General features: G+C 45.6%; 72 protein-coding genes (2 of these 72 cut by a window edge). 12 read left to right on the top strand and 60 right to left on the bottom strand.

Annotated features, from left to right (window positions below; translation table 11 throughout):
* Both C2758_RS00650 and petA read right to left on the bottom strand, forming a co-directional pair.
* Positions 1–196: the beginning of a cytochrome bc complex cytochrome b subunit gene (locus C2758_RS00650; protein ID WP_215328434.1), read on the bottom strand. The gene continues 1,205 nt to the left of window position 1, outside the view; only the first 196 of its 1,401 coding nucleotides appear in the window; it begins with the start codon at positions 194–196; the stop codon falls past the left edge of the window.
* 10 nt (positions 197–206) lie between these two features.
* On the bottom strand, positions 207–809 hold the full coding sequence (gene petA, locus C2758_RS00645; RefSeq protein ID WP_046329429.1) for a ubiquinol-cytochrome c reductase iron-sulfur subunit: 603 nt from the start codon (positions 807–809) through the stop codon (positions 207–209).
* A 136-nt stretch (positions 810–945) separates the two neighbouring features.
* On the opposite strand from petA, the gene mscL reads away from it, so the two are divergent.
* Both mscL and C2758_RS00635 read left to right on the top strand, forming a co-directional pair.
* Complete coding sequence (mscL, locus tag C2758_RS00640; protein ID WP_215328433.1) at positions 946–1,368, top strand: large conductance mechanosensitive channel protein MscL; 423 nt, start codon at positions 946–948, stop codon at positions 1,366–1,368.
* A 70-nt stretch (positions 1,369–1,438) separates the two neighbouring features.
* On the top strand, positions 1,439–3,628 hold the full coding sequence (locus C2758_RS00635) for a tetratricopeptide repeat protein (protein ID WP_215328431.1): 2,190 nt from the start codon (positions 1,439–1,441) through the stop codon (positions 3,626–3,628).
* 146 nt (positions 3,629–3,774) lie between these two features.
* On the opposite strand, the gene C2758_RS00630 is transcribed toward C2758_RS00635, so the two are convergent.
* A complete protein-coding gene (locus tag C2758_RS00630) occupies positions 3,775–4,953 on the bottom strand; it encodes a porin (RefSeq protein WP_215328430.1) in 1,179 nt (392 codons plus the stop codon).
* 208 nt (positions 4,954–5,161) lie between these two features.
* Here C2758_RS00630 and C2758_RS00625 point away from each other — a divergent pair, with 208 nt between their 5' ends.
* Positions 5,162–6,637: a tetratricopeptide repeat protein gene (locus C2758_RS00625; protein ID WP_215328429.1), complete on the top strand. Its 1,476-nt coding sequence runs from the start codon at positions 5,162–5,164 to the stop codon at positions 6,635–6,637.
* Here C2758_RS00625 and tatC read toward each other — a convergent pair.
* The 10 genes from tatC to hisB form a co-directional block, all read right to left on the bottom strand.
* Positions 6,622–7,419 (bottom strand): twin-arginine translocase subunit TatC, encoded by a 798-nt coding sequence (gene tatC / locus C2758_RS00620; RefSeq protein WP_215328428.1) that lies wholly within the window; start codon positions 7,417–7,419, stop codon positions 6,622–6,624. The genes C2758_RS00625 and tatC overlap by 16 nt on opposite strands.
* 41 nt (positions 7,420–7,460) lie before the next feature.
* Entirely contained in the window at positions 7,461–7,937 is a 477-nt protein-coding gene (gene tatB / locus C2758_RS00615) for a Sec-independent protein translocase protein TatB (RefSeq protein ID WP_215328426.1), read from the bottom strand.
* Positions 7,938–7,965: 28 nt separating this feature from the next.
* The gene (tatA, locus tag C2758_RS00610) at positions 7,966–8,208 is read right to left on the bottom strand and encodes a Sec-independent protein translocase subunit TatA (protein WP_215328421.1); all 243 of its coding nucleotides are present in this window, start codon (positions 8,206–8,208) and stop codon (positions 7,966–7,968) included.
* Between the two features lie 16 nt (positions 8,209–8,224).
* Entirely contained in the window at positions 8,225–8,581 is a 357-nt protein-coding gene (locus tag C2758_RS00605) for a histidine triad nucleotide-binding protein (RefSeq protein WP_215328419.1), read from the bottom strand.
* A 3-nt stretch (positions 8,582–8,584) separates the two neighbouring features.
* Positions 8,585–8,986: a phosphoribosyl-ATP diphosphatase gene (locus C2758_RS00600; protein ID WP_215328417.1), complete on the bottom strand. Its 402-nt coding sequence runs from the start codon at positions 8,984–8,986 to the stop codon at positions 8,585–8,587.
* A gap of 44 nt (positions 8,987–9,030) precedes the next feature.
* Positions 9,031–9,441: a phosphoribosyl-AMP cyclohydrolase gene (gene hisI, locus C2758_RS00595; RefSeq protein ID WP_215328416.1), complete on the bottom strand. Its 411-nt coding sequence runs from the start codon at positions 9,439–9,441 to the stop codon at positions 9,031–9,033.
* Between the two features lie 34 nt (positions 9,442–9,475).
* The gene (gene hisF, locus C2758_RS00590) at positions 9,476–10,234 is read right to left on the bottom strand and encodes an imidazole glycerol phosphate synthase subunit HisF (protein ID WP_215328413.1); all 759 of its coding nucleotides are present in this window, start codon (positions 10,232–10,234) and stop codon (positions 9,476–9,478) included.
* 11 nt (positions 10,235–10,245) lie between these two features.
* Positions 10,246–11,007: a 1-(5-phosphoribosyl)-5-[(5-phosphoribosylamino)methylideneamino]imidazole-4-carboxamide isomerase gene (hisA, locus tag C2758_RS00585; protein WP_215328410.1), complete on the bottom strand. Its 762-nt coding sequence runs from the start codon at positions 11,005–11,007 to the stop codon at positions 10,246–10,248.
* 20 nt (positions 11,008–11,027) lie between these two features.
* Positions 11,028–11,690: an imidazole glycerol phosphate synthase subunit HisH gene (gene hisH / locus C2758_RS00580; protein WP_215328409.1), complete on the bottom strand. Its 663-nt coding sequence runs from the start codon at positions 11,688–11,690 to the stop codon at positions 11,028–11,030.
* A 62-nt stretch (positions 11,691–11,752) separates the two neighbouring features.
* Positions 11,753–12,340, bottom strand: coding sequence for an imidazoleglycerol-phosphate dehydratase HisB (gene hisB, locus C2758_RS00575; protein WP_215328407.1), 588 nt, complete (start codon positions 12,338–12,340; stop codon positions 11,753–11,755).
* 126 nt (positions 12,341–12,466) lie between these two features.
* On the opposite strand from hisB, the gene hisC reads away from it, so the two are divergent.
* On the top strand, positions 12,467–13,540 hold the full coding sequence (gene hisC / locus C2758_RS00570; RefSeq protein ID WP_215328405.1) for a histidinol-phosphate transaminase: 1,074 nt from the start codon (positions 12,467–12,469) through the stop codon (positions 13,538–13,540).
* Between the two features lies 1 nt (position 13,541).
* Here the strand turns inward: hisC and hisD are convergent, their stop codons facing one another.
* From hisD to C2758_RS00490, 16 genes are all read right to left on the bottom strand, one after another.
* Complete coding sequence (gene hisD / locus C2758_RS00565; protein ID WP_215328402.1) at positions 13,542–14,864, bottom strand: histidinol dehydrogenase; 1,323 nt, start codon at positions 14,862–14,864, stop codon at positions 13,542–13,544.
* 13 nt (positions 14,865–14,877) lie between these two features.
* Entirely contained in the window at positions 14,878–15,504 is a 627-nt protein-coding gene (gene hisG / locus C2758_RS00560; RefSeq protein WP_215328400.1) for an ATP phosphoribosyltransferase, read from the bottom strand.
* A 20-nt stretch (positions 15,505–15,524) separates the two neighbouring features.
* Positions 15,525–16,799: a UDP-N-acetylglucosamine 1-carboxyvinyltransferase gene (murA, locus tag C2758_RS00555; protein ID WP_215328398.1), complete on the bottom strand. Its 1,275-nt coding sequence runs from the start codon at positions 16,797–16,799 to the stop codon at positions 15,525–15,527.
* A gap of 33 nt (positions 16,800–16,832) precedes the next feature.
* Positions 16,833–17,081 (bottom strand): BolA family protein, encoded by a 249-nt coding sequence (locus C2758_RS00550; protein WP_215328393.1) that lies wholly within the window; start codon positions 17,079–17,081, stop codon positions 16,833–16,835.
* A gap of 64 nt (positions 17,082–17,145) precedes the next feature.
* Complete coding sequence (locus C2758_RS00545) at positions 17,146–17,934, bottom strand: ABC transporter permease (RefSeq protein ID WP_215328392.1); 789 nt, start codon at positions 17,932–17,934, stop codon at positions 17,146–17,148.
* Positions 17,931–18,683 carry an ABC transporter ATP-binding protein gene (locus C2758_RS00540; protein ID WP_215328391.1) on the bottom strand — a complete coding sequence of 251 codons (753 nt, stop codon included), beginning with the start codon at positions 18,681–18,683 and terminating at the stop codon, positions 17,931–17,933. Before C2758_RS00540 ends, C2758_RS00545 begins: the two co-directional genes overlap by 4 nt.
* A 1-nt stretch (position 18,684) precedes the next feature.
* Positions 18,685–18,945, bottom strand: coding sequence for a lipid asymmetry maintenance protein MlaB (locus C2758_RS00535; RefSeq protein ID WP_215328390.1), 261 nt, complete (start codon positions 18,943–18,945; stop codon positions 18,685–18,687).
* Positions 18,946–18,979: 34 nt separating this feature from the next.
* Entirely contained in the window at positions 18,980–19,627 is a 648-nt protein-coding gene (locus C2758_RS00530) for a phospholipid-binding protein MlaC (protein WP_215328388.1), read from the bottom strand.
* 72 nt (positions 19,628–19,699) lie between these two features.
* Entirely contained in the window at positions 19,700–20,446 is a 747-nt protein-coding gene (locus tag C2758_RS00525; RefSeq protein WP_215328386.1) for a VacJ family lipoprotein, read from the bottom strand.
* Positions 20,446–20,928, bottom strand: a complete 483-nt coding sequence (mlaD, locus tag C2758_RS00520; protein WP_062307109.1) for an outer membrane lipid asymmetry maintenance protein MlaD — start codon at positions 20,926–20,928, stop codon at positions 20,446–20,448. The genes C2758_RS00525 and mlaD overlap by 1 nt, the downstream gene beginning before the upstream one ends.
* 21 nt (positions 20,929–20,949) lie before the next feature.
* Positions 20,950–21,726 carry a lipid asymmetry maintenance ABC transporter permease subunit MlaE gene (mlaE, locus tag C2758_RS00515; protein ID WP_215329980.1) on the bottom strand — a complete coding sequence of 259 codons (777 nt, stop codon included), beginning with the start codon at positions 21,724–21,726 and terminating at the stop codon, positions 20,950–20,952.
* A gap of 17 nt (positions 21,727–21,743) precedes the next feature.
* On the bottom strand, positions 21,744–22,610 hold the full coding sequence (locus tag C2758_RS00510) for an ABC transporter ATP-binding protein (protein ID WP_251369209.1): 867 nt from the start codon (positions 22,608–22,610) through the stop codon (positions 21,744–21,746).
* Positions 22,611–22,620: 10 nt separating this feature from the next.
* Entirely contained in the window at positions 22,621–24,084 is a 1,464-nt protein-coding gene (locus C2758_RS00505; RefSeq protein WP_215328384.1) for a glutamate synthase subunit beta, read from the bottom strand.
* 58 nt (positions 24,085–24,142) lie between these two features.
* Positions 24,143–28,888 carry a glutamate synthase-related protein gene (locus tag C2758_RS00500; protein ID WP_215328382.1) on the bottom strand — a complete coding sequence of 1,582 codons (4,746 nt, stop codon included), beginning with the start codon at positions 28,886–28,888 and terminating at the stop codon, positions 24,143–24,145.
* A 207-nt stretch (positions 28,889–29,095) separates the two neighbouring features.
* Entirely contained in the window at positions 29,096–29,788 is a 693-nt protein-coding gene (locus C2758_RS00495) for a transposase (protein ID WP_215328380.1), read from the bottom strand.
* 12 nt (positions 29,789–29,800) lie between these two features.
* On the bottom strand, positions 29,801–32,137 hold the full coding sequence (locus C2758_RS00490) for a penicillin-binding protein 1A (protein WP_215328377.1): 2,337 nt from the start codon (positions 32,135–32,137) through the stop codon (positions 29,801–29,803).
* A gap of 136 nt (positions 32,138–32,273) precedes the next feature.
* Between C2758_RS00490 and C2758_RS00485 the strand changes: the two genes are divergently transcribed.
* From C2758_RS00485 to aroB, 4 genes are all read left to right on the top strand, one after another.
* Positions 32,274–32,954, top strand: a complete 681-nt coding sequence (locus C2758_RS00485; RefSeq protein ID WP_215328375.1) for a hypothetical protein — start codon at positions 32,274–32,276, stop codon at positions 32,952–32,954.
* Between the two features lie 152 nt (positions 32,955–33,106).
* Positions 33,107–34,072, top strand: coding sequence for a secretin and TonB N-terminal domain-containing protein (locus C2758_RS00480; protein WP_215328373.1), 966 nt, complete (start codon positions 33,107–33,109; stop codon positions 34,070–34,072).
* 12 nt (positions 34,073–34,084) lie between these two features.
* A complete protein-coding gene (locus C2758_RS00475; protein WP_305849020.1) occupies positions 34,085–34,609 on the top strand; it encodes a shikimate kinase in 525 nt (174 codons plus the stop codon).
* Positions 34,610–34,617: 8 nt separating this feature from the next.
* Positions 34,618–35,700: a 3-dehydroquinate synthase gene (gene aroB, locus C2758_RS00470; protein WP_215328371.1), complete on the top strand. Its 1,083-nt coding sequence runs from the start codon at positions 34,618–34,620 to the stop codon at positions 35,698–35,700.
* An 11-nt stretch (positions 35,701–35,711) separates the two neighbouring features.
* Here aroB and cyaY read toward each other — a convergent pair whose 3' ends face one another.
* Positions 35,712–36,140 carry an iron donor protein CyaY gene (cyaY, locus tag C2758_RS00465; protein WP_251369208.1) on the bottom strand — a complete coding sequence of 143 codons (429 nt, stop codon included), beginning with the start codon at positions 36,138–36,140 and terminating at the stop codon, positions 35,712–35,714.
* A 2-nt stretch (positions 36,141–36,142) separates the two neighbouring features.
* Here cyaY and C2758_RS10675 point away from each other — a divergent pair, with 2 nt between their 5' ends.
* Together C2758_RS10675 and lysA are read left to right on the top strand one after the other, a co-directional pair.
* Positions 36,143–36,334 carry a lipoprotein gene (locus C2758_RS10675; protein WP_371817703.1) on the top strand — a complete coding sequence of 64 codons (192 nt, stop codon included), beginning with the start codon at positions 36,143–36,145 and terminating at the stop codon, positions 36,332–36,334.
* Entirely contained in the window at positions 36,331–37,629 is a 1,299-nt protein-coding gene (gene lysA, locus C2758_RS00460) for a diaminopimelate decarboxylase (protein WP_215328369.1), read from the top strand. The genes C2758_RS10675 and lysA overlap by 4 nt, the downstream gene beginning before the upstream one ends.
* A gap of 80 nt (positions 37,630–37,709) precedes the next feature.
* Here the strand turns inward: lysA and C2758_RS00455 are convergent, their stop codons facing one another.
* Positions 37,710–38,435, bottom strand: coding sequence for a cytochrome c (locus C2758_RS00455; protein ID WP_215328367.1), 726 nt, complete (start codon positions 38,433–38,435; stop codon positions 37,710–37,712).
* 114 nt (positions 38,436–38,549) lie between these two features.
* Here C2758_RS00455 and yihA point away from each other — a divergent pair, with 114 nt between their 5' ends.
* Together yihA and hemB are read left to right on the top strand one after the other, a co-directional pair.
* Positions 38,550–39,215: a ribosome biogenesis GTP-binding protein YihA/YsxC gene (gene yihA / locus C2758_RS00450; protein ID WP_215326136.1), complete on the top strand. Its 666-nt coding sequence runs from the start codon at positions 38,550–38,552 to the stop codon at positions 39,213–39,215.
* A 7-nt stretch (positions 39,216–39,222) separates the two neighbouring features.
* Positions 39,223–40,218, top strand: a complete 996-nt coding sequence (gene hemB, locus C2758_RS00445) for a porphobilinogen synthase (protein ID WP_215329972.1) — start codon at positions 39,223–39,225, stop codon at positions 40,216–40,218.
* Positions 40,219–40,229: 11 nt separating this feature from the next.
* Here the strand turns inward: hemB and dsbD are convergent, their stop codons facing one another.
* From dsbD to rplD, 29 genes are all read right to left on the bottom strand, one after another.
* Positions 40,230–41,906, bottom strand: a complete 1,677-nt coding sequence (dsbD, locus tag C2758_RS00440; RefSeq protein ID WP_215328365.1) for a protein-disulfide reductase DsbD — start codon at positions 41,904–41,906, stop codon at positions 40,230–40,232.
* Positions 41,907–41,910: 4 nt separating this feature from the next.
* A complete protein-coding gene (gene cutA / locus C2758_RS00435; protein WP_215328363.1) occupies positions 41,911–42,243 on the bottom strand; it encodes a divalent-cation tolerance protein CutA in 333 nt (110 codons plus the stop codon).
* Between the two features lie 68 nt (positions 42,244–42,311).
* Entirely contained in the window at positions 42,312–42,704 is a 393-nt protein-coding gene (gene rplQ / locus C2758_RS00430) for a 50S ribosomal protein L17 (protein ID WP_215328361.1), read from the bottom strand.
* A gap of 16 nt (positions 42,705–42,720) precedes the next feature.
* Positions 42,721–43,701, bottom strand: coding sequence for a DNA-directed RNA polymerase subunit alpha (gene rpoA, locus C2758_RS00425; protein WP_215328360.1), 981 nt, complete (start codon positions 43,699–43,701; stop codon positions 42,721–42,723).
* Between the two features lie 23 nt (positions 43,702–43,724).
* Positions 43,725–44,348 (bottom strand): 30S ribosomal protein S4, encoded by a 624-nt coding sequence (rpsD, locus tag C2758_RS00420; RefSeq protein ID WP_088526686.1) that lies wholly within the window; start codon positions 44,346–44,348, stop codon positions 43,725–43,727.
* A gap of 118 nt (positions 44,349–44,466) precedes the next feature.
* Positions 44,467–44,874, bottom strand: coding sequence for a 30S ribosomal protein S11 (rpsK, locus tag C2758_RS00415; protein WP_011901923.1), 408 nt, complete (start codon positions 44,872–44,874; stop codon positions 44,467–44,469).
* A gap of 18 nt (positions 44,875–44,892) precedes the next feature.
* The gene (gene rpsM, locus C2758_RS00410; RefSeq protein WP_015420253.1) at positions 44,893–45,258 is read right to left on the bottom strand and encodes a 30S ribosomal protein S13; all 366 of its coding nucleotides are present in this window, start codon (positions 45,256–45,258) and stop codon (positions 44,893–44,895) included.
* Between the two features lie 24 nt (positions 45,259–45,282).
* Positions 45,283–45,399: a 50S ribosomal protein L36 gene (rpmJ, locus tag C2758_RS00405; protein WP_012357167.1), complete on the bottom strand. Its 117-nt coding sequence runs from the start codon at positions 45,397–45,399 to the stop codon at positions 45,283–45,285.
* A gap of 35 nt (positions 45,400–45,434) precedes the next feature.
* Complete coding sequence (gene infA, locus C2758_RS00400) at positions 45,435–45,653, bottom strand: translation initiation factor IF-1 (protein WP_015420252.1); 219 nt, start codon at positions 45,651–45,653, stop codon at positions 45,435–45,437.
* 4 nt (positions 45,654–45,657) lie between these two features.
* Positions 45,658–46,995: a preprotein translocase subunit SecY gene (gene secY, locus C2758_RS00395; protein WP_215328359.1), complete on the bottom strand. Its 1,338-nt coding sequence runs from the start codon at positions 46,993–46,995 to the stop codon at positions 45,658–45,660.
* 17 nt (positions 46,996–47,012) lie between these two features.
* Complete coding sequence (gene rplO, locus C2758_RS00390) at positions 47,013–47,453, bottom strand: 50S ribosomal protein L15 (RefSeq protein ID WP_215328358.1); 441 nt, start codon at positions 47,451–47,453, stop codon at positions 47,013–47,015.
* 27 nt (positions 47,454–47,480) lie between these two features.
* The gene (rpmD, locus tag C2758_RS00385; protein WP_046329387.1) at positions 47,481–47,669 is read right to left on the bottom strand and encodes a 50S ribosomal protein L30; all 189 of its coding nucleotides are present in this window, start codon (positions 47,667–47,669) and stop codon (positions 47,481–47,483) included.
* Positions 47,670–47,693: 24 nt separating this feature from the next.
* Positions 47,694–48,212, bottom strand: coding sequence for a 30S ribosomal protein S5 (gene rpsE, locus C2758_RS00380; RefSeq protein ID WP_215328357.1), 519 nt, complete (start codon positions 48,210–48,212; stop codon positions 47,694–47,696).
* A gap of 18 nt (positions 48,213–48,230) precedes the next feature.
* Positions 48,231–48,584 carry a 50S ribosomal protein L18 gene (gene rplR, locus C2758_RS00375; RefSeq protein ID WP_046329386.1) on the bottom strand — a complete coding sequence of 118 codons (354 nt, stop codon included), beginning with the start codon at positions 48,582–48,584 and terminating at the stop codon, positions 48,231–48,233.
* Between the two features lie 13 nt (positions 48,585–48,597).
* Positions 48,598–49,131, bottom strand: coding sequence for a 50S ribosomal protein L6 (gene rplF, locus C2758_RS00370; RefSeq protein WP_215328356.1), 534 nt, complete (start codon positions 49,129–49,131; stop codon positions 48,598–48,600).
* A gap of 10 nt (positions 49,132–49,141) precedes the next feature.
* Entirely contained in the window at positions 49,142–49,537 is a 396-nt protein-coding gene (rpsH, locus tag C2758_RS00365) for a 30S ribosomal protein S8 (RefSeq protein ID WP_015420245.1), read from the bottom strand.
* A gap of 24 nt (positions 49,538–49,561) precedes the next feature.
* Positions 49,562–49,867 (bottom strand): 30S ribosomal protein S14, encoded by a 306-nt coding sequence (rpsN, locus tag C2758_RS00360; RefSeq protein ID WP_015420244.1) that lies wholly within the window; start codon positions 49,865–49,867, stop codon positions 49,562–49,564.
* Positions 49,868–49,876: 9 nt separating this feature from the next.
* The gene (rplE, locus tag C2758_RS00355) at positions 49,877–50,419 is read right to left on the bottom strand and encodes a 50S ribosomal protein L5 (RefSeq protein ID WP_215328355.1); all 543 of its coding nucleotides are present in this window, start codon (positions 50,417–50,419) and stop codon (positions 49,877–49,879) included.
* 16 nt (positions 50,420–50,435) lie between these two features.
* Positions 50,436–50,744 (bottom strand): 50S ribosomal protein L24, encoded by a 309-nt coding sequence (gene rplX, locus C2758_RS00350; RefSeq protein ID WP_215328353.1) that lies wholly within the window; start codon positions 50,742–50,744, stop codon positions 50,436–50,438.
* Between the two features lie 9 nt (positions 50,745–50,753).
* Complete coding sequence (gene rplN, locus C2758_RS00345; RefSeq protein WP_015420241.1) at positions 50,754–51,122, bottom strand: 50S ribosomal protein L14; 369 nt, start codon at positions 51,120–51,122, stop codon at positions 50,754–50,756.
* 185 nt (positions 51,123–51,307) lie between these two features.
* A complete protein-coding gene (rpsQ, locus tag C2758_RS00340) occupies positions 51,308–51,577 on the bottom strand; it encodes a 30S ribosomal protein S17 (protein ID WP_046329381.1) in 270 nt (89 codons plus the stop codon).
* Positions 51,578–51,589: 12 nt separating this feature from the next.
* Entirely contained in the window at positions 51,590–51,784 is a 195-nt protein-coding gene (rpmC, locus tag C2758_RS00335) for a 50S ribosomal protein L29 (RefSeq protein ID WP_015420239.1), read from the bottom strand.
* A gap of 14 nt (positions 51,785–51,798) precedes the next feature.
* Positions 51,799–52,212, bottom strand: coding sequence for a 50S ribosomal protein L16 (gene rplP, locus C2758_RS00330; protein WP_088526677.1), 414 nt, complete (start codon positions 52,210–52,212; stop codon positions 51,799–51,801).
* Positions 52,213–52,214: 2 nt separating this feature from the next.
* A complete protein-coding gene (gene rpsC / locus C2758_RS00325; protein WP_215308688.1) occupies positions 52,215–53,036 on the bottom strand; it encodes a 30S ribosomal protein S3 in 822 nt (273 codons plus the stop codon).
* A gap of 8 nt (positions 53,037–53,044) precedes the next feature.
* Complete coding sequence (rplV, locus tag C2758_RS00320) at positions 53,045–53,377, bottom strand: 50S ribosomal protein L22 (protein ID WP_205621309.1); 333 nt, start codon at positions 53,375–53,377, stop codon at positions 53,045–53,047.
* Between the two features lie 7 nt (positions 53,378–53,384).
* A complete protein-coding gene (gene rpsS, locus C2758_RS00315) occupies positions 53,385–53,663 on the bottom strand; it encodes a 30S ribosomal protein S19 (protein ID WP_046329379.1) in 279 nt (92 codons plus the stop codon).
* A gap of 19 nt (positions 53,664–53,682) precedes the next feature.
* Complete coding sequence (gene rplB / locus C2758_RS00310; protein WP_215305633.1) at positions 53,683–54,513, bottom strand: 50S ribosomal protein L2; 831 nt, start codon at positions 54,511–54,513, stop codon at positions 53,683–53,685.
* Positions 54,514–54,515: 2 nt separating this feature from the next.
* Positions 54,516–54,830 (bottom strand): 50S ribosomal protein L23, encoded by a 315-nt coding sequence (gene rplW / locus C2758_RS00305; protein WP_076024545.1) that lies wholly within the window; start codon positions 54,828–54,830, stop codon positions 54,516–54,518.
* Positions 54,827–54,875, bottom strand: partial view of a 50S ribosomal protein L4 gene (gene rplD, locus C2758_RS00300; RefSeq protein ID WP_215328351.1) — the final stretch only. 572 nt of this gene lie beyond the right edge of the window; the window shows 49 of its 621 coding nt (coding positions 573–621); its start codon lies beyond the right edge, outside the window; its stop codon occupies positions 54,827–54,829. The genes rplW and rplD overlap by 4 nt, the downstream gene beginning before the upstream one ends.

Below are 54,875 nucleotides of genomic sequence, written 5' to 3'. Positions count from 1 at the left end.
CGGTAATGATCTGAATCGCTAAAACTACAATCGCTAGCGCACCAAAAATATAGAAGAAGTTCAGGTTTTTAGGGGCGTAGTACTCGCTCATATGACGCTTGAAGGCTTCAGTGACAGGTAGACGCGAATCAACCCAAGCCATCATCTTCACTGCTGCAGATGCGTTTGCGGGGACTTCTTTTTCGTGAAATGCCATTTATTTCTCCTTAGGCCTTCTTATCTTCACCGACCAGAATTTTGGTGTCGCTCAAATACATGTGCGGCGGCACTTCCATATTGTCTGGGGCTGGTTTGTTCTTAAATACACGGCCGGCCATATCAAAGGTTGAGCCATGACATGGGCAGAGGAAACCACCCTGCCATGTATTTGGCAAAGAAGGTTGAGCGCCTGCTTCAAACTTAGGCGTAGGGGAGCACCCTAAATGGGTGCAAATACCAACCACAACCATGTATTCAGGCTTAATTGAGCGCCATTGATTCTGGGCATAAGGAGGGGTAAATTGAGCTGGATCCCTTAAAGAATCAGGGTCTGCGAGCTCTGCATCAATCTTGGAAAGCTCGGCAACTTGCTCAGGAGTACGGCGTACCACCCAAACTGGCTTACCGCGCCACTCAACCATACGCATTTCATCAGGCTGCATACCAGAGATATCGATCTCAACAGCAGCTCCAGCTGCTTTAGCGCGCTCAGAAGGCTGAAAACTGTCCACAAAAGGGTAAAGGGCCGCGGCTGCACCAACACCACCGACCGCGGAAGTAGCGATCAACCAATTACGGCGATCCTTATCCATACTGGGCTTGTCACTCATTTACAAAATTCCTCGAAAAGAGCATTTATAGGTAAAAATACTTAAATGTGAGATTTTAAAGTAAAAATGGAGGGTGCATCAAAGTTATGGGGTTAATTTTGAGTTAATCCCGATCCAAGCAAAATGAAAGGCATTTATGGCTGTTTTAAAAGAATTTCGCGACTTTGCGGTCAAGGGCAATGTAATTGATTTAGCGGTTGGGGTGATCATTGGCGGGGCTTTTGGGAAGATTGTGGACTCTCTAGTCAATGACATCGTGATGCCTGTGATTTCTACCCTTTTGGGTGGCCATATCGACTTTACCAACCTATTTTTAGTCTTGGGCAACATGCCCCCGGGTGCTCCTAGGACCTTTGACGCCCTTAAAAAGGCCGGAGTACCTCTTTTCGCCTATGGCAACTTCATCACCATCTCCATTAACTTCATCCTTCTGGCTTTTGTGATCTTCCAAATGGTGAAAATTGTCAACAGAGTACGCACTATTGATGCGACACCAGCTCCACCTACACCCGAATATATAGTACTTCTTAGAGAAATCCGCGATAGTTTAAAAAAATAACTTCTCTTAGTATTTTTTAGAATTCATATTCATTTGAATGTATTGAAGAGGGGAACTTACGACTGAGGCAATGAATACTTCGAACCCTGCACTTCAATTAATGCTTCAAAAATCTATGCAAGCCTTTACTAATTGTAAGCCTGATCTTGCAGAATCAATCTTAAAAGGAGCATTACAAGACGACATCAATAGTGCTGATATTATTTTTGAGTTGGGCATAGCTTATGCAAACTCTGGCAAATTTATTGAGGCATTAACTATCCTCGACTCTTTGCAGATTTATAAAAATGCAGATGCGAGAATTCCCTATAACCTAGGCCTCATTTACTCGTTACGGGGTAATCACATACTTGCAATAGAGGCTTATGAATCGGCCCTCAAAATTCAGCCCGACTTTGTTGAGGCCCTTATTAATAAGGGCTCAACTTATATCGATATTAAAAAATTTTCCTTAGCTATAGAAGTCCTAGAAAAAGCAATTCAAATTAGGGCCGATATTCCAGAGGCTTGGTGTAATTTAGGTATTGCGCTAAATCATTTGAATTTTCAACAGGAGTCACTCGGCGCATATCACGACGCAATTAAGCTCAATCCCAACTATCACGAGGCATGGTCGAATATGAGCGTGCCCCTTAATAAATTAAAAAGGTTCCTTGAGGCTTCCCAGGCATGCGATCATGCCCTCAGCTTAAAGCTTGACTATGCTGAAGCCTGGTCCAACAAAGGGAATGCCTTAAGCGAACTGAGGCGTTATGACGAGGCCATCGCTCATTTTGAAAAAGCTCTGAGCTTAAAGCCTGACTATGCTGAAGCCTGGTCCAACAAAGGGAATGCCTTAAGCGAACTGAGGCGTTATAACGAGGCCATCGCTCATTTTGAAAAAGCTCTGAGCTTAAGGCCTGATATTGATTGGCTACCTGGATTTTTAATTCACACAAAGATGAAGATATGCTCTTGGTCAGATCTAGCAGAATCTCTAAACAACATATCCACAAGAGTGATGGCATCTGAGAAAGTTGCAAATCCTTTTTTGCTACTTGCTTTAAATGACGATACCTTGATGCATAAAAGATCTTCTGAAATCTATATTCAGTCAACGCATCCATTAAACCCAGTACTAGGCCCAATTATTAAGCACCCAAAAAATCATAAGATCAAATTGGGTTACTTTTCAGCAGATTTTCATAATCATGCTACAGGGCATTTGATGGCGGAGCTTTTTGAGCTGCATGATAAAAATCAATTCGAGTTGACTGCTTTCTCATTTGGTCCTTTGACAAGCGATGAGATGCGCCAAAGACTAAGAAACTCATTCGACCAGTTTATTGAAGTTGGTGACAAGACAGATATTGAAATAGCTAAATTAAGTAGAGACTTAAATATCGACATCGCTATTGATTTAAAAGGTTTTACCGAAGACTCTAGAGCTGGTATCTTTTCTTATCGAGCTGCGCCAATTCAGGCAAACTATCTTGGCTATCCTGGAACTATGGGGGCTGAATACATTGACTACATCATTGGCGACCAAACCGTAATTCCCCCTGAGTTGCAAAACTCATACACTGAAAAAGTTGTCTATTTGCCCGGAAGTTATCAAGTGAATGATAGGAAGAGGGTCATTTCGAATCACAAATTTACAAAGCACGAGCTGGGCTTACCAGAACAGGGCTTTGTCTTTTGTTGTTTTAATAATAATTACAAGATATTACCCGATACCTTTGCTTCCTGGATGAGAATATTACACTCAGTGGAGGGTAGCATTCTGTGGCTATTTCAAGATAATCCTTGGGCAGTTAAGAATCTTAAAAGAGAGGCCCTAAATTACGGAATTTCTGCAAACAGACTTGTTTTTGGCAAGGAGATGCCTCTAGCAGAGCATTTGGCTCGTCACCATCAGGCTGATTTGTTTCTTGATACATGGCCGTATAACGCACATACAACTGCAAGTGATGCACTGTGGACTGGATTACCAGTTCTGAGTTTGATTGGGGACTCCTTTGCCAGTCGAGTGGCTGCAAGTCTATTAAATGCAATTGGGTTAGCTGAGCTTATTACTTATAGCGAAAATGAATATGAAGCATTAGCAATAGAGCTGGCTATGAACCCTAAAAAACTTACGGCTATCAAATCTAAGCTGGTCAATAACCGCCAGACTACCCCACTATTTAATACCCCATGCTTTACTAAAAATCTTGAGGCTGCATTCATAAAGATGCATGGGGGATATCTAGCAGGATTTCAACCAGATCATATTAGCTAAAAAATATCGTCAACAACAACCTATATTTTGCAACCTAACTAGGCTCTAAAATATTTACATAAACAGATGATAAAAAAACTCACTGTGTTTCCACAGTGAGTTAGTCTGTTACAGCACTAATTTAACTAGCTTACGCTAGTATCAAATTAGAAAGTGTGACGTAGGCCAAGACCGTAGCTTGAGCCACCTTCAGAGGCAGTAACGCTTGAAGTAGATACTTGTGTTGAGCCGAAAATTGCATACATATTTGTACGCTTGCTCAACCAGTAATTAGCACCTAACTGATAGCCAGTAAAGTCTTGTGTAGCACGTGTTCCAGCAGTAACAATAGCTGCAGCGCTTCCAGCGGTAAATTGACCGTTACCAACAGAACCAAACGCCTCAATTGTTGGAGTTACAAATGAACGAACACCTACCTGCTGAGCAGCGCGGGTAACATAAGCATTTGAATCTAAGTTAGACGTGTACTTAGTGTTGATGTACTGAGCATAGGCTTTCAGGATACCGAAGTCGTAAGTTGCGCCAGCATAGGTAGTCATGGTGCCGATCGAAGTACCTAACTGGTTACCAATTACGCCGATAGCCGCTGAAGTTGGAGGCAATGCAGCTGCCGTGTTGGTAGTACCTGTGATTGTCTGCTGCTTTGATGAGTTAACAGCCAAATCAACGATCAACTTTTGCCAAACATAGTTGATGCCAAGACCCAAAGCTTCATTATTAGTTACTGCTTGTGTGGTACTTGGGTTGTTAGCGTTTGAGTTGTTATTGTTGTAGATACCATATGCTGAAAAACCAGCATAATTCTCAGTTTGCAATGTCAAGGCATTGTTGTAGCGTGTTGTGTAGGCTGTAGTTGTTTGACCGTTGCCGCTGCCACCACCTTGTGCATAGATTACGTTACCCAACATATTATTTTGCTGACCTGGATCTGTGCGGCCAACAGCCAAATGAACTGGGGTGTACTGAGTACCCAATGCTACAGCTCCAATGCCATTTTTCTTCAAACCAACAAATGTTTGACGGTTAGCCAAGCCAGTGTTTTTGTCACCGGACAAATCTACATCGGTAGGTACTAAAGCAAATTCAGCTGTGAAGAAAGCAGACATGCCTCCGCCTAAATCTTCAGTCCCTTTAAAACCTAAACGGGAAGTAGTTTCTGCACCTTCGCCGTTAAACTTAGTAACGTTTGTTTTAGCTGAACCAACACGTGTAGTCACGCCTTGGAAACCAACATCCAAAATACCGTAAACAGTCACCGATGACTGAGCTTGAGCTGCTGACGCAAATGCGCCGATTGCTGCAACTGCTAGTAGCGATTTTTTCATTCTTTAAATCTCCATAAATTGAAAGTAATGCCCAAATAAATTTGGGACCTGTGAATTTTGCTTGCATTGCCCTCCTAGGTTGGGGGTAAGGGTATTTAGCGGCTGTTTTTGCTTGTGGAAAGGCAGTTTTTTGGCTTTCTTCGTTGTATCAGGGCAACAAGGGCTTGGATTCCTGTCTTTTTAGGGTTTAAGGTGCCAAAATTGTCATATGGCAAGCCGTGAATTCTTAAAAATCCTTCAATCTGCTCGATTAGGTGACGTATCCGCACAACAAAACTTAGCCTCTGCCTATTTAACGGGGGCATTGAAAACGCCAATTCAGCCGGCGAATGCATTGATTTGGCTAGAAAAATCCTATTTATCCATTAAAAATCAAGTAGTTAACGATTCCAGTTCAGGCTCTACTGAAATTCCTGGGCTAGACACATCCTCCCCAGAAATGCTGGGAATTTTGAAGCAAATATCCTTAGTTCCACTGGGACTCACCTTTAACTCACCAGCCTTTTCTTTTGGCTGGGAATCTTTCTGGAGGCTAGCTAAAGCAGATATCGATGTAAGCAATGCTGCGCAATGGCAGCTTGCTGAACTACTCCTTGACCCTAGTAAAAAAGCGCTTCAAGTAGAGCTTTCTGAGTGGCTCTTAAAGCAGGAAAGTGATCTCGATATATCCGCCCTACAAAAAACTGCGAAAGAATTTCTTCTTCAGCTAGCAGAATCAGATACACCCTTCACCAATTTAGCTAAAGAGCTTTTGATCAAGCTCCAACCTAAGGACGAGGCACTCTCCTCCCTGTGGAGCACTTGGCTTTCAGAAAAGAATGAAGGTGCACTTGTACAGGCAGCAGAACTCGGTCTGACGATTGCAAAACTCACCTTGGGTTTACGTCTAGCTCAATTGAATGAGGTTGATGCTGATACGAAAGATTCGATTGGGGCTGGCGGCGTCAAATCGAATGCCTCTCTTAAGAAGGCGGCTTACTGGTTAGGGCTTGCTGCAAAAGATGGTGATCGGGATGCCTGGTTTGCACTTGGTGAGATTTATCGTCGCCCCCAATTCTCTGGATACAACGCCAGTGAAAGTGATCGGTGTTTTGATCGCGCAGCTGATTTAGGCCATCCTTTGGCTCAGTTCAGAAGAGGCGCGACCCTTTGGCGCAAACGTGAAAAAGTAGAAGAGAAGGTGCGCGGACTTCAAGCCTCTTATTGGATTTGGCAAGCTCATCAACAAGGTGTACCTGAAGCAACAGAATTACTAAGCAAGGTTCTAGAGAATGTTTCTAGCCCCAAAAACAATGATTGGCATCACTTAGCATTGCATGCAGAAAAAGCCTTGAACCACCATGCAGAACATCAATTGGGTGAGGAGTGGATCTTGCTATGTCACCGACTCATTGTTGCCAATCAATTTAACTTGAGCAAGGCAGAGTTATTGCTGTGTGAAGTCGGTGAACTCCAACATGAACATTGTGTCGTTGTCGATATTCGCCATGAGCTACCAAAAATACTACCTAGATTAATTCAGATTGATACCACTCAGCAGCGCCGATCGTTGCTTGCAGCAGGAAAGGTTTTTACGAACAGCGATAAAGACTTGGAGGGGAATCTAAGACAAAGGCGTTATCGATTTGATCGGGTAACGGAATGGCTTACTAACACCTTCGGACAAGATCAAGCCGTGGCTTGAGTATCTGGCTTTGTACTTGTATCAGCATCATCGTCTGTTGGTTTTGGTACATAAAAGCGGGCTATTAGTAACCCTAACTCATAAAGCAGAGTCATCGGAATTGCTAGTAGCAATTGTGATAGAACGTCGGGTGGCGTAACCACGGCAGAGATCACAAATGCACCCACAATGACATAGGGGCGAATCTCTCTGAGCTTTTCTAAAGGAACCATGCCCATGCGCACTAAAACCACAACCACAACGGGCACTTCAAAAGTAAGTCCAAAAGCTAGGAAGGTATTCATCGCAAAACTGAGGTACTTATCAATATCCGTTGACATCTCAGCGCCCAAGGGAGCGTTATAGCTAGCCATGAACTCAAACACTGTCGGAAATACTAAGAAATAGGCAAATGCCATACCAAAGATAAAGAGGCTATAGCTACTGACCACCAAAGGCACAATCAGATTGCGCTCATGTTGATACAGCCCCGGCGCTATGAAAGCCCATAATTGATACATCACTACGGGCAATGCAATTATAAAAGCTACCAACATGGTGACCTTCATCGGCACAAAGAATGATCCCGTGATATCCGTCACAATCATTTTTCCGCCCGAGGGCAAGGAGTCCAGTAGCGGTTGTGAAAATAAATGGAAAATATCCGGCGCCCAGTACACGAGGCATACGAAAACTCCAATGATGGCTAACGCAGACTTAATAATACGATCACGTAACTCAAATAAATGAGACAAGAAGGATTCTTGTAAGCCGGAATCTTCTGTTGAATTTTTTTCAGTCATGCGCGGATATTTATATTCTTGTAATTTTTATTATTTATTGCTTACTTAATAGCGCTATGGTGAAAACGTTTCATGCGAGCAGCACCAGATTGAACTCTTGTGCGCATCCCAGTGGAATGCTTAAACCAAACTGGTCTGGCTGCACGTCTCACACCCCAACTCTTGCGTCCTTGACGGATTGACTTGCTAAGCACCTCTTTTTCATCAAGAGGTGCTCTGGTAAAACTATTTTCAAAGATGTCAGCCTGATCGCTTAGATTAGCGCCCGCCTCCTGAACAGTAGATTGAAGTGAGTTCTCAACATCTTTAAAGGCGGAGACGCTTTCTTCACGGAGTTTCTTGAACTCCTCTACATCCATCTGTCGGCTAACTTCAGACTTAACATCTGCCATATAGCGTTGAGCACGTCCAAACAAATTACCTGCCATGCGGGCGATTTTAGGGAGACGTTCTGGACCAACCACTATCAATGCAACTACTGCAATGAGTGCAAGCTTTGAAACTCCGAGATCAATCATTACAGCTGCGCATTATTTCTATCAACAATTATTTGTTGATATCTTTTGCCTGAACATCCACAGTTTTCTCTGGTGATGTGGCAGCAGTCTGAATTTGTTCCTTGGCTTTATCTTGCGACTCTTCAGTTCCCTCAGGCGTTTTCATGCCGTCTTTGAAACCTTTAACAGCGCCACCTAAGTCTGTGCCGATATTGCGCAATTTTTTGGTACCAAATACCAACATCACGATTACCAAAACAATCAACCAATGCCAAATACTAAATGAACCCATTTTTAATCTCCTCGGACTATTTTTTCCAGGGGCGCGGCCCGCCCATCACATGCAAATGCAAGTGATAAACCTCTTGCCCACCATCTGCACCATTGTTCACCACTACTCTAAAGCCGCCATCTTTTCCAGGACGGCAACCCTGCTCTTTGGCTAGACGCGGTGCTAATTCCATCATTCTACCTAGCAATGGCGCATCTGCCACTTCTGCAGACTCCAGCATGGGAATATGTTTTTTAGGAATCATCAAAAAGTGTATGGGTGCGGCTGGGTTGATATCTTTAAAAGCATAGATTTCTTCATCTTCATAGACCTTCTGAGATGGGATCAATCCCTGGGAAATCTTACAAAAAAGGCAATTAGGGTCATGTGACATCAATTACTCCTTATTGGCCGCTTTTCTGGCGGCTTTTTCTTCAATGCCTGAAGTACCGAGACGGCGCTCTAACTCAGCAATCACATCTTCTGGACGCAAGCCAAACTGGGAGAGTGCAATTAAGCAGTGGAACCAAAGATCAGCCATCTCGCCCACTAAGAGCTTTTGCTGTTCAGGCCCTAGATTGGAGTTACGCGCATCCTTAGCCGCCATCACCGCTTCAGTAGCCTCTTCACCAATTTTCTTCAAAATCCCATCATCACCCTTCGAAAAGAGTAAAGCAGTATAAGAAGTCTTGGGATCTGCCTCTCCAGCCTTGAACGCATCACGTCGCTGATCCACCACATCGGCCAAATGAGCCAAAGCGGAATCTAAATTAGTAGGGTTTTGTGCTGGACTAGTCATAAAGTGATTTTATGTCTTTTATTGCCGTAGAGACTCTTAGGGTCTTAATTTTGACCCTTAGACTCATCTACCCAGACAGACTTACCAGAATCCCATCGCAAAAAGAAACAGCTGTGCTCGCCAGTATGGCAAGCAATACCGTCTTTTTGCTCAACCATGAGCAAAATGGTGTCGCCATCACAATCGAGACGGATTTCTTTTACCTTTTGGGTGTGGCCAGATTCTTCACCCTTATGCCATAGCTTTTGCCTTGAGCGGGTCCAATACACTGCCTCGCCCAAGCGCAGTGTTGCCAATAGCGCATCCCGGTTCATCCAGGCCATCATCAAGATATCTTTACTACCGACTTCCTGAGCAATTACTGGAACCAGACCTTGCTCATTCCAAGTAACGGTATCAAGCCATGCTCCCGCCTCTAGGGACTCAATTGGAGTAAAGGTATTTTTGATGGTCATCTTAGGATTATTTTCTTAGTGGATCTATCTGGACTCAAATACGAACAGGGATGCCTTGGCTCGCCATATATTCTTTTGCCTGGCCTACAGTGTATTCACCATAATGAAAAATGCTTGCTGCCAAAACTGCATCGGCATGGCCTTTGGTAATGCCATCTACTAAGTGCTGTAAGTTACCAACACCACCAGATGCGATCACTGGAACACTTACCGCATCACTTACTGCTGCAGTTAGCTCTAGATCAAAACCATCTTTACTACCATCGCGATTCATGCTGGTGAGCAGAATTTCTCCAGCGCCACGTTTGGCAACTTCAGAAGCCCATGCAACTACATCCATGCCGGTGGCAGTTCTGCCGCCATGGGTAAAAACTTCCCAATTACCCGCTTCAGTTTTTTTAGCATCAATGGCTACTACGATGCACTGTGAACCGTAATACGCAGCCGTATCAGAAACTAAATCTGGATTGGCCACTGCAGAAGAGTTCATGCTGACCTTATCAGCACCCGCATTGAGTAAACGACGCACATCCGCTACTGCACGCACGCCACCGCCCACAGTCAAAGGAATAAATACTTGGGAGGCAACATCTTCAATAATATGCAGTATCAGATCACGGCCATCAGAGGTGGCAGTAATGTCTAAGAAGGTCAGCTCATCAGCACCTTGAGTGTTGTAGCGCTTGGCAATCTCCACCGGATCGCCCGCATCACGCAGGCCAACAAAGTTCACGCCTTTAACAACACGCCCTGCCGTGACATCAAGGCAAGGAATAATTCTTTTAGTTAGCACTGGTCGGCACTTTAGATAATTTTCTTAGCGAACTTGAGCGTTAAATCATCCGCATATTTTTGCGCTGCAGTTAAATCTAAATCACCAGCGTAAATTGAGCGCCCAGCAATGACACCCATAACGCCTTCAGCTTCAGCTTCACACAGGGCTTCAATATCTTGGTTATTTGATAAACCACCGCTAGCAATTACCGGAATCCGAATAGCTTGGGCCAATTTAATCGTGGCATCCATATTGATGCCCTTCATCATGCCATCGCGGCCAATGTCGGTATAGATGATGGCTTCAACACCGTAATCTTCAAATTTCTTAGCAAGGTCAATCACTTCATGGCCCGTAATCTTGCTCCAGCCATCTGTGGCTACTTTGCCATCGCGCGCATCTAAGCCCACCATGATGTGACCAGGAAAAGCAGTGCAAGCATCTTGCACAAAGCCAGGACTCTTAACCGCTGCAGTACCAATAATCACCGTACTAATTCCGTCGTCTAATAAGCGCTCAATCGTTTCGAGATCACGAATACCGCCACCCAGCTGAACTGGAATCTCATCGCCTACCGCTTTAAGAATGGATTTAATCGCAGACTCATTCTTCAACTTGCCAGCAAATGCGCCATTCAAATCGACCAGATGTAAACGACGCGCCCCCTTACTAATCCAATGCGCAGCCATTGCGCCTGGATCTTCAGAAAACACAGTGGCTTTATCCATGTCACCTTGTTCAAGTCGAACACAGTGGCCATCTTTTAAGTCAATCGCGGGAATGAGCAGCATAGCGGTAGATTAGAGAAGTATTAAGGTTGCCAAGAAACAAAATTTTTGTAGAGCTTTAATCCGTATTCTGCACTTTTTTCTGGATGAAATTGTGTTGCAAAAATATTATCCCTTGCAACAGCAGAAGTAAACCAATCGCCATATTCTGTTGAGCCGGCAACATCTTCCTTACGCTGCGGCACAACAAAATAACTATGCACAAAATAAAAACTGGTCAAATCCGGAATGCCGTTCCAAAGCGGATGCTGGCGATCCTGACGAACCTGATTCCAGCCCATATGGGGAACCTTATAGGCGGAACCATCAGGCTGTAATTTTCCAGCCAATTCAAAACGCCGCACCTCACCCGGAATCAAACCCAAACAAGGAGTCCAGGCCGCACCGGAATTTGCCCGTACTTCAGCACTTTGATCAAACAGCATCTGCTCACCTACGCAAACACCTAATAAAGGCTTATTTTTTGCGGCATCAAGCAAGGCTTCCAATAAACCCGACTCTTCTAGATGTTTCATGCAATCAGGCATAGCACCCTGACCTGGAAGGACCACCCGCTCTGCGCTGAGGATTTCCTCAGGAGTTTGCGCAATCAGAACGTTGGCATCAGGCGCCACATGATGAAAGGCCTGATAGACGGAACGCAGGTTACCCATTCCGTAGTCAACGATCGCAATGGTTTGCGCCACTTGTTAGCCTATGATCTGTGGTTTTTTGACAGTCTTCTACTCAACGCTAGAAATTTTCTAGATTAGAGACTGCCCTTAGTAGAAGGAACAACACCGAATGCGCGTGGATCAATCTCTAAAGCCATACGCAATGCACGACCAAAGGCCTTGAACACAGTTTCAATTTGGTGATGAGCATTAATGCCACGTAAGTTATCGATATGCAGAGTCACTCCGGCATGGTTTACAAACCCACGGAAGAACTCGATGCTGAGATCCACGTCAAAGTCACCCACGCGTGCACGGGTAAATGGCACGTTGAACTCGAGCCCTGGACGACCAGAAAAGTCGATCACTACGCGAGAAAGGGTTTCATCCAAAGGAACGTAGGAGTGGCCGTAGCGGGTAATACCTGCCTTATCACCAACCGCCTTAGCAAATGCTTGACCCAAAGTAATGCCCACATCCTCAACGGTGTGGTGATCATCAATATGGGTATCTCCATTTGCGACTACTTTGAGGTCAATCATGCCGTGACGGGCAATTTGATCCAACATGTGGTCCAGGAAGGGTACGCCAGAGGCTAGCTCGGCTTTACCTGTGCCATCTAAATTGATGGCAATTTGAATTTTGGTTTCCGAAGTGTTTCGGGTAACGTCGGCTTGCCGCATGCTTCAGTGCGCCGCGAGGCGAAGTGTTGATTGAAGCCTCATAATATCATTCCTAATACAGATATAAATGCTGATTTTGATTGCTAGCATTTATTCACTTTTGCTAATTTTTGACTAGAGTCCCTCATGAGCCGCTTTTGGAGCCCCGTTGTTCAGACCCTCACCCCTTATGTTCCTGGGGAGCAACCGCAGATGGCGCGGCTGGTAAAGCTCAATACGAATGAGAGCCCTTATGGCCCATCCCCTAAGGCCCTAGCAGCCATAAGTCAGCAAAATACCGATGATTTAAGACTTTATCCAGACCCTGAAGGAGCGGCTCTTAAACAAGCCATTGCCGATTTACATGGTCTGGACCCAAAGCAGGTGTTTTTGGGCAATGGCTCCGATGAGGTTCTGGCTCACATATTTTTAGGCCTACTGAAACAAGCTAAACCAGTCCAATTTCCAGATATCACCTATAGCTTCTACCCGGTCTATTGCAAGTTATTTGGCATTGACTACCAAACAGTGGCCCTAGGTTCTAATTTTGAGATCCAAACCCAGGGCCTCAAAACTCCTAATGGCGGAATTATTTTCCCCAATCCCAATGCACCAACCGGTCGAGCTATCCCCCGTTCAGATATCGAAGCCCTACTTAGCAGAAATACAGATTCCGTAGTGGTGATCGATGAGGCCTACGTGGATTACGGCACTGAGTCTTGTATTCCCCTGCTTGGCGGAAGTGCTTGCCCAGAAAACCTCTTAGTCGTACACACTTTATCTAAGTCTCGCGCCCTAGCAGGACTTCGCGTTGGGTTTGCAGTGGGGCATCCTGCCCTCATTGAAGGCCTTGAGCGTGTAAAAAATAGTTTTAACTCTTACCCACTAGGTCGCTTGGCTCAAGTGGGAGCAATTGCCGCAATACAAGATCAAGCCCATTTAGAATCGACGAGTAAAAAAGTAATTCAAACTCGCGAACGCTTAGTTTCTGAATTAACTTCATTAGGCTTTGATACCTTACCATCAACAGCGAACTTTATTTTTACACGCCATCCGAAACATGCTGGAGCAAAGCTCTATCAATCTTTACGCGATCGTGGAATGATTGTGCGCCACTTCAAGTCACCACGCATCGAAGAATTTCTGCGTATCACTATCGGCACCGATGATCAAACGAATGAATTAATTGCCGCCCTGAAAGAAATTTTAGCTAGCGCTTAAATTATTTCTTTAGGCGCATCTCAGCGGCGCGGGCATGAGCTGTTAAGCCCTCACCGTGTGCGAGAGTACTAGCCACAGCACCTAAGGTTTGAGCGCCTGCTTCACTCACTTCAATCATGCTCGAGCGCTTAATGAAGTCATACACGCCCAGCGGGGATGAGAAGCGCGCAGTCCGTGCTGTTGGTAAAACATGATTAGGGCCTGCGCAATAATCGCCCAGAGACTCACTGGTGTAATTGCCCATAAAAATGGCGCCAGCATGACGAATTAACTCAGCCCACTTACGTGGCTCAGTTGCGCAAATTTCTAAATGCTCGGCAGCAATGGCATTGGCAATCTCACAAGCCTCACTCATATCTTTTACCTGAATCAATAAAGCGCGATTAGTCAGCGATGTTTCAATCACTTTCTTTCTAGGCATCTCAGGTAATAGCTTGTGAATGCTATTTTGTACTTGTTCAATAAATTTCTCATCTGGGCAAAGCAAAATAGATTGCGCTAACTCATCGTGCTCAGCTTGAGAAAACAAATCCATTGCAATCCAGTCGGGATTACTGGAGCCATCACAGAGAACCAAAATTTCTGATGGGCCGGCAATCATGTCGATACCAACGGTACCAAATACTCTGCGCTTAGCGGCTGCTACATAGGCATTACCAGGGCCAACAATTTTGTCGACCGCAGGAATAGTCTGCGTGCCACAAGCTAAAGCACCAACTGCTTGCGCACCACCAATCGTAAAGACGCGATCAACACCGGATAAGTAGGCAGCAGCCAAGACCAAAGCATTGCGAGCGCCATCTGGAGTAGGCACCACCATGATGACTTCTTTGACACCAGCAACTTTTGCGGGGATCGCATTCATCAGAACAGAAGAGGGGTAAGCCGCTTTACCACCTGGCACGTAAATGCCAACACGATCTAAGGCAGTAACTTTTTGACCTAAGCGTGTGCCATCAGCCTCTTCATACTCCCAAGAGTGACAACCTGCTTCAATTCTTTGTTTCTCGTGATAAGCCCGCACTCTCTGCGCGGCAATATCAAGCGCATTTTTTTGCTCAGCCGATAAACCGTCATAGGCTTTTTTTAATTCTGCTTGAGAAATCTCTAACTCATTAACACTGGCTACATTTAAGCGATCAAACTGCTTTGTGAAATCTAGTACCGCAGCATCACCATTCGCTTTTACTTGTGCCAAGATTTTGACTACCGCAGCATCAATCGCCTCATCATCCGCCATCGGCAAAGAAAGGCTAGACAGTAGCGTTTCTTTGAACCCGGTATCTTTGCTATTAAGGCGTTTTACTTTGACGTCTGCTGACATATGAATTTTTTCTTTACTTCAGCAACTCAAAGAACGGCTGGAGCTGTGTACGCTTACGCTTATAAGAAGCTTGATTAACCACTAAGCGTGCGCTGATATCAGCAATGGGCTCAACCTCAACTAAGCCGTTAGCGCGCAAGGTATTACCGGTGGACACCAAATCCACAATCGCATCTGCCAAACCAACCAAAGGGGCTAACTCCATCGAGCCATACAAATGAATCGTATCAATGTGAACACCTTTATTAGCAAAGTGTTCGCGTGCGCAGTTAACGTACTTTGTTGCAACTTTCAAACGTGAGCCCTGCTTGACTGCGGCCACGTAGTCAAAACCTTCTCTCACAGCAACGGACATACGACATTTAGCGATATTCAGATCAAAAGGAACATATAGACCATCAGTACCGTTTTCCATTAAGACATCAAGGCCGGCAACTCCAAAATCAGCACCGCCAAACTGAACATAGGTCGGCACATCTGATGCACGCACAATAATCAGGCGGACGTCAGGATTGGAAGTCTCAATAATAAGTTTGCGTGACTTTTCGGGATCCTCAAGCGGACGAATACCGATCTTAGATAAGATCTCAGCGGTTTCTTCGAAGATGCGCCCCTTCGAGAGGGCTAGAGTTAACTTCATGGACTAATTATCCATCAGGCTTACTTGATCCGCTGAATGTTGGCCCCTAAGAGGGTCAACTTTTGCTCCATGCGGTCATATCCACGATCTAGGTGATAAATCCGATCCACCTGGGTTTCTCCTTGAGCCGCCAAGCCGGCTATCACTAGACTGGCGGAAGCACGTAAATCAGTGGCCATGACGATAGCACCAGATAGCTTCTCCACGCCTTGGGCAATTGCCGTATTCCCCTCAATTGCAATATCCGCACCAAGACGGTTCATCTCTTGAACGTGCATAAAGCGATTTTCAAAGATGGTCTCAGTAATAGTGGCGTTACCCTCTGCAATCGCATTCACTGCCATGAGTTGTGCCTGCATATCGGTCGGGAAGGCTGGATATTCAGAGGTGCGGAAACTGACCGCCTTGGGACGACCCCTCATGGACGCCTTAATCCAGTCAGGGCCGACTTCCATTTCTAAGCCAGCTTCTTTAAGTTTGACGATCACCGCATCTAAGGTATCTGGGCGGCAGTGCTTAACCAGTACCTCACCACCAGCAGCAGCAACTGCGCATAAGAATGTGCCCGCTTCAATCCGGTCAGCTATCACAGCATGTTCTGCACTATGGAGCTTTTCAACCCCCTCAATCACCAAGCGATCGCTACCGATACCGGTAATCTTCGCACCCATTTTGACGAGCAATTCCGCTAAGTCCCCTACTTCGGGTTCACGCGCAGCATTCTCCAAAATAGTTTTGCCTGATGCCAAAGTAGCGGCCATCAGTAAATTTTCTGTACCGGTTACGGTGATCATGTCAGTCAAGATGGAAGCGCCTTGGAGGCGACCCAAGGCAGATTTAGTTTCTGCCTGAATATAACCACTCTGAATCTGGATGGAAGCACCCATGGCTCTTAAGCCCTTGATATGCTGATCGACTGGACGCGCACCAATCGCGCAACCACCTGGCAATGAAACCTTAGCGCTGTGCATTCTGGCAAGCAATGGGCCTAAAACCAAAATTGAAGCACGCATGGTTTTGACCATCTCATAAGTTGCTTCAGAGCTCTTGATATTGGCCGCGTTGAGTACAACACAATTGCGATCATTCGCATCTGGAAAAGTAACCGTCACACCAATTTCTTGCAAGAGCTTGAGCATGGTACGTACATCTTGCAAATCAGGAACATTACGCAAAGTGATGGGCTGATCAGTGAGCAAACAAGCGCACAAAATGGGTAGTGCCGCGTTCTTTGCGCCAGCAATCACCACCTCGCCCTTCAAGGGGGTGCCGCCAACCATTCGTAATTTATCCATGAATCTATTCCAGTAAAAAGCTAATGCCGTATTTTAAGTTGAAGTGTTTTGTGCAAACTCTTCAGGAGTAAATGCCTTGATTGATAAAGCATGAACTTCTGCCTTCATCCGGTCACCCATGGCGCCGTAAACCAACTGATGGCGCTGAATCAAACGCTTGCCTTCAAATTCTGGGCTCACAATCGTTGCAAAGAAATGCTGTCCATCACCCTCTACCTTGACATGAGTGCATGCAAGGCCTTGCTGAATATAGCCCTCAATTTGTTCTGGGGTTGGCAACATCACAATCTCCTAATTTCTAATTTAATAACAATTTTTTAATATGCATTTGAGAAAAGGCTAGCAACTAGTTCCTAAGCTTGTAGCCTTTTTGCAGTAAACGCAAAGCAATTACTGAGACTGCGACAAAGAAGCAGGCAACAATTGCCAAACTATTCCAAGGAGATATGTCTGACACTCCAAAGAAGCCGTAGCGGAAACCATCGATCATGTAAAAGAATGGATTGAAGTGCGATACCACTTGCCATGCAGCCGGTAAAGAATGAATGGAATAAAACACTCCTGATAGCATCGTTGCTGGCATGATGATGAAATTCTGGAAGGCTGCTAATTGATCGTATTTGTCTGCCCAGATACCAGCAATTAAACCCATACTCCCTAAAATTGCAGCACCCAGCAAAGCGAATACCATGATCCACAGGGGATATTCAAAAGATGGCATGGCAAACCAAGCGGTAATCAGCAATACGCCAGCGCCCACAACAATTCCACGAAACACTGCGGCCAAGACATAAGCAGCATAAAACTCTAAGTGACTAAAAGGGGCTAGCAATACAAAGACTAGGTTGCCAGTTACCTTAGATTGAATGAGGGATGAAGAGGTATTGGCAAATGCATTCTGCAACACGCTCATCATGACTAAACCAGGAATCAGAAAGGCAGTGTAATTTAAGCGGCCATATACCTCTTTACCCTCAAGCACATGTCCAAAGATCATTAAATACAGGACAGCCGTAAGCACTGGCGCGGCGACCGTCTGGAACGCTACCTTATAAAAACGTTTGATTTCTTTTCGCAAGAGCGTTGGGAAACCACTTCCATAGGAGATTGGTAGTTTATTTAAAATAGGTTTCATCGAGCAGCTCCCGACATGATGTTGACGAACACATCTTCGAGATCTGTTTTACCCTCACCATCTTTTTTAACTGAGCCATATTGGTTCAATAAATTCGCGGTTGTATCCAAAGCAACAATCTTTCCTTGCTTGAGCATGGCAATGCGCTGACATAATGCCTCAGCCTCTTCAAGGTAATGGGTTGTTAAAACGATGGTGTGACCATCTTGATTCAGGCGACTAATAAATTGCCATAGCGATTGGCGCAACTCCACATCAACTCCAGCAGTAGGCTCATCCAAAATAATGACTGGCGGTCTATGAACCAAGGCCTGAGCTACCAATACCCGTCGTTTCATGCCACCAGATAGGGAGCGCATATTACTATCCGCTTTACCGGTGAGATCCAAATTAGCCATGATCTCGTCAATCCAAGCATCGTTGTGACGAATCCCAAAATAACCTGACTGAAATTGCAGCGTTTCTCTAACGGTAAAGAATGGGTCAAAAACCAATTCTTGTGGCACGACACCTAACATCCGGCGAGCATCACGGAATTGACTTTGAACATCTGCGCCCATGATTGCAGCGTGACCGCCATCTGCAGTAACTAAACCCGCCAATATAGATATGAGTGTTGTCTTGCCGGCACCATTGGGACCCAGCAGGCCAAAGAACTCACCTGGCTCAATAGATAAAGAAATATCATCTAGCGCTTGAAGTGCGCCATAATTTTTAGATACGTTTTTAATTGATATTGCGGCGTGCATGCTATGACAAACCTAGCAATGGAGCTACACCATATACGCCGGCTAATACGATTAATTTTTCAGGTGCATTTTGCACGGTAATCTGCTGACCATCGGCTTGTAATTTCTTCTGCCATGCCAACAAGACCGTTAGCACGGTAGAGTCAAAATCCTGGAGATTGCGGCAATCTATTGCTCTTAATGTCGCAAGATTTAAGAGGCCATCTTTCTCTAACTGCAAAACATTGTCTTGCGTCACTGAAGTGGGTAATAAAAATGGCATCTAATATTTATCTTTGATTGATCTTGTTCGGTCTTTAGTTTGCTGGTTTTGCAGCAGCAAGCTGCTTGTTGCGATCCTGCAAGAACTTGACCAAACCCTCAACGCCATTCTGGCTAATTTGATTGGCGAACTGATTGCGATAAGCCTCAACTAACCAGACACCCATAATATTCATGTCGTAGACCCTCCAGCCATTGGCTGTTTTTTCAAGGCGGTAATCAAGCGGTACCGGATCGCCACGACCAATGACTACAGTTTTTACAACCACTTCCTTGTCGTCGGGAGCTGCACGCAAAGGCTTAAATTGGATTGTTTGATCACGCAGTTGGCTTAGAGCGCCAGAGTATGTACGAATCAGTAAATTCTTAAACTCAGAAACTAACTGAGCCTGCTGTTCTGCAGTCGCTTTTTTCCAATTAGGGCCCATGGCCATTTCAGTAGTGCGACGCATATCGGTATAGGGAACAATTTTCTTTTCTACCAAATCTACAATGCGCGGGATATTCCCTTTTTGAATTTCTGGATCAGACTTTACAGAAGCCATCACATCAGAAACCACCGTCTTAATCAAACCATCTGGCGTGGACTGATCTACTGCTTGAGCAGAGGCGCTACCAGCCAACAAAAACAAGCTTGATAGCAATACAGAAAAATATTTTTGAATGGTTTTATGGCTTTTCATGAGTCCTCGATTAACGCTAATCATTGAAGCCCATTTTAGCTCCTTCAGCAAATCCAGTGAGGCTCAGGCGTTTTATTGGTAAGGGTTCTCGTAAACTGGCATCAGAGGCTCTTCATCGTCGCGCCCCTCATTAATCTGATAAGCACGTCTCTGAATATAGGCATCCCGCACAAAGCTATATTTATCGATTGCAGCCCCATCCAATAAGTCACCTGCTTCGTAATAGGTATTACGTGCGTTAACCACACGTAAGCCAGTCAAGCTATTTCGCAAAGCAACATCTGGCAACAATCTAAATAGGTAATCAGACTCTAAATCAGCTGCGGTACCAAAGGTATCTCGCACATTGCTTGGCCCAAAGAACGGTAGAACCACATAAGGGCCAGAAGGAATGCCCCAAACACCAAAGGTCTGACCCCAATCTTCCTTATGCTTTGGTAGCCCCCCTGGAGTTGCCATATCAATTAAGCCACCTAAACCAAAGGTGGTGTTGACTACAACCCTCATCAGATCACTAAAGGCGTAGTCAGGCTTACCCTGCAAAAGATTCTGCAATGCAGTGTAAATATCACTGTAATTACTAAAGAAGTTATAAATGCCGTCACGTACAAACTCTGGCAAGATAAAACGGTAGCCGGCCACTACTGGCTTGAGAAGATAGGCGTCCAAGCCTTCATTGAATTCAAAAACGGAGCGATTAAATGGCTCCCAAGGATCATGTGGAGAAGGTTCTACGCCAGCAGGGATGGAGGCACAGCCCACCATAGCCCCAACCAAACCCAGTAACACTATGCGCTTGAGCTTTGCTAGTAAGAACATTATTTTGCTGCGCCCTTGTCTTGACCACTATCGGCAGCCTTGTTGTACAAGAACTGGCTAATGAGGTTCTCCAGCACTACCGCAGACTGAGTCTGAGTAATCTTATCTCCAGCAGCCAACATATCATCAGAGCCGCCGGCCTCAAGTCCAATGTATTGCTCACCCAATAAACCTGAAGTCAAAATCTTGGCCGACGAATCTTTAGGAAACTTATACGTATCCTCAATGGTCATGGTGACAGTTGCTTGGTATGTTTTGTCATCAAAGGAGATATTCGCAATACGCCCAACGACTACACCTGCACTTTTGACTGGTGCGCGTGGCTTAAGTCCACCGATATTATCAAAACGCGCAGAAATTTTGTAAGTAGGCGCGAAGGAAACGGCATTCATATTGCCAACCTTCAATGCGAGAAACAAAGCAGCCAACAAACCAATGGCTACAAAAATTCCGACCCAAACATCAATTGCACTTTTTCTCATAAGAGTCCCAGTTTATTCTTTCTAATTCGAGAACATCATCGCGGTGAGCAAGAAATCTAATGCTAAAACCGATAAAGAAGAGATCACCACTGTTCTAGTGGTTGCCTGCGAAACGCCCTCTGGCGTAGGCTTAGCCTCATAACCCTGATACAGGGCTATAAAAGTTACTGCTACACCAAACACCAAGCTTTTAATTAAGCCATTGCCAATATCGGAAAAGAGATCCACCCCGCCTTGCATCTGCGACCAGAAGGCGCCAGAATCCACCCCAATTAAGGGAACCCCAACAAAGTAGCCGCCCATTACGCCAACAGCAGTAAAGATCGTAGCCAAAATCGGCATCGCAATAATCCCAGCCCATAGTCGTGGGGCGATCACGCGGCTCAATGGATCTACCGCCATCATTTCCATGGCGCTGAGCTGTTCACCGGCCTTCATTAAGCCAATCTCAGCTGTAAGTGAAGTACCAGCACGACCAGCAAACAATAGGGCGGTAATCACAGGGCCCAATTCCCGGGTGAGCGATAGCGCAACCAATAAACCGAGAGCCTGCTCAGAGCCATAGCGATTCAGGGTGTAATAACCCTGTAAACCCAAAACAAAACCAACAAACAAGCCAGATACCGCAATGATCACAAATGAATGATTACCGACAAACAGAATCTGATCAGAAACTAAACGAGGTCTTTTTAATAAAAAACCAGAGCGCCAAATGACGGCTATAAACATGCGTGCAGCAAGCCCAAGGCTAGTTAAGTTTCGACGAATGAAGAATCCAAGATCACCCAAGAAATCCATAGTTTTACGCAATATGCTCATTTGAGGCTCACCCCAAAATCTTCTTCAAGGCTTTGTCCTGGATAGTGAAACGGTACTGGACCATCTGGTGAGGCATCTAAGAACTGACGAACAAACGGGTCGGTAGAGCGGCTCAATTCTGCTGGAGTGCCTTGAGCACCAATGCGACCATTGGCAATGAAATACACATAATCGGCAATTTCAAATGTTTCTTCCACATCATGCGTAACCAAAAGACTGGTTGCGCCCAAAGCTTGATTCAAATCCCGAATCAAGCGCGCCGTAATCCCCAATGAAATCGGATCCAGACCAGCGAAGGGCTCGTCATACATGATCAAAGGAGGATCAAGTGCAATTGCTCTTGCCAATGCAACCCGGCGCGCCATGCCACCAGAAATTTGCGCCGGCATTAAATCACGTGCGCCGCGCAGGCCTACTGCATTGAGTTTCATGAGCACTAAAGAGCGCAATAAGTCTTCACTTAAATTCGTGTGCTCACGTAAAGGAAAGGCAACGTTTTCAAAAACAGTGAGGTCAGTAAAGAGTGCGCCAAACTGGAAGAGCATTCCCATGCGACGACGGGCTGCCATCAATTCAGCGCCATTCATTTTGCCAATATCATGGCCTTCGAATAAAACTTGACCAGACTGCGCGGTGAACTGACCGCCAATGAGTCTAAGAATGGTGGTCTTGCCGCAACCAGAGCCGCCCATCACTGCAACCACTTGGCCACGACGGAACTCCATATTGAGTCCCGATAGAATTTGCCGCTCGCTAGGAGCGTAGGAGAAGTTGACGTCCTTAATTGAAACGACAACTTCGCCAGGGCCACCGCTAGAGGTTTTTTGCTTTACTTCCACCGAGTTGGCGTGGCCACTGTTCATATCCTCGATATTATCGCGGCAGAACGGATGACCCCATTAAAAACTCGTCTACTGCATGTGCAGCTTGTCGGCCTTCACGAATCGCCCAAACCACCAAAGACTGTCCACGACGCATATCGCCAGCAGCAAATACCTTAGGAACATTGGTTTGGTAAGCATTTTGGCCATCAACAGTAGCTTTTGCATTACCGCGAGCATCTTTTTCAACACCAAAGGCATTGAGAACTTGAGCCGCTGGGGATACAAAGCCCATTGCCAAGAACACTAGATCCGCCTTAATTTCGAATTCAGAGTTTGGCATTTCTATCATCTTGCCGTCTTTCCACTCCAAGCGCACACAGATCAACTTCTCAAGTTTGCCGTCTTTACCTTCGAAACGCTTAGTTGCTACAGACCAATCGCGCTCACAACCTTCTTCGTGCGAAGAGGATGTACGCAACTTAGTTGGCCAATAAGGCCATACCAAAGGCTTATTCTCTATTTCTGGTGGCTGTGACATTAATTCAAACTGAGTAACCTTATTGGCACCATGACGATTAGAGGTTCCAACACAATCAGATCCAGTATCACCACCACCAATCACCACTACATTCTTACCGGCTGCAGAAATCTCATTTTTGAAATCGCCTGCATTTTCTTTGTTCTGTGGAATCAAGAAATCCAAAGCGTAGTGAACACCCTTCAACTCACGGCCAGGAACTGGCAAGTCACGTGGCTGCTCTGATCCACCGCTAATGACTACAGCGTCAAAATCTTTCATCAACTGATCAGGTGACACTGTTTTTGTGGAGTAATTTTTTACTTCAGCACCAATCGCCTCTTTACCAACAAATACACCGGTCTCAAATTTCACGCCTTCAGCTTGCATTTGTTCGACACGACGATCGATCAACCACTTTTCCATCTTGAAATCAGGAATACCGTAGCGCAATAATCCGCCAACACGATCATTCTTTTCAAATACGGTGACGTCATGACCAACGCGCGCTAATTGCTGCGCAGTCGCCATACCAGCTGGGCCACCACCAACAACGGCAACTTTTTTACCCGTTTTGGATTTAGCTAGTTGCGGTTTAACCCAACCATTTTCCCAGCCCTTATCAATAATGGCGTGTTCAATCGACTTAATACCAACCGCATCGCTATTGATTCCTAGGGTACAGGCAGCCTCACAAGGTGCAGGACAAATACGGCCAGTGAATTCAGGGAAGTTATTGGTGGATTGCAAAACATCTAATGCATTCTTCCAGTCATCATGAAATACCAAATCATTGAAGTCAGGAATGATGTTGTTTACAGGGCAACCGTTATTGCAAAACGGAATGCCGCAATCCATGCAGCGCGCGCCCTGCACTTTAGCTTCGTCATCTGTCAGTGCTGCAACAAACTCTTTGTAATGATGGAGGCGCTTAACGGGAGCTTCGTAGGTTTCATCTACGCGCTCAAACTCCATAAATCCAGTGACCTTACCCATATCGAATCCTTAGTATCTTTTCTTAATGTCTTTATTAATTAAGCAACTTGTTGGTAACTTATACAGTTACAGTTTTGTTTTGGGCTTTTTCCCACAACTCGCCTAAAGCACGTTTGTACTCTGTAGGTAGAACCTTCACAAAACGACCGCGGGCATTTTCCCAATCGGCTAAGAGTGCTTTAGCACGCTCAGAACCAGTGTGACGGAAATGACGCTCGATCAAGCCCTTCAAAATTTGCTCATCAGTCATGCGCTCACCACCATCTTTAACATCAATAGGGGCATGCCACTGTGACTGTGGCATCTGGGCAATCTGCTCAGCAGAAGCCAATACTTTTTCCAAAGTTGCCATACTGGTATTACAACGTTTCTCAAATAGACCTTCTTCGTCGTAAACATAAGCAATACCACCGCTCATACCTGCTGCAAAGTTACGGCCAGTTGCACCCAACACGACTACGGTACCGCCGGTCATGTATTCACAACCGTGATCGCCAGTACCTTCAACCACCGTCGTGGCACCAGAGTTGCGAACTGCAAAACGCTCGCCAGCCACACCATTAAAGAATGCTTCACCGCCGATTGCGCCGTAGAGAACAGTATTACCAACAATGATGTTCTTGGCAGTATCGCCACGGAACTCATGTGGCGCACGCACAATCACACGCCCACCAGATAAGCCTTTACCAACATAGTCATTACCATCACCAACTAAATCCAAGGTGATACCGCGTGCCAAGAAGGCAGCGAAACTTTGACCAGCAGTACCATTTAATTGAATATGAATCGTGTCATCCGGCAAACCAGCATGACCATAACGCTGAGCGATTTCTCCAGAGAGCATTGCACCAACAGTACGGTTCACGTTCTTCACAGGAACTATGAAGGAAACTTTCTCGCCACTTTGTAATGCAGGCTCACTCTTCTCAATCAAGATATTATCCAACGCACTACCTAAGCCATGCTCTTGAGTCAAAATCTGGTAGCGGGGAGTATCTTTAGGCACATTAGGCTCAGCAAAAATCTTACTGAAATCTAAGCCATGAACTTTCCAGTTCTCGATACCTTTGCGTGTATCCAAGAGATCAACGCGCCCAATTAAATCATCAAACTTACGAATGCCGAGTTGAGCCATGATCTCGCGTACTTCTTCAGCAATAAAGAAGAAGAAGTTCACAACGTGTTCTGGCTTACCAGAGAACTTTTTGCGCAATTCAGGATCTTGTGTAGCAACACCAACTGGGCAGGTATTCAAATGACACTTACGCATCATGATGCAACCTTCAACAACTAATGGCGCCGTTGCAAAACCAAACTCATCTGCGCCCAATAAAGCGCCGATCACTACATCGCGACCGGTTTTCATTTGGCCATCGGCTTGCACACGAATACGACTCCGCAAACCATTGAGCACCAATGTTTGTTGAGTTTCAGCCAAGCCTAATTCCCATGGGGAACCAGCGTGCTTAATAGAAGAGAGTGGTGATGCACCTGTACCGCCATCATGTCCAGCGATCACTACGTGATCAGCTTTCGCTTTAGCAACACCGGCGGCAACCGTACCGACACCGACTTCAGAAACCAATTTAACAGACACGTCAGCCGCTGGGTTGACGTTCTTTAGATCGTGAATCAACTGGGCGATATCTTCAATCGAGTAAATATCGTGGTGCGGTGGAGGAGAAATCAAACCAACACCTGGCACTGAGAAGCGCAGCTTACCGATGTAATCAGAAACCTTACCACCAGGCAATTGTCCGCCTTCACCAGGCTTAGCGCCTTGAGCCATCTTGATCTGAATCTGATCAGCAGAGCGCAGATATTCAGTGGTGACTCCGAAACGACCAGAAGCAACCTGCTTAATTCTGGAGCGTAATGAATCGCCATCGAGCAAAGGAATATTTGCTTCAACAACATCGTCGCCCAAAATGCTCGCTAAAGTTTCACCCTTCTTAATTGGAATGCCTTTGAGCTCATTCACATAACGGTTTGGATCTTCGCCACCCTCACCAGTATTGGACTTACCGCCAATCCGGTTCATCGCAATTGCCAAAGTAGCGTGCGCTTCAGTAGAAATAGAACCTAATGACATCGCACCGGTTGCAAAACGCTTAACAATTTCCTTTGCGGACTCGACCTCATCTAATGGAATTGCTTTAACCGGATCAATCTTGAACTCAAACAAACCGCGCAAGGTCATCTGACGCTTGGTTTGGTCATTAATCAGATTGGCATACTCTTTATAAGTTTGATATCCCTTATCGATTCCAGCGCGGGTAGAGTGCTGCAACTTCGCAATCGTATCCGGAGTCCACATATGGTCCTCACCGCGAATACGGAAAGCATATTCGCCACCAGCTTCGAGCATGTTGGTCAAAACGGGATCATTGCCGAATGCAGACTGATGCATACGCAAAGCTTCTTCAGCCACTTCAAATACACCGATGCCACCCACATTGGATGGAGTGCCCTTGAAGTAATGATCAATCACATCCTTATTTAAACCAATTGCTTCAAAAATCTGGGAACCGGTGTAAGACATGTAAGTAGAGATACCCATTTTGGACATCACTTTTTGCAAGCCCTTACCAACCGCTTTCACAAAATTCTTGACCGCTTTTTCTGCTGACAAATCGCCAGACAAACCTTTAGCCATCTCAGCCAAAGTTTCCATTGCCAAGTAGGGATGAACTGCTTCAGCACCATAGCCAGCCAAGAGTGCGAAATGATGTGTCTCACGCGCGCTACCGGTTTCAACTACGAGTCCAACGCTGGTGCGCAAACCTTTTTCAACCAAGTGCTGATGAATGGCTGAAGTTGCCAATAATGCTGGAATAGCTACATGCTGCTCATCAACCTGACGATCGCTCACGATCAAGATGTTGTAACCAGAGCGCACGGCATCGGCAGCTTCCGCACATAAGGATGCTAAGCGAGCCTCAATGCCATCCTTACCCCAAGATGCTGGATAACAAATATCTAACTCATATGAGCGGAACTTACCGTTGGTGTAGTGACCGATATGACGAATCTTGGTCATATCATCGAAATCTAAAATCGGCTGATTCACTTCCAAGCGCATTGGCGGATTGATATTGTTGGTATCCAACAAATTCGGCTTAGGTCCAATGAAGGACACCAAAGACATCACCATGTTTTCACGGATAGAGTCAATCGGCGGATTGGTTACCTGTGCAAATAATTGCTTAAAGTAGTTATATAGTGGCTTGTTCTTATTAGAGAGTACGGCTAGTGGGCTATCGTTACCCATCGAGCCAATTGCCTCTTCACCATTCATAGCCATTGGTGCCATGAGGTACTTGATGTCCTCTTGGGTATAACCGAAAGCTTGTTGACGATCTAATAGTTTTGCAGCAGGTCGAATAGTATTTTTCTCATCTACTAAATCTGCCTTGCTGGCATCGACTTCATCGAGCTTCACACGTACTGCATCGATCCAGCTCTTATATGGCTTGGCTTTAGAGACGGCATCCTTCAATTCGACGTCATCAATAATGCGACCTTGCTCCATATCAATCATGAACATCTTGCCCGGTTGCAAGCGCCATTTTTGAACGATCTTGCTCTCTGGAATTGGCAGAACACCAGCCTCGGAGCCCATGATGACTAAGTCATCATCTGTGACGTAATAACGCGCTGGACGTAAACCATTGCGATCTAAAGTAGCGCCAATTTGACGACCATCTGTAAAGGCCATGGCTGCTGGGCCATCCCATGGCTCCATCATGGCGGCGTGGTACTCATAGAATGCGCGGCGGTTTTCATCCATCAATGTGTGCTGTTCCCATGCTTCCGGAATCATCATCATCATTGCTTGTGCTAATGGATAACCTGACATGACTAACAACTCTAAACAGTTATCAAAACAGGCTGTGTCAGATTGGCCTGGATAAATGAGTGGCCATAATTTTTTAAGATCATCACCGAGTACTGGTGAGCTGATTGCACCCTCCCGTGCATTTACCCAGTTGACGTTACCTTTAACGGTATTGATCTCACCGTTGTGCGCAATCATGCGATATGGGTGAGCCAACTCCCAAGCCGGGAAAGTATTGGTGGAGAAACGCTGATGCACCAACGCCAACGCTGAAACTGTGCGTGAATCTTGTAAGTCTTTGTAGTACGCACCCACTTGGTTAGCCAACAGCAAACCCTTATAAACAATGGTCCGTGCAGACATCGATGCTACAAAGTATTCTTTACCGTGCTTCAGATGTAAATCTTGAATTGCATGGCTTGCAGTTTTACGAATCACATATAACTTACGCTCAAGTGCGTCGGTTGTCATGATGTCGCGGCCGCGGCCAATAAAAATTTGGCGGATAAATGGCTCTGTCATTTGAACTGTTGGAGACATCGGCAACTTCACATCAATTGGAACATCTCTCCAACCTAAAACTACTTGGCCTTCAAGGCGAACTGTGCGCTCCAGCTCTTGTTCGCAAGCTAAACGCGATGCCTGTTCTTTTGGCAGGAAAATCATGCCAACGCCGTATTCACCAAATGGCGGTAACTCGATACCTTGCTTTGCCATCTCTTCGCGATATAAGGTATCCGGCACTTGGATCAAAATTCCTGCGCCGTCGCCCATCAGCGGATCAGCACCTACAGCACCCCGGTGATCTAAGTTCTCTAGAATTTGCAATCCTTGAGCAACAATTTCATGTGACTTCTTGCCCTTGATGTGGGCGACGAATCCGACGCCGCAAGCATCATGCTCATTTTGTGGATCGTATAGACCCTGCGCGATTGGACGAAGGTCTGTATTCATATGTGTAGTCATAGTATTTCTGCTCGCCCTCAGGGCCTGATTACTTTTGGAGGATCTAATATAGGGGAATACCCATGTCGATGCAATAGAAATAAAATAACTCTGTCCCATTTAAATTAGGCAGGATCCGAATGGAATCCCTATAAAAGGGACATAGTCATAATACGCTGGCGATTAGGCTAGAGGCATAACCTCTTATATAAGCTCTAACTTATTGAATTAGTTGATATTAATTTTTTTAGGCCGTCCACGGCGTCGTATTAATACCTGCTCAGGATTGTCTTTAAACAGCTTTTTTGCGTAACTATCGCTGATCCAAGGCTTAGATCTGACTAGAGCCTCGGTAATTTGCTGATCTTCCCAGTGAGGTGCACCCTCTTTCACAAATGCCGCCCATCTCATTTGCCTCTCAAAAGGAGTATTACCCAAGTTCCAAAAGTGCTGATGGTCTACCAGCCAAGGCTCTGCATTGTCGCCAATGTGGGAAGCAAAACTAGTCCATGTCGAAGCCTGTGAGCTTGATTCAAAACCAGACCGCACAGGATTGAGCTCAATGAAGCGTTGGCAGCGTAAAAAATAATCGGGGTCTATTAAGGAGGAGCGGTAGCGCCCCTCCCAAATTGTTCCCGACCGATGCTGCTGTTGATTGAAATACTGGGCATAACGCCTGCCTAGAGATTGCATTGTTTTTGCGAGCGAATCAGCATTCTTGGGAGTGACTAAGAGGTGCACATGATTTGGCATCAAGGCAAATGCATGTACCGCACTACCAAATTGCTTGGCAGCCTCTCGTAACCAATCTAAATAGATGCGGCGATCTACATTACCAAAAAAAAGTGTTTCTCGATTATTGCCGCGGACCATCACATGCATTGCTTGACCGGGAATAATGGTGCGCGCTTGCCTTACCATTACAAAAACGAACTACTGCAGTTCGCGCACACCGCCATTATTAGAAAACTCAGGGATAAACCAATCGCCATCCACCTGGGTAACGCCTGCAGGCACTTCGCGTGCTTGTTGTGGCTCATCCCTCAAGGCGGTACTCATATATGAAATCCACATTGGTAAAGCAAGGCCTCCACCAGTTTCACGATCACCTAAACTTGCAGGCTTATCAAAGCCAATCCAAGCAATTGCTACAACCTTTGGGTTATATCCCGCAAACCAAGCATCGTGCGAGTCATTGGTAGTACCTGTTTTACCAGCGATATCATTCCGGCCTAATTTCGCTCTCGCACTGGCTGCAGTGCCAGTTTTCGTAACCTCTTGCAACATACTGTCCATCACAAAAGAAGTTCTTGCATCTAGCACGCGAGGCGCATCTTCGCGCGCATGAGTAGGCTTGGCCTCAAACAGCACCGCACCTTTTGAGTCCGTCATCTTATTAATTAAATAGGGATCTACGCGATAGCCCCCATTAGCAAAAACACTGTAAGCAGATGCCATTTGCAATGGTGTAACAGAGCCTGCACCTAAAGCCATTGTTAAATAAGGTGGGTGCTTCTCTGCTTCAAACCCAAAGCGTTGAATATAGTCTTGAGCATAAGATGGTCCGATAGTACGAATTAATCGCACTGAAACCAAGTTTTTGGATTTTGCCAAAGCGGTGCGTAAACGCATTAAACCTTCATACTTCCCGTCGTAGTTCTTTGGCTCCCAAGCTTGACTGCCTGTTTCCAAGCCACCTATAGATAGCGGAGCATCATTGACCATCGTGCTTGGAGAAAAACCTTTCTCAATCGCAGCGGCATAAATAAATGGCTTGAAAGAAGAGCCCGGTTGGCGTTGAGCCTGAGTGACGTGATTAAATTTGTTTCGACGGAAATCAAAGCCGCCTACTAAAGAGAGGATCGCGCCCGTCTCAGCATTCATTGAAACAAAGGCAGCTTCGACTTGAGGTAATTGCGCCAACTTCCAAACCCCACCGTCCGACAGCAACCTAACAATCGCACCAGGACGCAAACGTTTTTTTGGTTGAGTGCTATCAGTTAAAGCGGCGGCGGCAAGCTTCATACTCTCGCCCTTTATGGTGATCGTATCTCCAGTAGAAATCATCACCTGCATTTCTTTTGGCTTAATATCGAGCACAACGCCGGACTGTAAATCATCCAACTGTGGATAAGCCAACAAAGCTTCATCAATTGCACGTTGACGCTTCACCGTATCTTCAGGCAAATCAATGAAGCCCTCGGGACCACGATATGCATGACGTAAGTCGTACTCAAAAATACCACGACGTACCGCTTTGTATGCTGCGTCTTGGTCTGCCTTCAAGATCGTGGTGTATACATCTATTCCCTGCGAGTAGATTGCCTCGCCATATTGCGTAATCAGGAGCTGACGAACCATCTCAGCAGGAAAATCTGCGCGAGTACTAAATTCATTGCCAAGGCCGCGGATATGTAATTCTTCAGCCATGGCGATTTGATATTGCTCAGGCGTGATGTACGATAAATCACGCATTCGCTGCAAAATATATTCCTGTCGAATCTTGGCGCGCCGGAAGTTGCTCACGGGGTTATATGCCGATGGTGCTTTTGGCAAGCCAGCCAACATCGCTGATTCAGCGATCGTAATGTCTTTTAAATCTTTACCAAAGTAAATTTGAGCTGCACTAGAAAATCCATACGCTCTTTGCCCCAAAAAGATCTGATTCATATAAATCTCAAGAATCTTATCTTTACTTAATTGGGACTCAATTTCCCAGGCTAGGAGAACCTCATAAATCTTACGACTGAAAGTTTTCTCATTACTCAGGAAGAAGTTTCTCGCCACCTGCATTGTGATGGTTGAGGCGCCTTGGGAAAGATTGCCGCGTAAATTGGTAAGGGTTGCCCTCAGGATACCTACATAATCCACTCCACCATGAGAGTAAAAGCGATCATCTTCGATAGCTAGCACTGCATTACGCATACTCATTGGGATTTCGTTTAAGGGAATTACCTTGCGACGCTCCTCCCCAAACTCTCCTATCAAGACTTTGTCTGCCGTATAAATGCGCAATGGTGTTTTGGGGTTGTAATCAACCAATGCCGAGATCTTCGGCAAATTCGGCTTTGCTATTAAAAAAGCATAGCCCAGCATTAATGTAAATATCACTGCAAAAAACACGCCAATAACCAACATCGCCTTAATTAGGGGATTGCTTCCCGATTTATTGGGCGAGAAACGCTCCGCTCTTTGCTGACCGGGACGTCTATCAGGCTGTCGGTTAAACCTCTGGTTTAAAGGCGGCTTGTCTTTTGGGGGTAGTGCCATATTCAAATTATAGGGTGCTTACGTAATTTGCCCTCCAGAGCCAAACCTCTCCCTTCAATGCCCACCTAGTGCTTTTCTGACGCTCAATTCTGCTTTCCCTGATGGCATTTCTCCTCCCCGAGACGAACAATACGGCATGCCTCCACGCCATATTTCCCCCCAGTCTTTTGATGACATTCTGAGTGAGTTGGGAGATGACCCCGCCATTCCAGATCCCCATGGAATTCGTAAAACTAGCTCTCCACCCAGGATGGATACACCACCCCAAGCCAAGACTCCAAAGTCCCCTTTTTCGAATAAATCGTTTGAGCTGAAGGGGCTCAATTTAAACCCGATTTGGCTTGCCATAGGAATGGCATTGATCAGTGCTGGCGGCTTCTTTTTTTATTTTGAATCCAATAAGCATGGGGCTGAACAAGAAATAAATACACTTCAAAGCCAACTATTAGTCCTCAAAGAAGAATTGGAGTTCTCTCAAAACGAATGGCGTTCTGAGAGAGAAGATCTATATGAGGTAATAGATAAAATAGAAGTGAGTATTCACTCAATAGAGATAAAACCACTAATACAGGCTACTCAAAGCAAGCCTAGCGCCATCCCGCATGAAGCAGAGCTTCATCGTTGGAGGTATCTAGGTATTACTCGGATGGGGTCTGCGGAGCAGGCTTTTTTCCATACCGGTAAGTCTACGAAGATGGTGGGCAAGGGGGATCTGGCTTTAGGGGAATGGCGCCTGACTCAAGCTGAAAAAGAGCTGGCCATCTTGACTCATTCCAAAGGTAAATCCATCACCTTTAAATCCACCAACTCAGAGTAACTCTATTGAAGAACTTACAGAAATCCCACGCCACCCTACTCCCCCTGATACTTTTTTTGTTGCTCAATTCAGCGCAAGGAAATCTTCCTGAAACAAGTCCCCCAAGCACTCTTAAGGAGAGTCGCATTAGCCTTCAATTTAGCCAAATTGAAATGACTGAACTTTTGCAGGTTTTGGCCAAAATGGGGGATACCAACTTCCTCCTCAGTGAATCTATTCAGGGCAAAATCTCAGTCGACCTCAAGGACACCCCCTGGCAAACTGTCCTCCATTCCATATTGGCTAGCCGAGGATTGCGCCTTGTCCGCAATGACGATATTTACTGGATTGGTCCTCATGCAGAAATTCAAAGTTTTCAAAAATTTCGTCGGGAGGATGCTGCCCTCCCTTTTGGAGGCGATCACATTAATAGCCCTCGCCAGATTCTGATTGAAGCTCGCATTGTCGAAGCTGATCAGCGTTTTGCCCGTGAACTTGGCGTGAAGTTGGGATTTCAAGCCAATGGTATTGGCAATCATCCAGACCAAAGCGCAAGCGCAAACCTTGATCTCTCGGGCACTGGCTTGGCTGGATTCAACCCAGCCACCTTGGCTGCCACTCTGGTATCCAAGAATGCGGCCCGACTCTTGCAAATGGAGCTCTCAGCACTCGAGTCCGATGGCCAGGGCAAGATTCTCTCGAACCCCCGCATCATGACTGGCGATCAGGTTAAAGCCACGATTGAGCAAGGAACTGAACTACCCTACCAAGTCAGCTCTCAGAGCGGGAGCAAATTGCAGTTTCGTAAAGCCAATTTACGCCTCGAAGTCTTACCCAAGATTCATCCTGATGGAAAGATCTCCATGTTGGTGGGGATCAATAAAGACACCATTGGCATGAAAACTGAACAGGGCTATGCGATTGACACTAAAAATCTCAGCTCTGAGGTCACAGTTGAAAATGGGGGTACGGCCATTATTGGAGGCATCTTTCAAACCACTGAACGCGATGACGAGATCAAAGTGCCACTCCTAGGCGATATTCCATTGATCGGGCATTTATTTCGCCATAAATCCAAATTGGCAGATAAAACTGAACTATTAGTCTTCTTAACCCCCACCGTGCTAGACAAACACTAATAAAATCACAAGGTGAACTCTTCATCCAACAATATCTTTCTCATTGGCCTCATGGGCGCTGGGAAGTCGACCGTCGGTAAATTGCTAGCTAAGAAATTGGGGCGTCGCTTTTTAGATGCTGACCATGTGATTGAAGATCGTTGTGGGGTCAAGATTCCCGTCATCTTCGAAATGGAAGGTGAAGATGGCTTTCGCAAGCGTGAGGCTCAGGCTATCAAGGACATCACCGCCGAACATGATGTCATTTTGGCAACTGGTGGCGGCGCTGTACTTCTGTCTGAGAATCGTCAGCTCCTCGGCGAAAGAGGAACAGTGATTTATCTCCACGCCAATCCCATGGAGCTGTGGCATCGCACTAAAGGTGGTGAAGGTAGGCCCCTACTCAAGAATGGCGATGCAAAAAAGATTCTAGAAAATCTCTACGCTATTCGCGATCCTTTGTATCGCGAAATCGCTGACTACGTTATTGAGACCGGAAAACCCAGCGTCAATCAGCTAGTCAATACTTTAATCATGCAACTCGAACTCTCCGCATAAATTTATCTATGAAAACATTAGAAGTTGATCTAGGCAATCGTAGCTACCCCATTCATATTGGTACAGATTTAATCGATCAAACAGAATTATTTAGCGCCTGTGAAAAATCAACATCGATTTATATTGTGACTAATACGACTGTTGCCCCTTTATATGCAGAGCGTCTCACCAAGACTTTAGAGAAACTAGGCAAGCCTGTCAGAACGATTGTCTTGCCTGACGGCGAGTCTTATAAAGACTGGAAAAATCTTCAGTTAATTTTTGATGACCTCCTCAAGTTTGGCGCTGATCGTCAAACTATGTTGGTAGCTTTAGGTGGTGGCGTAATTGGAGATATGACTGGCTTTGCTGCTGCCAGCTTTATGCGCGGCATTCGTTTTATTCAAGTCCCAACAACTTTGCTGGCTCAGGTGGACTCCTCTGTTGGTGGCAAGACGGGTATTAACCATCCGCTCGGAAAAAACATGATCGGGGCTTTTCATCAGCCAGCAGCGGTTATTGCCGATCTCATTACTTTGAGGACCTTACCCGCACGCGAACTCTCTGCTGGCCTGGCTGAAGTGGTTAAGCATGGTGCGATTGCAGATGCTGAGTTCTTAAGCTGGATTGAAGCAAATGCAAAGGCATTGCTAGCCTGCGATACCGAAGCAATGGCACATGCAGTGCTGCGATCTTGCGAAATTAAATCAGCCGTAGTGTCAGCCGATGAAAGAGAAGGTGGTATTCGTGCCACATTGAATTTCGGGCATACCTTTGGCCATGCAATCGAAGCAGGTATGGGCTATGGAGAGTGGTTGCATGGTGAAGCGGTTGGCTGTGGCATGGTCATGGGAGCAGACCTCTCAAGACGCCTGAATTTCATCACTCAAGATGAGGCCAACCGTCTCACTCAAATCATTCTGTCCATGAATTTGCCGATTGCACCACCCAAGTTTGGCGCACAGCGTTATATGGAATTAATGCAAGTAGATAAAAAGACTGAGGGCGGACAAATCCGCTACGTCGTTTTAGAAAAGATTGGTAAAGCCCAAATTAAAAGCGTTCCCGATGCTCAGGTTATCGAAACCCTAACAGCGACCGGGGCAGCTTAATCCTGGTTTACTTATTTCTGAAGTAGGTCAATAGTGATCGTTTGGCCTGCTTGAGCACTAGCAAATTCTGATAAATCGCCTAGTATTTCGCGCCCAGTTTTGGTATCCAGCCACAGTGGGGAAGCTAAAGTACCCGCCCAACGGTAGTGATAACCGCCAGATTTAGCCGCTACCCATATCTCGTGAAGAGGGGGCTGGGTGTTGACTACTATCACGCTGCGATCTCTGAACCGAATATTGATCACGTTCCCACCCTGGCGCTCCACATCCAGATCGAGGTCTAGCGCATCGTCTGCGGCTTCTAGGGCTACTTCTATCGACTCCAATAAATTACTACCCAACTGATGAAATTGCTTATCGTCAATCGTTTCTACAGTTAAATTACCTGGCTTCATATTAGAGTCCTGCATGCTATATTCAATCATTCGTTTTAGAGACATTCATGATAGCGATTCTTAAAAGAACTCTTGGTATTGGCCTTCTAATATCCCTTGTTGGATGTGGGGTTAGAGGGCCCCTATATTTACCAAATGTGCCGCCAGCACCTAGTCCTCCTGCTGAGCCAGAGCCTAAAGGCAAGCTCTATCCACACCAAAGCCCTGTTACAACTAACCCATCACCAGCCAAGCAATGACAAGTAAAGCGATCCCACTCCCCGACTTAGCTGGATTTACAGAACGAAATGGCACTTGGTATGCAGAGGAAATCCCGCTTTCAGATTTGGCAAAAGAATTTGGCACTCCACTCTATGTGTACAGCAAAAAAGCATTAACCGAGGCTTATCAGGCCTACGACAAAGCTTGCGTAGATTCCTCTGGCAAAAGACGAGCTCGCGTTCACTATGCGATGAAGGCGAATAGCAACTTAGCAGTGATTGATTGCTTTAAAAAATTAGGCTCTGGCTTTGACTTAGTCAGCGGTGGTGAATTAGCACGCGCCCTTGCTATTGGCGCAGATCCAAAAAGTTTAGTGTTTGCAGGTGTTGGTAAATCTGCTCATGAAATTACGCAGGCCTTGAAAGCCGGCGTTAAATGTATCAATGTAGAGTCGATTGCAGAGCTCCACCAAATTAATCGGGTTGCCACTCAGCTCAATTGCCGTGCCCCAGTTTCTTTGCGCGTGAATCCCGATGTCGATGCTCAAACGCATCCATACATTTCTACTGGATTAAAAGGCAATAAATTTGGTATCGCTTATCACGAGGTTTTAAAAACATATCGTGAAGCTGCATTACTGTCACAAATTGATGTGGTTGGCATTGACTGCCATATTGGCTCACAAATCACTAACACGGCGCCCTATCTTGATGCGCTTGATAAAGTACTTGAGCTAGTGACTCAATTGAAAAAAGAAGGTATTGAAATCCACCACCTTGATTTAGGAGGAGGCCTTGGTATTTCTTATGGCGACGACAACCCACCTGATATTACTGAGTTCACTAACACCCTACTCAATCGTGTTGCGGAACGTGGTTTTGGGCATCTCGATATAGTCTTAGAGCCTGGCAGATCCTTAGTGGGTAATGCTGGTGTGCTCTTGACCCAAGTGGAATACCTCAAGCCCGGGGCTGAGAAGAACTTTTGTATTGTGGATGCAGCAATGACAGAGTTGATGCGACCAGCGCTCTACGAGGCTTATCACGGGATCGTTCCAGTACAAACTAAGCAAGTTGCAAGTTCGACTTATGACGTCGTCGGACCCGTATGTGAATCTGGTGATTGGCTTGGAAGAGATCGTCAGCTTGCGGTTGAAGAAGGTGATCTGCTGGCTATCCTATCTGCTGGTGCCTATGGATTTGTGATGGCATCTAATTACAACACCAGACCAAAACCTGCAGAGATCATGGTGGATGGTAAGAACGTCTATGTGATTCGTAAACGAGAAAACATTGCCGATCTATTTGCTAGTGAAACCACCTTGCCAGATTAAAGTAAGCTCCCTTGGTAAATTCTAGGGAATAAAAAACCCCGCTACATCAGCGGGGTTTTTGTTTTGCACTGAAGCAATGATTAATGCAAGCCTGCCATGTAATCAGAAACAGCTTTCATCTCTTGATCAGAAAGTTTCGTAGCAATTGATGTCATCTGAGTGCTATTTTTACGAGTGCCTTCACGGAAATTGACTAACTGATTGTAGGAATATTCAGCCCACTGTCCACCTTGGCGTGGATATTGCGCAGGGATACCTGCACCATTAGGGCTGTGGCAGCCAGCGCAGGCTGGAACACCCTTCGATGCAATACCGCCACCATAAATACTCTTACCTAATGTAAGAGCATCTTTGCTTTGGGCAACACCCTGAGATGGAGCCTGCTGAGACAGGAAAGTGCCGATGTTAATCATATCTTGCTCATTCAAAGGCATTGACATGCCCATCATGATGGCATTAGCCCTAGTGCCTTCTTTAAAGTTCTTCAACTGTTTTGCAGTGTATGCAGCATGTTGGGCTGATAACTTGGGCCAAGTAGCTACAGCACTCTGACCCTTAGGGCCATGACATGTAATACACGCTACAACTCCGCGAGTTGCATCTCCAGCGTTATAGAGTGTTTCACCGGCAGCGACATCCACTTTTGGCTTAGCTGGGGCAGCAGCCTTTGCCTCTGCAGCTGGCGCCATAGGTGCTGGATCAGCGGCAAGAGCTTGTGGCGCAAGACCGCTTAGAGCAAACATAGACAGGACTGCAAAGCCAGCGCGTAAGCTAGTTAATTTGGAGATTTGAGGGGTTTGACGCATTATGTTTACCTTGGCAAAAATTCTTAAAAATGTTTGGGCCCTTCTTTTTACAACTTTCACCCGACATTATGAGATATTTATTGATTTTGCGTGATTTTACAATAGCTTCTGGACATGTCTAAACTCTTTCAAGCCCGCTTTGCGACCACAGTCAATGATACCCATTGCCTGCCTGCCACTCCGCTCCGAGAAGTTGCTTTTGCTGGGCGCTCCAATGCGGGTAAATCCAGCGCAATTAATGTACTTTGCAACCAAAAACGCCTTGCTTTTGCCAGTAAAACGCCTGGGCGCACCCAGCACATTAACTATTTTGGCCTTTTTGCAAAAGACGATCTCTTAGCCTATTTGGTGGATTTGCCTGGCTATGGCTATGCCGCCGTCAATCATGAGACCAAGTACCACTGGAATGCCCTTCTGAGCGATTACCTGCAAGAGCGGGAGCAACTGGTAGGCATGGTGCTGATTGTGGACTCTAGGCGCGGCATTACTGAACTGGACGAACAAATGATTCAGTGGTTCGTCCCAACCGGCAAACCCATTCATATTTTGCTCAGTAAGTGCGACAAGCTCAATAAAAGTGAGTGTAAGCATGCCTTAGAAGCGGTACGCAAACAATTACAACAATATGATCCAGCGCTGCCTGATGGCAATGGTGATTCCAAGAAACTTACGGCACAATTATTCTCAAGCACCAAGCGTATTGGCCTTGAAGAGGCCGACAATATTGTTATTCAATGGTTATTTGCAGCGGAGACTCAAGAAGATGAAATCACAAGCTAACTCTATATTGAGCTTTCCGGCTCATCGCCCTCGCCGTATGCGACGCGATGATTGGTCACGTCGCCTCATGCAAGAAAATCAACTCAGTGCAAGCGACCTAATTTATCCAATATTTTTACTCGAGGGTACAAATCAATCTCAGGCCGTTGCTTCTATGCCTGGGGTTACTCGCGTATCACTCGATTTACTTTTTAGCGTTGCTGAGGAATGTGTCTCCTTAGGAATTCCGGTGTTGGCAATCTTTCCGGTGATTGATGCTTCCCTCAAAACACCTGATGGCAAAGAAGCGTTTAATCCGAATGGCTTAGTTCCAAACGCAGTGCGCGAGCTCAAGAAACGCTTCCCTAATTTAGGCATCATGACCGATGTAGCACTTGACCCGTACACAAGCCATGGTCAAGATGGCGTACTAGATGATCAAGGTCGCATCCTGAATGATGAGACAACGGCAATCTTGGTTCAACAAGCTGTTGCTCAAGCACAAGCTGGTGTTGATATTGTTGCACCATCGGACATGATGGATGGTCGTATCGGAAAAATTCGCGCAGCCTTAGAGCAAAAGAATCTGATTCATACCCGCATCATGGCTTATTCAGCTAAGTATGCGTCCGCTTTTTATGGCCCCTTTCGTGATGCAGTAGGTTCAGCAAAAAATTTAGGTAAGGCTGACAAAAAAACTTACCAAATGGATTGCGCTAATACCAATGAGGCTTTGAGGGAGGTTGCTCTAGATATTAGCGAAGGTGCTGACATGGTAATGGTTAAACCTGGCATGCCTTACCTAGACATCGTTCGCAGAGTGCGCGATGAATTTAACTACCCAACTTACGCCTATCAGGTGAGTGGTGAGTTCGCCATGCTCAAAGCTGCCGCACAAAATGGCTGGCTTGATCATGATGCTGTAATGATGGAGTCCTTGCTCGCCTTTAAGCGTGCTGGTGCCGATGGCATCTTGACCTATTTTGCACTTGAAGCTGCGCGCTTAATCAAAGCAAGCAAATAATCTGTGCTGATTTAGTTTCCTAATACTTTTTTCAAGCGCTCGACAAAACGTTGTGGCGGCATATAGCCAATTACCCGTTGATCCTTTAACTCTTCAGAATTCAGATCAAAGATCAAAATTCCAGGTGGGCCAAATAATTCAAAGCGTTTTAGCAAAGCCTGATTCTCGACACTATTCTTTGTTACATCCGCCTGCAGTAAAACAAATTTCTGTAGCTCGTCATTCACTGCGGGATTGGCAAACGTGTTGACCTCCATCTCCTTGCAAGAGATGCACCAGTCTGCATAAAAATCTAAGAGCACTAACTTCTTTTGCTCTTTTGCTTTGGATAAAAATTGGTCTAATTGCGCACTAGAGTCAATCACGACAAAACTAGCTGCTCCAATCTGATGTTGTCGCTGACCATTGACTACCGTCTTGCTTCCCGCTTCTCCGCTGCTACTTTGTATTAGCGGTGAAGCAATCCATGCCGCAGTAGCAACCAATAAAACACCCAATGTTCTTTGTAACCAAACCATCCAAATGCCAGTGGATGGAATTAAGATGCGAGCCTCAATGGCAATAAAGAAAAGCGGCAATCCCATGCCTAAAGCCATTACAAAAAGGAGTCCTGCCCCCAAACTCATTGAACCTGTTTGAGCAATAAAGGCGAGCACTCCAGCTAAGGGAGCGGTAATACAAGGACTGGCAACTAATGTTGAAATTCCACCTAAAGCAAAGGCGCCCGCAAAGCTACCGCCCTTGTGACGCCCCGCCAATTGGTCCACCTTTTGCTGCCATGAGTGTGGCATTCTGAGCTCGTATAGACCAAATAAACTCCCCGATAGGGCCAATAGCAGCAATGCAAACCCAATCAGCGCTGCAGGGCTTTGTAGGGCTCTTTGAACGCTACTCCCTAGCGCAGCCATCAAGACCCCTGCCAAGGCGTAGACGCAGGCCATCCCAAGCACATAGGCCGCCGCCAAGAGGCTCGCACGTCCCTTAGCAATGGATTGCTTGCCCTGCGCTCCAAAGACGATGCTCGATAAAATAGGCAACATGGGAAGTACGCAAGGTGTAAAAGCTAAAGCCAAACCCAGAATGAAGAAGGCCAAGAATAAATATGCTGTGGGAGTGCTCTCTAAAAAGCGACTTATGGCATTCACATCATCGCGCTCACGCCAGACATCCATCAAGCTAAATACTTTTTTTGAATTCTTGTTTGAATCAACTCCATCCAACACTTCTGGTATCGGCCGCGCCTTTACTCCGGGACCCGAAAGTAAAAATTTCAGGGTCATTGGTGGATAACAAATTCCTGCTTCGGCACAACCCTGCAATTCCAATTCCACGTAGAGTGGCTTTCCTATTTCAGCTTTTTTATCTAGTGTAATAAGAAATGCCTGTTTATAAACCTGCATTTTCTTTTGAAAAGTCTCATCAAACTTTTCGATGCCAGCTGGGAACGATGTCTTCACAAGCTCTAATTTATTCGGCTGAAAGCCTATCTTTAGATGGAGAGATTCCTGATAGATGTAGTAAGCCTTAGCCGGGAAAATTTCTATCTCGACATCATTTGTATTGGTCACCCATGTTGCTTCAGCCCGAAATGCTTGCTCGGGCTGAAGGAATTCCGGCGCTGCAAATACATTGCTAATAACTACAAGCAATGCAGCAGCTAGAGGAATAAATTTACTAAGGAGTCTCATAGAACTACTTTACCTCGGACGCTACCCATTTGCCATAATGCGCCTCATATTTTTCGAGTACATACGCAATCACCTCAGGTAAATCATAAGGGTGATGCCTTTTGATGAAACTAGAAATATCAATCCATTTATCTGCCATTGTTTTTGCCGACAGTAGAACTTCCTTGCCTTCGCAAATCTTGCCATCCCACCGGTAGATGGAATGCACGCCCTCTTGGATTTGTACACAGGCAGCCAGATGGCCTTCAATCAATTGATGTGCCATTTTCTTTGCATCCTGAAGGGATGCAAAAGTGGTGACAATAATCAATAACTCAGTAGATTTATTAGAGATCATGACGTATTTATAACCGTATAAATGAAAAAAGCCAGACCGAAGCCTGGCTTTGAATCTTGCTAAAAGGCTTAAGCCTCTTGAGCTACTGCTGTTTCTTCAACTTCTGGACGATCTACCAACTCAACCAAAGCCATTGGTGCATTGTCACCATGACGGAAACCGAACTTCAAAATACGAAGGTAGCCACCTGGACGAGTTGCGTAACGTGGGCCGAGCTCTGTGAAGAGTTTGGTCACGATATCGCGATCACGTGTGCGATTGAATGCTAAGCGACGGTTTGCTAAGTTATCTTTTTTACCCAAGGTAATCAAAGGCTCAACAACCATGCGCAATTCTTTTGCTTTTGGCAAAGTGGTTTTAATCACTTCGTGCTCCAAAAGAGAATTAGACATGTTGCGCAGCATCGCCAAGCGATGTGATGATGTTCTGTTTAGTTTGCGTAAGCCGTTTCCGTGACGCATGATACTTCCTTTCTAATTATTTCTCGAGGTTAGCTGGAGGCCAGCTTTCGAGTTTCATGCCAAGACTTAAGCTACGAGCCGCCAATACATCTTTGATTTCATTCAAAGACTTACGACCCAAATTAGGCGTCTTCAACAATTCATTCTCTGTACGTTGAATTAAGTCACCGATGTAGTAAATGTTCTCAGCCTTCAAGCAGTTTGCAGAGCGCACTGTGAGTTCGAGATCATCAACCGGACGCATCAACATTGGATCAACCATTGAAGAGCGGCTTGGCGCGAGATCACCAGAAACTTCGCTGCTTTCGAGGGCCGCGAATACAACTAACTGATCAACCAAAATGGTAGCTGCTTGACGAATTGCTTCTTCAGGAGACAACACACCATTAGTTTCAATAGTCATTACTAGACGATCTAGGTCGGTACGTTGCTCAACACGAGCAGACTCAACAGCATAACTAACACGGCTTACTGGGCTAAATGAGGCATCCAACACGATACGACCAATGATCTTGGTAGTTTCGTCTTGGTATTGACGCATATTGCCTGGTACATAGCCACGGCCTTTTTCAACCTTGATCTGCATATCTAACTTGCCACCAGCTGACAAGTGAGCGATAACGTGATCAGGATTAATGATTTCTACATCATGCGGCAAGTCGATATCTTTTGCAGTAACTACGCCTGGACCTTCTTTACGCAAATTAATGGTCACTTCATCACGTGACTGCAACTTAAACACGATACCTTTGAGGTTCAATAACAGGTTAACCACATCCTCTTGAACGCCATCTAATGTGGAGTACTCATGAACAACACCGGCAATTGCTACTTCAGTTGGTGCATAACCAACCATCGAGGACAATAAAACACGACGTAATGCATTTCCGAGTGTGTGGCCATAGCCACGCTCGAACGGCTCCATAACAACCTTAGCTTGGTTGGCAGTAAGCGCTTCAACAGAAATAATTTTTGGCTTGAGCAAATTTGTTTGCATATTTTTTCCTTGAGAGTGCCTAATTAGCGTGAATACAATTCGACGATCAAACTTTCATTAATTTCGCCGCTAATGTCTTCACGGTCAGGCACCTGCTTAAATGTTCCCTCCAGCTTCGCCGCATCGACTGATACCCAGCCAACCGCTGCCATCTGCTGAACCAAATTGAGTGATTCTGAAATACGTGTTTGCTTCTTCGCTTTTTCACGGATCGCAACTACATCACCAGGTTTGACCTGAATTGATGGAATATTTACTGGGCTACCGTTGAGCAAAATTGCGCAATGGGAAACCAATTGACGCGCTTCAGCACGAGTAGAACCAAAGCCCATACGATAAACAACGTTATCAAGACGTGATTCCAACAACTGAAGTAATGTTGAGCCAGTATTGCCCTTACGACGCTCAGCTTCAGCGAAATAACGACGGAACTGACGCTCTAAAATTCCGTACATACGCTTCACCTTTTGCTTTTCACGCAATTGATTACCGTAATCGGATGTTCTTGAGCCAGATGTACGGCCATGTTGACCAGGCTTAGTATCTAACTTGCACTTGTCTGACAGGGCGCGACGTGCGCTCTTTAAAAATAAGTCGGTACCTTCCCGACGTGCTAATTTGGCCTTAGGCCCTAAGTAACGTGCCACGATGCTTTCCTTTCTTTGCCGCAGTCTTACGACTGACGGTGAGTTCACCCTTTAATTCAGATGAACAGTGGGCTTTAATAAAAAACTACTAAAACTGTTGTACTGCCAACATCCAAGCTTAGATACGACGACGCTTAGGAGGACGGCAACCATTGTGTGGAACTGGAGTTACGTCTTGAATTTCTGTGATCTTGATGCCCAAAGAATTCAATGCACGAACTGCTGATTCACGACCTGGGCCCGGACCCTTGATCTGAACTTCTAAGTTTTTGATTCCGCACTCAACGGCAGCTTTACCTGCTACTTCTGCCGCTACCTGAGCAGCAAAAGGTGTTGATTTACGTGAGCCCTTGAAGCCCTGGCCACCAGATGTTGCCCATGAAAGCGCATTACCTTGGCGATCAGTGATCGTAATAATCGTGTTGTTAAAAGAAGCGTGAACGTGTGCAATGCCGTCAGCAACGTTCTTTTTAACCTTCTTGCGTGCACGCTGTGAAGCTGCAGAAGCGGATTGTTGTTTTGCCATGTCAATAAACTTTCTTGATTATTTCTTGAGTTGCACGCCAGACTTACGTGGGCCCTTGCGAGTACGCGCATTAGTCTTCGTACGTTGACCACGCACAGGCAAGCCCTTACGATGACGAACGCCGCGGTAGCAGCCTAGGTCCATCAAACGCTTGATGCTCATCGTTACTTCACGACGAAGGTCACCTTCAGTAATAAATTTACCTACTTCATCACGCAACTTTTCCAAGTCACCGTCAGTAAGATCTTTAACTTTTTTGTCAATAGCAACACCTGTGGTTTCACAAATTTTGCGAGCACGAGTTGTGCCAATGCCAAAAATTGCTGTTAAACCGATAACAGTATGTTGATGATTTGGGATGTTTACCCCAGCGATACGTGCCATGAGATTTCCTCTTAATTAACCAGATCAGCCTTGACGCTGCTTATGACGTGCGTCTGAAGAACAGATCACGCGAACAACGCGTTTGCGCTTAATGATCTTGCAATTTCTGCAAATACACTTAACGGATGCTAAAACTTTCATAACTCACCTCTAAAAAAATATGTACTACTCAATCTTTACTTCGCTCGGAAAATGATTCTGGCGCGCGTCAGGTCGTAAGGAGTCATCTCCACCGTCACCTTATCTCCTGGCAGGATACGGATGTAATGCATCCTCATCTTTCCAGAAATGTGCCCTAGAACCACATGTCCGTTCTCTAGCTTCACGCGAAACATTGCGTTCGGCAAATTCTCAATAATTTCTCCCGCCATCTGAATTACATCGTCTTTAGACATTCAGTTAAGCGCCCATCTTAAAGTTAGCTTTTTTCATCAAAGAACCATACTGTTGTTGCATTACGAATGACTGAACTTGAGCCATGAAATCCATTGCAACAACTACAATAATCAACAATGAAGTACCACCAAAATAGAATGGGACGTTGTACTTCAACACTAAAAATTCTGGCAACAAACATACCAAAACCATATAAATTGCACCTGCCAATGTCAAACGAACTAAGATCTTGTCGATATATCGACCTGTTTGATCGCCAGGACGAATACCAGGAACAAAAGCGCCACTCTTCTTTAAGTTATCTGCAGTATCACGGCTATTGAAAACCAATGCTGTATAGAAAAAGCAGAAGAAAATAATCGCTGCCGCATACAAGATTGTGTAGACAGGCTGACCTGGGGCTAATGTTGCTGCCAAGTCTTTGATCACCTTACTAAACATATTAGTTGGCTCGCCTGACGTAAACCAGCCAGCAATAGTTGCAGGGAACAAAATAATGGATGAAGCAAAAATTGGAGGAATAACGCCGGCCATATTTAACTTCAATGGGAAGTATGAAGATTGACCGCCATAAACCTTATTACCAACTTGACGCTTTGCGTAGTTCACCAAAATTCGGCGCTGACCGCGCTCTACAAATACGACAAAATAAGTCACTGCAATACAGATCACCACAATAAGCAATGCAGATAGAATATTCATTGAACCAGTGCGAACTAACTCAAGCAAGCTACCGATTGCAGTTGGCAGGCCAGAAACAATGCCGCCGAAAATAATGATGGAGATACCGTTACCAAGACCACGCTCAGTAATTTGCTCACCAAGCCACATAAGGAACATCGTGCCAGTAACTAAAGTTACAACTGTGTTGAGCTCAAAGATCAGGCCAGGGTTAATAACCAAACCTGGTTGGGCTTGTAACGCAACTGAAATACCTAAAGCCTGGAATGTCGCCAAGAGCACAGTGCCATAACGGGTGTATTGCGTAATCTTGCGCTGACCTGCTTGGCCTTCTTTTTTCAAAGACTCCAAAGTAGGCACAACAATCGTCATCAACTGCATGATGATTGAGGCAGAGATATAAGGCATGATTCCCAAAGCAAAAACTGTGAAGCGGGATAGCGCACCACCTGAGAACAGGTTGAACATACCCAAAATACCGTCTTTTTGCCCTGCAAATAATTGTGCTAATTGGTCTGGGTCAATACCTGGTACTGGGATGTGCGCACCCAAACGGAACACGAGCAAAGCTAAAACCAGGAATATCAAGCGTTGGCGTAATTCGCCAAACTTGTTTCCTGATTGAGCAATACTTGCTGCGTTAGTGGGTGCGAGTGCCATTATTTGCTAAAAACTAATTAAACCAAGTCAACCAATTTGCCGCCAGCCGCTTCAATAGCTGCTTTCGCGCCTGCAGTTGCTGTAATACCCTTAAGAGTTACAGCAATAGTCAGCTCACCAGTCTTAATCACTTTTACTGAATTAATCTGCTCACCAGCAAAACCGTGAGCTCTCAAAACCAATAGATCCACTTCTGGTAGATTAATTTTTGCTAAGTCGTTCAAAGTAATTTGACCAACATGACGACGTGTCAAGGACACGAAACCACGTTTTGGTAAACGACGATACATCGGCATCTGTCCGCCTTCGAATCCCACTTTGTGGAATCCGCCTGAACGTGACTTCTGACCTTTGTGACCACGACCAGCAGTTTTTCCAAGACCAGAACCGATACCGCGACCTACGCGACGACGATTTTTATTGGAGCCCGGTGCGGGTTTGAGTGTATTGAGTTGCATATTCTTCGCCTATTTACTTGCTAGTTATTAGCCAACGACTTTAACTAGATAAGAAACTTTATTAATCATTCCGCGAACAGCTGGTGTGTCTTCCAATTCTGAAACAGAATTAATACGACGCAGACCTAAGCCGCGAACAGTTGCACGATGGCTTTCGCGTGTGCCGATCAAGCTGCGTACTAATTGCAGTTTGACTTTAGAGTTAGTTGTTGTCATTTATAGATTCCTAATCTTTTGGTCTTAGCCGAGAATCTCTTCAACTGACTTACCGCGCTTAGCAGCAATCTCAGCAGGAGTACTCATCTTGCTCAAACCATTAATCGTTGCACGAACCAAGTTGTAGGGGTTTGTAGAGCCGAGTGACTTAGCCACTACGTTCGTTACGCCCATCACATCAAAAATAGCGCGCATTGGGCCGCCGGCAATGATTCCAGTTCCATCTTTTGCTGGAGAGATCAAAACACGTGAAGCGCCATGTTGTCCAGTAACAGTATGTTGCAAAGTGCCCTTACGTAAGGAGACCTTGATCATCTTGCGACGTGCTTCGTCCATTGCCTTTTGAACAGCAACTGGAACTTCTTTTGACTTGCCTTTACCCATACCGATACGACCATCGCCATCGCCAACTACAGTGAGTGCAGCGAAGCCGAGAATACGACCGCCCTTAACCACTTTAGTTACACGATTTACAGCGATCATCTTCTCGCGAAGACCGTCATCACGCTCTTCGTTTTGCATCTTAGTTTGCATTTTTGCCATGTTTTTTCCTAAACCCTATTAGAACTTCAGGCCGGCTTCACGCGCAGCTTCAGCTAAGGCCTTAATACGGCCGTGGTAACGATGACCGGAACGATCAAAAGCAACATCAACAATGCCTGCCTTAACAGCACGCTCAGCAACTAACTTGCCGATTTGTTTAGCCGCTTCAGCGTTGCCGCCGTTTTTGATCGCTTGGCGCAAATCTTTTTCCATTGTTGAAGCAGCTGCTACAACTTTGGTTCCGCATGGGCTATAAACCTGCGCAGAAATATGTGTATTGCTACGGATAACTGTTAAGCGATTTGCCAATGCTTCGGCAATGCGAATACGAGTCTGCCTAGCACGTCTTTGTCTGGATTCGTCTTTATTCATTTTCTAATCTCGCTTACTTCTTCTTAGTTTCTTTCAGGTGCACAACCTCATCCACGTAGCGAACGCCTTTGCCCTTGTATGGCTCTGGTGAACGGTATGCGCGAACTTCAGCTGCAACCTGGCCAACTTGCTGCTTGTTGGAACCTTTAATAATGATTTCAGTTTGAGTTGGGGTCTCAGCTTTTACGCCCTTTGGCAGGTTGTAAATAATGTCGTGTGAGAAACCTAACTGCAATTTCAATGAATCGCCTTGGGCAGCAGCACGGTAACCAACGCCTACCAAGCTGAGCTTGCGCTCAAAGCCAGCAGTTACGCCAACAACCATGTTGTTTACCAAAGCGCGGGCTGTACCTGACTGTGCACCAGCTTCTGGTGTGTTGTTGTTTAAAACAACTGTCAATACGCTGTCTTCTTGTTTTAAACCAACAGAAGGATGCAAGTTATGTGTCAAAGTGCCCAATGGGCCCTTAACAGTAATGTTTGCACCGTTGATGCTGATTTCAGCGCCCTTAGGGACTGGAATAGGTGATTTACCAACGCGGGACATATTTCTCTCCTTACGCGACGTAGCAAATAACTTCGCCACCAACGCCGTTTGCACGTGCTTTGCGGTCTGTCATTACGCCTTGTGGGGTTGAAATAATTGCAATACCCAAGCCATTCATTACTTCAGGAATGTCGTGGCGGCCTTTGTAGATACGTAGACTTGGTGTAGAAACACGGTCAATACGCTCAATAACAGGACGGCCTGCGTAGTATTTGAGTTCAATGTGTAGCACTGGCTTAGCTGCTTCACCTTTGATTTCAAAACTATCGATATAACCTTCATCCTGCAAGACTTTTGCAATAGCTACTTTAACTTTTGACGACGGCATCAAGACTACGGGTTTCTGCACTGCTTGCGCATTGCGGATCCTTGTCAACATGTCGGCGATTGGATCGCTGATACTCATGAGTTCTCCTAATTCTTTCGCCGCTTACCAGCTGGCCTTGGTTAAACCGGGGATTTCGCCACGAAAGGCGATTTCACGAATTTTGCTACGCGCTAAACCAAACTTACTGAATACACCGCGCGGACGACCGGTTAATGAACAACGATTTCTTTGACGAATCGGGCTTGCGTTACGTGGAAGTGCCTGTAGCTTCAAGCGAGCCTCATAGCGCTCTTCATCACTGCGTGATTGATCAGCGATGATTGCTTTGAGTTCTGCACGCTTTACAGCGTACTTCTCTACAGTTTTTGCGCGCTTATTCTCGCGCTCAATTAGGGATAGTTTTGCCACGTTAGCCTCTTAATTGCGGAAAGGGAATTTGAACGCTGCTAACAAAGCTTTTGCTTCTTCGTCAGTCTTAGCGGTCGTCGTAATACTAATGTTGAGGCCACGGAGGGCATCAATTTTGTCGTATTCGATCTCAGGGAAAATGATTTGCTCTTTAACGCCAATGTTGTAGTTACCACGGCCGTCAAATGCCTTGCCGGAAATTCCGCGGAAGTCACGTACGCGTGGCAAAGCAACAGTCACGAAACGGTCTAAGAATTCGTACATGCGTGCGCCACGCAATGTCACCATGGCACCGATTGGGTAACCTTGACGAATCTTGAAACCAGCAATCGCTTTTTTAGCTTTTGTCACAACTGGCTTTTGACCTGCTACTTTAGTCAAATCACCAACTGCATTTTCGATAATTTTCTTATCGTTCACTGCATCGCCCAAGCCCATATTCAGGGTTACCTTAGTGATACGTGGAACTTCCATGATTGACTTGTAGCCAAACTTGGTCATTAAATCAGCAACAACTTTTGCTTGATAGTGTTCTTGAAAACGTGTACTCATAATTTCTCCGTGCCCCTTATGCGCTTAAAGTTGCGCCAGTGGTTTTGAGGAAACGTTGCTTTTTACCGTCCACGAGTTTGATACCAACACGTGATGGTTTGCCGTTACCGTCAACCACAGCCACATTAGAAATGTGAACAGGCATCGTCTTGTCAATCATGCCGCCTGTAAGACCGGCCGCTGGATTTGGCTTAACGCTCTTTTTGTAAATATTTACGCCTTCGATCACTAATTTGTTCTCGAGGACGGCTGTAACAGTTCCTTGCTTGCCCTTATCGCGGCCAGTCAACAGAACCACTGAATCACCTTTACGAATCTTTTTCATATCAGCCTCTTAAATCACTTCGGGGGCGAGAGAAACGATCTTCATGAACTTTTCAGTACGCAATTCGCGTGTGACTGGTCCAAAGATACGTGTGCCAATTGGCTCTAACTTAGCGTTGAGCAATACCGCAGCGTTGCCATCGAACTTAATCAATGAACCATCTGGACGGCGTACACCTTTAGCGGTTCTCACCACTACGGCGTTATAAATGTCACCTTTTTTTACACGGCCACGTGGAGCGGCGGACTTAACAGTCACCTTAATGACATCACCGATACTGGCATAACGACGCTTAGAGCCGCCCAGTACCTTGATGCACAAAACTTCACTGGCGCCTGTGTTATCGGCGACCTGTAATCTACTTTCGGTCTGAATCATTTTTTAATCCCCAACTTGTTAGCCAAAGGCAAACAGTCTTGGTTCCGTCTATGGGCTTTAACGAAAGCTAAAACCCGGAATTAATGAAAAAACACTGCTTCCCCAATAAAACCAGAGAAGCCGACTATCATACTACGCAAAACGGGGACTTGGCAATAGATTTTGCCAAAATCCCTAACATTTCTTTAAATACCCTTTGACTCCTGAACTAAACGGGTCACCACCCAAGATTTAGTACGTGAAATTGGCCTAGATTCAGCAATTTCAACGGTATCACCCATCTTGTATTGACCAGCTTCGTCATGAGCGTGGTATTTTTTGGACTGTCCAACATATTTGCCATAAAGCGCATGTTTTACTTGACGCTCAACTAGCACAGTCACAGTTTTTTGCATTTTATCGCTAACGACACGACCCACTAGGGTGCGGCGCAAGGGTTTAGATAATTCCGTCATATCCCTTTTTCCTTATTTCTGTGCAGTTTTTTGAGTAATAAACGTCTTTACGCGAGCAATTTCACGCTTAGTCTTACCCAATTGGCTGGTATTTGTTAGTTGCTGAGTACCTTTTTGCATACGGAGCTTGAAGCTTGTCTTCAAGAGCTCTGTCAATTCTGCGTTCAAGGCAACCAGGTCTTTGGATGCTAATTCTGTCTTTTTCATAATTTCTATCCCGATCAACCTAAGTGGCGAATCACGAAAGTGGTTTGTAATGGCAACTTAGCAGCTGCAAGCTTGAAAGCTTCGCGCGCCAATGTTTCATCCACTCCATCCATCTCGTACAAAATCTTGCCAGGTTGAATTTCTGCTACGTAGTACTCTGGATTACCTTTACCGTTACCCATACGTACTTCAGCTGGCTTTTGTGAAATTGGCTTGTCTGGGAAAATACGAATCCAGATACGACCACCACGCTTAATGTGACGGGTCATTGCGCGACGTGCAGATTCAATCTGACGTGCAGTCAAACGACCACGGCCAATAGCTTTCAATCCAAAGTCACCAAAGGCTACTGAACTACCGCGTGTTGCCACGCCAGTGTTACGTCCCTTTTGCTCCTTGCGATACTTACGACGCTTTGGTTGTAGCATGCTTACTCTCCTGACTTCTGCGCTTCAGCACTTGCGGCTTCAACGGCTTTCGGTACACGCTTCACTGTTGGCTTAGCAGCAACCAAAGGCTTGCTGTCAGCTGCTGGTTTGCGTGCGGTTGTTTTCGCTGGTGCGCGACGCGGCTTCTTCTCATCAGCTACTGGCTCTGCTGTTACAGCTGGAGCATCAGCACCGCGACCTAATGTGTCGCCTTTGTAAACCCAAACTTTTACACCGATGATGCCGTATGTTGTTTCCGCTTCTGATGTAGCGTAATCAATATCAGCCTTCAATGTATGAAGTGGAACACGTCCTTCACGGTACCATTCGCGACGTGCAATTTCGGCACCGTTCAAACGACCAGAGGACATGATCTTGATTCCTTGTGCGCCAAGGCGCATTGCATTTTGCATTGCACGCTTCATTGCACGACGGAACATGATGCGCTTCTCTAACTGCTGAGTAATAGAATCAGCAATCAATTGTGCATCCACTTCAGGCTTACGAATTTCTTCGATATTCACGTGGACTGGAACGCCCATACGCTTTTGGAGTTCACGGCGGAGAACTTCAATATCTTCGCCTTTTTTACCGATCACAACACCTGGACGTGAGCTATAGATAGTAATACGTGCGTTCTTTGCAGGACGCTCGATGATTACCTTGCTAACAGATGCATTCTTTAATTTCTTTTTTAAATAGATGCGGACATCTACGTCCTCTTTGAGCATCTTTGCAAAGTCTGTATTGTTTGCATACCACTTTGATGTCCAGTTCTTCGTTACCGAGAGTCGGAATCCGGTTGGGTTTATCTTTTGTCCCATATCTTCCCTTAGTTACTCAAGGTCACGGTAATGTGACATGTTTGTTTTTCGATTTGATTGCCACGACCCTTAGCGCGTGCTGTGAAGCGCTTCAAGGAAGTACCCTTATCAACAATAATTGTTGAAACCTTGAGCTCATCAATATCAGCACCCTTATTGTGTTCAGCGTTGGCCATTGCGGACTCAACAACTTTCTTCACAATGAAGGCAGCTTTCTTGGGGCTGAAATTCAAAATGTTCAATGCGCGTGCAATCGGCAAACCACGAATCTGATCAGCGACCAAACGTGTCTTTTGCGCAGAAATGCGGGCGCCTTTGTGAATAGCTTTAACTTCCATCATCATCCCCTTACTTCTTCGTTACTTTCTTGTCAGCAGCGTGACCTTTGAAAGTACGGGTCAAGGCAAATTCGCCTAACTTATGACCCACCATGTTTTCTGATACATATACCGGAACGTGTTGACGACCGTTATGTACAGCAATCGTCAGACCAATAAAGTCTGGGAGGATTGTTGAACGGCGTGACCAAGTTTTAATCGGCTTTTTGTCTTTGTTGGCTTGTGCGACTTCAACTTTATTTACTAAGCTGGCTTCGCAAAATGGGCCTTTTTTAGCTGAACGTGTCATATCTATTTATCCTTATCGCTTAACGTTTTTGACGACGTTGAACGATCATCGAAGTTGTACGCTTATTGCGACGTGTACGATAACCTTTAGTTGGTGTGCCCCATGGGGAGACAGGTACACGGCCTTCGCCAGTTCTACCTTCACCACCACCGTGTGGGTGATCTACTGGGTTCATTGCCACACCGCGAACGGTTGGGCGAATACCACGCCAGCGATTTGCACCAGCTTTACCGATAACGCGCAAGCTGTGCTCTTCATTGCCAACTTCACCGATAGTAGCGCGACACTCGATCAAAATACGACGTACTTCACCAGAGCGCAAGCGCACCTGAGCGTATACACCTTCACGAGCTAATAACACTGCAGAACCACCGGCTGAACGTGCGATTTGAGCACCTTTACCTGGCAACATTTCTACACAGTGAATCGTGCTACCAACTGGAATGTTGCGAATTGGCAAATTGTTACCAGACTTGATTGGGGCTTCAGAGCCACTCATCAATGGTTGACCAACGGTCATACCTTTTGCAGCCAAAATATAGCGACGCTCACCATCAGCAAACACGATCAATGCAATATTTGCACTGCGGTTTGGATCGTATTCTAGGCGTTCTACTTTTGCTGGAATACCATCTTTGTCGTTGCGTTTGAAATCAACAACACGATAGTGATGCTTATGACCACCACCCTTATGACGGGTAGTGATGTGACCATTATTATTACGACCTGCTTTTTGGAACTGTGGCTCTACTAACGCTGCAAAAGGTTTACCTTTATGCAGGTCAGGATTGACCACCTTGACCATTGAGCGACGACCTGGTGAGGTCGGTTTTGTCTTCATCAAAGGCATGATTAATTCGCCTCCGCTTCAAAGTTAATTTCTTGACCTGGCTTCAAGCTAACGTAGGCCTTCTTAGTGTGGTCACGACGACCCTCAAATCGGCCATAGCGCTTTGGCTTACCTTTTTGATTGACGATTTGAACAGAGTCAACTTGCACTTTAAAGAGCAACTCAACTGCCTGTTTCACATCGCTTTTATTGGCGTCGCGTGTAACTTGGAATACCACTTGTTCGTTTTTCTCTGCAACCATAGTGGCTTTTTCAGAGATAACCGGTCCAAGCAGAACCTTCATCAAGCTGTGATCGTTTTTACGGACTTGGCTCATTTCAGCAACTCCTCAATTTTTGCGATCGCTGCTTTGCTTACCAAT

It is taken from the genome of Polynucleobacter sp. AP-Sving-400A-A2 (assembly GCF_018688155.1).
Lineage (GTDB): Bacteria > Pseudomonadota > Gammaproteobacteria > Burkholderiales > Burkholderiaceae > Polynucleobacter.
The sequence above is the reverse complement of the archived record's forward strand: the minus strand, read 5'-3'. Positions and strand labels throughout refer to the sequence as shown.

Excerpts from the sequence above, each read along its gene's own strand:
- petA (WP_046329429.1), bottom strand. The coding sequence starts at position 809 with ATGAGTGACAAGCCCAGTATGGATAAGGATCGCCGTAATTGGTTGATC.
- mscL (WP_215328433.1), top strand. The coding sequence starts at position 946 with ATGGCTGTTTTAAAAGAATTTCGCGACTTTGCGGTCAAGGGCAATGTA.
- C2758_RS00635 (WP_215328431.1), top strand. The coding sequence starts at position 1,439 with ATGAATACTTCGAACCCTGCACTTCAATTAATGCTTCAAAAATCTATG.
- C2758_RS00630 (WP_215328430.1), bottom strand. The coding sequence starts at position 4,953 with ATGAAAAAATCGCTACTAGCAGTTGCAGCAATCGGCGCATTTGCGTCA.
- C2758_RS00625 (WP_215328429.1), top strand. The coding sequence starts at position 5,162 with ATGGCAAGCCGTGAATTCTTAAAAATCCTTCAATCTGCTCGATTAGGT.
- tatC (WP_215328428.1), bottom strand. The coding sequence starts at position 7,419 with ATGACTGAAAAAAATTCAACAGAAGATTCCGGCTTACAAGAATCCTTC.
- tatB (WP_215328426.1), bottom strand. The coding sequence starts at position 7,937 with ATGATTGATCTCGGAGTTTCAAAGCTTGCACTCATTGCAGTAGTTGCA.
- tatA (WP_215328421.1), bottom strand. The coding sequence starts at position 8,208 with ATGGGTTCATTTAGTATTTGGCATTGGTTGATTGTTTTGGTAATCGTG.
- C2758_RS00605 (WP_215328419.1), bottom strand. The coding sequence starts at position 8,581 with ATGTCACATGACCCTAATTGCCTTTTTTGTAAGATTTCCCAGGGATTG.
- C2758_RS00600 (WP_215328417.1), bottom strand. The coding sequence starts at position 8,986 with ATGACTAGTCCAGCACAAAACCCTACTAATTTAGATTCCGCTTTGGCT.
- hisI (WP_215328416.1), bottom strand. The coding sequence starts at position 9,441 with ATGACCATCAAAAATACCTTTACTCCAATTGAGTCCCTAGAGGCGGGA.
- hisA (WP_215328410.1), bottom strand. The coding sequence starts at position 11,007 with ATGCTGCTCATTCCCGCGATTGACTTAAAAGATGGCCACTGTGTTCGA.
- hisB (WP_215328407.1), bottom strand. The coding sequence starts at position 12,340 with ATGCGGCAAGCCGACGTTACCCGAAACACTTCGGAAACCAAAATTCAA.
- hisC (WP_215328405.1), top strand. The coding sequence starts at position 12,467 with ATGAGCCGCTTTTGGAGCCCCGTTGTTCAGACCCTCACCCCTTATGTT.
- hisD (WP_215328402.1), bottom strand. The coding sequence starts at position 14,864 with ATGTCAGCAGACGTCAAAGTAAAACGCCTTAATAGCAAAGATACCGGG.
- hisG (WP_215328400.1), bottom strand. The coding sequence starts at position 15,504 with ATGAAGTTAACTCTAGCCCTCTCGAAGGGGCGCATCTTCGAAGAAACC.
- murA (WP_215328398.1), bottom strand. The coding sequence starts at position 16,799 with ATGGATAAATTACGAATGGTTGGCGGCACCCCCTTGAAGGGCGAGGTG.
- C2758_RS00550 (WP_215328393.1), bottom strand. The coding sequence starts at position 17,081 with ATGTTGCCAACCCCAGAACAAATTGAGGGCTATATTCAGCAAGGCCTT.
- C2758_RS00545 (WP_215328392.1), bottom strand. The coding sequence starts at position 17,934 with ATGAAACCTATTTTAAATAAACTACCAATCTCCTATGGAAGTGGTTTC.
- C2758_RS00540 (WP_215328391.1), bottom strand. The coding sequence starts at position 18,683 with ATGCACGCCGCAATATCAATTAAAAACGTATCTAAAAATTATGGCGCA.
- C2758_RS00535 (WP_215328390.1), bottom strand. The coding sequence starts at position 18,945 with ATGCCATTTTTATTACCCACTTCAGTGACGCAAGACAATGTTTTGCAG.
- C2758_RS00530 (WP_215328388.1), bottom strand. The coding sequence starts at position 19,627 with ATGAAAAGCCATAAAACCATTCAAAAATATTTTTCTGTATTGCTATCA.
- C2758_RS00525 (WP_215328386.1), bottom strand. The coding sequence starts at position 20,446 with ATGTTCTTACTAGCAAAGCTCAAGCGCATAGTGTTACTGGGTTTGGTT.
- mlaD (WP_062307109.1), bottom strand. The coding sequence starts at position 20,928 with ATGAGAAAAAGTGCAATTGATGTTTGGGTCGGAATTTTTGTAGCCATT.
- mlaE (WP_215329980.1), bottom strand. The coding sequence starts at position 21,726 with ATGGATTTCTTGGGTGATCTTGGATTCTTCATTCGTCGAAACTTAACT.
- C2758_RS00510 (WP_251369209.1), bottom strand. The coding sequence starts at position 22,610 with ATGAACAGTGGCCACGCCAACTCGGTGGAAGTAAAGCAAAAAACCTCT.
- C2758_RS00505 (WP_215328384.1), bottom strand. The coding sequence starts at position 24,084 with ATGGGTAAGGTCACTGGATTTATGGAGTTTGAGCGCGTAGATGAAACC.
- C2758_RS00500 (WP_215328382.1), bottom strand. The coding sequence starts at position 28,888 with ATGACTACACATATGAATACAGACCTTCGTCCAATCGCGCAGGGTCTA.
- C2758_RS00495 (WP_215328380.1), bottom strand. The coding sequence starts at position 29,788 with ATGGTAAGGCAAGCGCGCACCATTATTCCCGGTCAAGCAATGCATGTG.
- C2758_RS00490 (WP_215328377.1), bottom strand. The coding sequence starts at position 32,137 with ATGGCACTACCCCCAAAAGACAAGCCGCCTTTAAACCAGAGGTTTAAC.
- C2758_RS00485 (WP_215328375.1), top strand. The coding sequence starts at position 32,274 with ATGCCTCCACGCCATATTTCCCCCCAGTCTTTTGATGACATTCTGAGT.
- C2758_RS00480 (WP_215328373.1), top strand. The coding sequence starts at position 33,107 with ATGACTGAACTTTTGCAGGTTTTGGCCAAAATGGGGGATACCAACTTC.
- aroB (WP_215328371.1), top strand. The coding sequence starts at position 34,618 with ATGAAAACATTAGAAGTTGATCTAGGCAATCGTAGCTACCCCATTCAT.
- cyaY (WP_251369208.1), bottom strand. The coding sequence starts at position 36,140 with ATGTCTCTAAAACGAATGATTGAATATAGCATGCAGGACTCTAATATG.
- C2758_RS10675 (WP_371817703.1), top strand. The coding sequence starts at position 36,143 with ATGATAGCGATTCTTAAAAGAACTCTTGGTATTGGCCTTCTAATATCC.
- lysA (WP_215328369.1), top strand. The coding sequence starts at position 36,331 with ATGACAAGTAAAGCGATCCCACTCCCCGACTTAGCTGGATTTACAGAA.
- C2758_RS00455 (WP_215328367.1), bottom strand. The coding sequence starts at position 38,435 with ATGCGTCAAACCCCTCAAATCTCCAAATTAACTAGCTTACGCGCTGGC.
- yihA (WP_215326136.1), top strand. The coding sequence starts at position 38,550 with ATGTCTAAACTCTTTCAAGCCCGCTTTGCGACCACAGTCAATGATACC.
- dsbD (WP_215328365.1), bottom strand. The coding sequence starts at position 41,906 with ATGAGACTCCTTAGTAAATTTATTCCTCTAGCTGCTGCATTGCTTGTA.
- cutA (WP_215328363.1), bottom strand. The coding sequence starts at position 42,243 with ATGATCTCTAATAAATCTACTGAGTTATTGATTATTGTCACCACTTTT.
- rplQ (WP_215328361.1), bottom strand. The coding sequence starts at position 42,704 with ATGCGTCACGGAAACGGCTTACGCAAACTAAACAGAACATCATCACAT.
- rpoA (WP_215328360.1), bottom strand. The coding sequence starts at position 43,701 with ATGCAAACAAATTTGCTCAAGCCAAAAATTATTTCTGTTGAAGCGCTT.
- rpsK (WP_011901923.1), bottom strand. The coding sequence starts at position 44,874 with ATGGCAAAACAACAATCCGCTTCTGCAGCTTCACAGCGTGCACGCAAG.
- rpsM (WP_015420253.1), bottom strand. The coding sequence starts at position 45,258 with ATGGCACGTATCGCTGGGGTAAACATCCCAAATCATCAACATACTGTT.
- rpmJ (WP_012357167.1), bottom strand. The coding sequence starts at position 45,399 with ATGAAAGTTTTAGCATCCGTTAAGTGTATTTGCAGAAATTGCAAGATC.
- infA (WP_015420252.1), bottom strand. The coding sequence starts at position 45,653 with ATGTCTAAAGACGATGTAATTCAGATGGCGGGAGAAATTATTGAGAAT.
- secY (WP_215328359.1), bottom strand. The coding sequence starts at position 46,995 with ATGGCACTCGCACCCACTAACGCAGCAAGTATTGCTCAATCAGGAAAC.
- rplO (WP_215328358.1), bottom strand. The coding sequence starts at position 47,453 with ATGCAACTCAATACACTCAAACCCGCACCGGGCTCCAATAAAAATCGT.
- rpmD (WP_046329387.1), bottom strand. The coding sequence starts at position 47,669 with ATGACAACAACTAACTCTAAAGTCAAACTGCAATTAGTACGCAGCTTG.
- rpsE (WP_215328357.1), bottom strand. The coding sequence starts at position 48,212 with ATGGCAAAAATGCAAACTAAGATGCAAAACGAAGAGCGTGATGACGGT.
- rplR (WP_046329386.1), bottom strand. The coding sequence starts at position 48,584 with ATGAATAAAGACGAATCCAGACAAAGACGTGCTAGGCAGACTCGTATT.
- rplF (WP_215328356.1), bottom strand. The coding sequence starts at position 49,131 with ATGTCCCGCGTTGGTAAATCACCTATTCCAGTCCCTAAGGGCGCTGAA.
- rpsH (WP_015420245.1), bottom strand. The coding sequence starts at position 49,537 with ATGAGTATCAGCGATCCAATCGCCGACATGTTGACAAGGATCCGCAAT.
- rplE (WP_215328355.1), bottom strand. The coding sequence starts at position 50,419 with ATGAGTACACGTTTTCAAGAACACTATCAAGCAAAAGTTGTTGCTGAT.
- rplX (WP_215328353.1), bottom strand. The coding sequence starts at position 50,744 with ATGAAAAAGATTCGTAAAGGTGATTCAGTGGTTCTGTTGACTGGCCGC.
- rplN (WP_015420241.1), bottom strand. The coding sequence starts at position 51,122 with ATGATTCAGACCGAAAGTAGATTACAGGTCGCCGATAACACAGGCGCC.
- rpsQ (WP_046329381.1), bottom strand. The coding sequence starts at position 51,577 with ATGACGGAATTATCTAAACCCTTGCGCCGCACCCTAGTGGGTCGTGTC.
- rpmC (WP_015420239.1), bottom strand. The coding sequence starts at position 51,784 with ATGAAAAAGACAGAATTAGCATCCAAAGACCTGGTTGCCTTGAACGCA.
- rplP (WP_088526677.1), bottom strand. The coding sequence starts at position 52,212 with ATGCTACAACCAAAGCGTCGTAAGTATCGCAAGGAGCAAAAGGGACGT.
- rpsC (WP_215308688.1), bottom strand. The coding sequence starts at position 53,036 with ATGGGACAAAAGATAAACCCAACCGGATTCCGACTCTCGGTAACGAAG.
- rplV (WP_205621309.1), bottom strand. The coding sequence starts at position 53,377 with ATGATGGAAGTTAAAGCTATTCACAAAGGCGCCCGCATTTCTGCGCAA.
- rpsS (WP_046329379.1), bottom strand. The coding sequence starts at position 53,663 with ATGACACGTTCAGCTAAAAAAGGCCCATTTTGCGAAGCCAGCTTAGTA.
- rplB (WP_215305633.1), bottom strand. The coding sequence starts at position 54,513 with ATGCCTTTGATGAAGACAAAACCGACCTCACCAGGTCGTCGCTCAATG.
- rplW (WP_076024545.1), bottom strand. The coding sequence starts at position 54,830 with ATGAGCCAAGTCCGTAAAAACGATCACAGCTTGATGAAGGTTCTGCTT.